This window comes from Streptococcus sp. 68 (assembly GCF_013277415.1).
Taxonomy (GTDB): domain Bacteria; phylum Bacillota; class Bacilli; order Lactobacillales; family Streptococcaceae; genus Streptococcus.
Genome location: NZ_VMMX01000003.1, coordinates 136,613 through 189,773 on the forward strand (window position 1 = coordinate 136,613; position 53,161 = coordinate 189,773).

At 39.8% G+C, this 53,161-nt stretch carries 45 protein-coding genes, 1 pseudogene and 1 other annotated feature; of the genes and pseudogenes, 33 read left to right on the forward strand and 13 right to left on the reverse strand.

The annotated features are described in order from the left end of the window. Positions 1–164: 164 nt before the first annotated feature. From HT720_RS01485 to radC, 6 genes are all read left to right on the forward strand, one after another. Positions 165–1,424, forward strand: a complete 1,260-nt coding sequence (locus HT720_RS01485) for a UDP-N-acetylglucosamine 1-carboxyvinyltransferase (RefSeq protein WP_001227093.1) — start codon at positions 165–167, stop codon at positions 1,422–1,424. A 15-nt stretch (positions 1,425–1,439) separates the two neighbouring features. Further along, positions 1,440–1,991: a GNAT family N-acetyltransferase gene (locus HT720_RS01490; RefSeq protein WP_173274575.1), complete on the forward strand. Its 552-nt coding sequence runs from the start codon at positions 1,440–1,442 to the stop codon at positions 1,989–1,991. Next, entirely contained in the window at positions 1,984–3,261 is a 1,278-nt protein-coding gene (gene spxR / locus HT720_RS01495; RefSeq protein ID WP_173274504.1) for a CBS-HotDog domain-containing transcription factor SpxR, read from the forward strand. Before HT720_RS01490 ends, spxR begins: the two co-directional genes overlap by 8 nt. Before the next feature lie 15 nt (positions 3,262–3,276). Further along, entirely contained in the window at positions 3,277–4,137 is an 861-nt protein-coding gene (locus HT720_RS01500) for a methionyl aminopeptidase (RefSeq protein WP_000631543.1), read from the forward strand. 518 nt (positions 4,138–4,655) lie between these two features. Next, positions 4,656–6,947 carry a DNA helicase PcrA gene (pcrA, locus tag HT720_RS01505; protein WP_173212817.1) on the forward strand — a complete coding sequence of 764 codons (2,292 nt, stop codon included), beginning with the start codon at positions 4,656–4,658 and terminating at the stop codon, positions 6,945–6,947. A gap of 42 nt (positions 6,948–6,989) precedes the next feature. Further along, complete coding sequence (gene radC / locus HT720_RS01510) at positions 6,990–7,670, forward strand: DNA repair protein RadC (protein WP_173212815.1); 681 nt, start codon at positions 6,990–6,992, stop codon at positions 7,668–7,670. Here the strand turns inward: radC and HT720_RS01515 are convergent. From HT720_RS01515 to HT720_RS01545, 7 genes are all read right to left on the reverse strand, one after another. Continuing rightward, complete coding sequence (locus HT720_RS01515) at positions 7,667–8,356, reverse strand: gamma-glutamyl-gamma-aminobutyrate hydrolase family protein (RefSeq protein WP_049524081.1); 690 nt, start codon at positions 8,354–8,356, stop codon at positions 7,667–7,669. The genes radC and HT720_RS01515 overlap by 4 nt on opposite strands. A gap of 17 nt (positions 8,357–8,373) precedes the next feature. Beyond that, on the reverse strand, positions 8,374–9,015 hold the full coding sequence (locus HT720_RS01520) for a redox-sensing transcriptional repressor Rex (RefSeq protein ID WP_000653417.1): 642 nt from the start codon (positions 9,013–9,015) through the stop codon (positions 8,374–8,376). A gap of 82 nt (positions 9,016–9,097) precedes the next feature. Beyond that, a complete protein-coding gene (locus HT720_RS01525) occupies positions 9,098–9,313 on the reverse strand; it encodes a DUF4649 family protein (protein WP_173212813.1) in 216 nt (71 codons plus the stop codon). Positions 9,314–9,320: 7 nt separating this feature from the next. Next, on the reverse strand, positions 9,321–9,668 hold the full coding sequence (locus tag HT720_RS01530; protein WP_173274505.1) for a DUF1831 domain-containing protein: 348 nt from the start codon (positions 9,666–9,668) through the stop codon (positions 9,321–9,323). A 4-nt stretch (positions 9,669–9,672) separates the two neighbouring features. Next, positions 9,673–10,788 (reverse strand): cysteine desulfurase family protein, encoded by a 1,116-nt coding sequence (locus tag HT720_RS01535; protein WP_173274506.1) that lies wholly within the window; start codon positions 10,786–10,788, stop codon positions 9,673–9,675. A gap of 9 nt (positions 10,789–10,797) precedes the next feature. After that, on the reverse strand, positions 10,798–11,757 hold the full coding sequence (locus tag HT720_RS01540; protein ID WP_001283809.1) for a ribose-phosphate diphosphokinase: 960 nt from the start codon (positions 11,755–11,757) through the stop codon (positions 10,798–10,800). A 112-nt stretch (positions 11,758–11,869) separates the two neighbouring features. Beyond that, positions 11,870–12,439: a CYTH domain-containing protein gene (locus HT720_RS01545; protein ID WP_173212809.1), complete on the reverse strand. Its 570-nt coding sequence runs from the start codon at positions 12,437–12,439 to the stop codon at positions 11,870–11,872. Between the two features lie 127 nt (positions 12,440–12,566). On the opposite strand from HT720_RS01545, the gene HT720_RS01550 reads away from it, so the two are divergent. From HT720_RS01550 to pta, 4 genes are read left to right on the forward strand one after another with little or no spacing between them, the layout of a single operon-like run. Next, entirely contained in the window at positions 12,567–13,238 is a 672-nt protein-coding gene (locus HT720_RS01550; protein WP_173274507.1) for a GTP pyrophosphokinase family protein, read from the forward strand. Further along, complete coding sequence (locus HT720_RS01555; protein ID WP_000799049.1) at positions 13,222–14,040, forward strand: NAD kinase; 819 nt, start codon at positions 13,222–13,224, stop codon at positions 14,038–14,040. Before HT720_RS01550 ends, HT720_RS01555 begins: the two co-directional genes overlap by 17 nt. Further along, positions 14,037–14,933 carry an RluA family pseudouridine synthase gene (locus tag HT720_RS01560; RefSeq protein ID WP_173212666.1) on the forward strand — a complete coding sequence of 299 codons (897 nt, stop codon included), beginning with the start codon at positions 14,037–14,039 and terminating at the stop codon, positions 14,931–14,933. The genes HT720_RS01555 and HT720_RS01560 overlap by 4 nt, the downstream gene beginning before the upstream one ends. Positions 14,934–14,975: 42 nt before the next feature. Next, positions 14,976–15,950, forward strand: a complete 975-nt coding sequence (gene pta / locus HT720_RS01565; RefSeq protein ID WP_173212665.1) for a phosphate acetyltransferase — start codon at positions 14,976–14,978, stop codon at positions 15,948–15,950. 450 nt (positions 15,951–16,400) lie between these two features. Here the strand turns inward: pta and HT720_RS01570 are convergent, their stop codons facing one another. Continuing rightward, the gene (locus tag HT720_RS01570; RefSeq protein ID WP_000981526.1) at positions 16,401–16,700 is read right to left on the reverse strand and encodes a YbaB/EbfC family nucleoid-associated protein; all 300 of its coding nucleotides are present in this window, start codon (positions 16,698–16,700) and stop codon (positions 16,401–16,403) included. A gap of 413 nt (positions 16,701–17,113) precedes the next feature. On the opposite strand from HT720_RS01570, the gene HT720_RS01575 reads away from it, so the two are divergent. From HT720_RS01575 to rpmA, 4 genes are all read left to right on the forward strand, one after another. Next, positions 17,114–17,800 (forward strand): YoaK family protein, encoded by a 687-nt coding sequence (locus tag HT720_RS01575; RefSeq protein WP_175880196.1) that lies wholly within the window; start codon positions 17,114–17,116, stop codon positions 17,798–17,800. 64 nt (positions 17,801–17,864) lie between these two features. Further along, positions 17,865–17,952 (forward strand) — a sequence feature (ribosomal protein L21 leader region). Between the two features lie 36 nt (positions 17,953–17,988). Beyond that, a complete protein-coding gene (gene rplU / locus HT720_RS01580; RefSeq protein ID WP_000109141.1) occupies positions 17,989–18,303 on the forward strand; it encodes a 50S ribosomal protein L21 in 315 nt (104 codons plus the stop codon). A gap of 15 nt (positions 18,304–18,318) precedes the next feature. Further along, positions 18,319–18,663: a ribosomal-processing cysteine protease Prp gene (locus HT720_RS01585; protein ID WP_000613699.1), complete on the forward strand. Its 345-nt coding sequence runs from the start codon at positions 18,319–18,321 to the stop codon at positions 18,661–18,663. 16 nt (positions 18,664–18,679) lie between these two features. After that, entirely contained in the window at positions 18,680–18,973 is a 294-nt protein-coding gene (gene rpmA / locus HT720_RS01590) for a 50S ribosomal protein L27 (protein WP_000916509.1), read from the forward strand. A 209-nt stretch (positions 18,974–19,182) separates the two neighbouring features. Here rpmA and HT720_RS10150 read toward each other — a convergent pair. Continuing rightward, positions 19,183–19,319, reverse strand: a pseudogene (locus HT720_RS10150) (TIGR03943 family protein); the annotation flags it as partial. 55 nt (positions 19,320–19,374) lie between these two features. Beyond that, positions 19,375–19,506 carry an SPJ_0845 family protein gene (locus tag HT720_RS10330; protein ID WP_000268685.1) on the reverse strand — a complete coding sequence of 44 codons (132 nt, stop codon included), beginning with the start codon at positions 19,504–19,506 and terminating at the stop codon, positions 19,375–19,377. A 307-nt stretch (positions 19,507–19,813) separates the two neighbouring features. Between HT720_RS10330 and HT720_RS01600 the strand changes: the two genes are divergently transcribed. Continuing rightward, entirely contained in the window at positions 19,814–20,731 is a 918-nt protein-coding gene (locus tag HT720_RS01600) for a bifunctional riboflavin kinase/FAD synthetase (RefSeq protein WP_173274508.1), read from the forward strand. Between the two features lie 87 nt (positions 20,732–20,818). Here HT720_RS01600 and HT720_RS01605 read toward each other — a convergent pair whose 3' ends face one another. Next, a complete protein-coding gene (locus HT720_RS01605) occupies positions 20,819–21,667 on the reverse strand; it encodes a YitT family protein (protein WP_173274509.1) in 849 nt (282 codons plus the stop codon). 141 nt (positions 21,668–21,808) lie between these two features. On the opposite strand from HT720_RS01605, the gene HT720_RS01610 reads away from it, so the two are divergent. The 13 genes from HT720_RS01610 (at position 21,809) to HT720_RS01670 (ending at position 40,283) form a co-directional block, all read left to right on the forward strand. Beyond that, positions 21,809–22,648, forward strand: coding sequence for a DegV family protein (locus tag HT720_RS01610; RefSeq protein ID WP_173274510.1), 840 nt, complete (start codon positions 21,809–21,811; stop codon positions 22,646–22,648). 106 nt (positions 22,649–22,754) lie between these two features. Then, positions 22,755–23,030, forward strand: a complete 276-nt coding sequence (locus HT720_RS01615; protein WP_001284639.1) for an HU family DNA-binding protein — start codon at positions 22,755–22,757, stop codon at positions 23,028–23,030. A gap of 957 nt (positions 23,031–23,987) precedes the next feature. Then, positions 23,988–25,889, forward strand: a complete 1,902-nt coding sequence (locus HT720_RS01620) for an ABC-F family ATP-binding cassette domain-containing protein (protein WP_173274511.1) — start codon at positions 23,988–23,990, stop codon at positions 25,887–25,889. 2 nt (positions 25,890–25,891) lie between these two features. Next, complete coding sequence (locus tag HT720_RS01625) at positions 25,892–26,755, forward strand: MutR family transcriptional regulator (protein ID WP_173274576.1); 864 nt, start codon at positions 25,892–25,894, stop codon at positions 26,753–26,755. Positions 26,756–26,834: 79 nt separating this feature from the next. Further along, positions 26,835–28,013 (forward strand): MFS transporter, encoded by a 1,179-nt coding sequence (locus HT720_RS01630; RefSeq protein ID WP_112443680.1) that lies wholly within the window; start codon positions 26,835–26,837, stop codon positions 28,011–28,013. Between the two features lie 92 nt (positions 28,014–28,105). Next, on the forward strand, positions 28,106–30,064 hold the full coding sequence (ligA, locus tag HT720_RS01635; protein WP_173217846.1) for an NAD-dependent DNA ligase LigA: 1,959 nt from the start codon (positions 28,106–28,108) through the stop codon (positions 30,062–30,064). A gap of 110 nt (positions 30,065–30,174) precedes the next feature. Continuing rightward, complete coding sequence (gene pulA, locus HT720_RS01640; protein ID WP_050971579.1) at positions 30,175–32,454, forward strand: type I pullulanase; 2,280 nt, start codon at positions 30,175–30,177, stop codon at positions 32,452–32,454. Between the two features lie 382 nt (positions 32,455–32,836). Continuing rightward, the gene (glgB, locus tag HT720_RS01645; RefSeq protein ID WP_173274512.1) at positions 32,837–34,765 is read left to right on the forward strand and encodes a 1,4-alpha-glucan branching protein GlgB; all 1,929 of its coding nucleotides are present in this window, start codon (positions 32,837–32,839) and stop codon (positions 34,763–34,765) included. Next, positions 34,755–35,897 carry a glucose-1-phosphate adenylyltransferase gene (locus HT720_RS01650; protein ID WP_050253058.1) on the forward strand — a complete coding sequence of 381 codons (1,143 nt, stop codon included), beginning with the start codon at positions 34,755–34,757 and terminating at the stop codon, positions 35,895–35,897. Before glgB ends, HT720_RS01650 begins: the two co-directional genes overlap by 11 nt. Beyond that, a complete protein-coding gene (gene glgD / locus HT720_RS01655; RefSeq protein WP_173274513.1) occupies positions 35,887–37,026 on the forward strand; it encodes a glucose-1-phosphate adenylyltransferase subunit GlgD in 1,140 nt (379 codons plus the stop codon). Before HT720_RS01650 ends, glgD begins: the two co-directional genes overlap by 11 nt. Continuing rightward, positions 37,023–38,456, forward strand: coding sequence for a glycogen synthase GlgA (glgA, locus tag HT720_RS01660; protein ID WP_173274514.1), 1,434 nt, complete (start codon positions 37,023–37,025; stop codon positions 38,454–38,456). Before glgD ends, glgA begins: the two co-directional genes overlap by 4 nt. 58 nt (positions 38,457–38,514) lie before the next feature. After that, the gene (serB, locus tag HT720_RS01665; protein WP_173274515.1) at positions 38,515–39,159 is read left to right on the forward strand and encodes a phosphoserine phosphatase SerB; all 645 of its coding nucleotides are present in this window, start codon (positions 38,515–38,517) and stop codon (positions 39,157–39,159) included. Positions 39,160–39,167: 8 nt separating this feature from the next. Next, positions 39,168–40,283, forward strand: a complete 1,116-nt coding sequence (locus HT720_RS01670) for a glycerate kinase (protein WP_173274516.1) — start codon at positions 39,168–39,170, stop codon at positions 40,281–40,283. Here the strand turns inward: HT720_RS01670 and HT720_RS01675 are convergent. Then, positions 40,280–40,726: a DUF1694 domain-containing protein gene (locus HT720_RS01675; protein ID WP_173274517.1), complete on the reverse strand. Its 447-nt coding sequence runs from the start codon at positions 40,724–40,726 to the stop codon at positions 40,280–40,282. The genes HT720_RS01670 and HT720_RS01675 overlap by 4 nt on opposite strands. A 163-nt stretch (positions 40,727–40,889) precedes the next feature. Between HT720_RS01675 and eno the strand changes: the two genes are divergently transcribed. After that, positions 40,890–42,194, forward strand: coding sequence for a surface-displayed alpha-enolase (eno, locus tag HT720_RS01680; RefSeq protein ID WP_000022821.1), 1,305 nt, complete (start codon positions 40,890–40,892; stop codon positions 42,192–42,194). Between the two features lie 137 nt (positions 42,195–42,331). Here the strand turns inward: eno and HT720_RS01685 are convergent, their stop codons facing one another. Beyond that, complete coding sequence (locus HT720_RS01685) at positions 42,332–42,829, reverse strand: tyrosine-type recombinase/integrase (protein WP_345890268.1); 498 nt, start codon at positions 42,827–42,829, stop codon at positions 42,332–42,334. Positions 42,830–43,030: 201 nt separating this feature from the next. Here HT720_RS01685 and HT720_RS01690 point away from each other — a divergent pair, with 201 nt between their 5' ends. The 4 genes from HT720_RS01690 to addA all read left to right on the forward strand — a co-directional run bounded on the left by HT720_RS01690 (position 43,031) and on the right by addA (position 53,100). Beyond that, entirely contained in the window at positions 43,031–44,296 is a 1,266-nt protein-coding gene (locus tag HT720_RS01690) for a hypothetical protein (RefSeq protein ID WP_050242696.1), read from the forward strand. Positions 44,297–45,090: 794 nt separating this feature from the next. Further along, positions 45,091–45,978, forward strand: a complete 888-nt coding sequence (locus HT720_RS01695) for a YegS/Rv2252/BmrU family lipid kinase (RefSeq protein WP_173212636.1) — start codon at positions 45,091–45,093, stop codon at positions 45,976–45,978. A gap of 199 nt (positions 45,979–46,177) precedes the next feature. Next, positions 46,178–49,453, forward strand: a complete 3,276-nt coding sequence (gene rexB, locus HT720_RS01700) for an ATP-dependent nuclease subunit B (RefSeq protein WP_173274518.1) — start codon at positions 46,178–46,180, stop codon at positions 49,451–49,453. Beyond that, entirely contained in the window at positions 49,450–53,100 is a 3,651-nt protein-coding gene (gene addA, locus HT720_RS01705) for a helicase-exonuclease AddAB subunit AddA (RefSeq protein ID WP_173274519.1), read from the forward strand. Before rexB ends, addA begins: the two co-directional genes overlap by 4 nt. Positions 53,101–53,161 lie beyond the last annotated feature (61 nt).

A 53,161-nucleotide genomic window follows, 5' to 3' on the forward strand; every position in this document is an offset into this window, starting at 1 on the left:
TAGCTTCCTAGTTTGCTCTTTGATTTTTATTGAGTATCAGTGACTAACTCATCAACTCTGATTTATCCAATAAAATTGAAAAGGATGGAAAAAAGGTTGCATTTATGATATAATTTATTTTAAAGACCTTATTAGAAATCTTGAAAGAGTATTGAAAACTTAGAATGAGAAAAATTGTTATCAATGGTGGATTACCACTGCAAGGTGAAATCACTATTAGTGGTGCTAAAAATAGTGTTGTAGCCTTAATTCCGGCTATTATCTTGGCTGATGATGTGGTGACTTTAGATTGCGTTCCAGATATTTCGGATGTAGCTAGTCTTGTCGAAATCATGGAATTGATGGGAGCTACTGTTAAGCGTTATGACGATGTATTGGAGATTGATCCAAGAGGTGTTCAAAATATTCCAATGCCTTATGGAAAAATCAACAGTCTTCGTGCATCATACTATTTTTATGGGAGCCTCTTAGGCCGTTTTGGTGAAGCGACAGTTGGTCTACCGGGAGGATGTGATCTTGGTCCTCGTCCGATTGACTTACACCTTAAGGCGTTTGAAGCTATGGGTGCCACTGTTAGCTACGAGGGAGATAACATGAAGTTATCTGCTAAAGATACAGGACTCCATGGCGCAAGTATTTACATGGATACGGTTAGTGTAGGGGCAACGATCAATACGATGATTGCTGCGGTTAAAGCGAATGGTCGTACTATTATTGAAAATGCAGCCCGTGAACCTGAGATTATTGATGTAGCTACTCTCTTGAATAATATGGGTGCCCATATCCGTGGGGCAGGAACCAATATCATCATTATTGATGGTGTCGAAAGATTACATGGGACACGTCATCAGGTTATTCCAGACCGCATTGAAGCTGGAACATATATATCTTTAGCTGCTGCAGTTGGCAAGGGGATTCGTATAAATAATGTTCTTTACGAACACCTAGAAGGATTTATTGCTAAGCTGGAAGAAATGGGAGTGAGAATGACTGTATCTGAAGACAGCATTTTTGTCGAAGAGCAGTCTAATTTGAAAGCAATCAATATTAAGACAGCTCCTTACCCAGGCTTTGCAACTGATTTGCAACAACCGATTACCCCTCTTTTACTAACAGCTAATGGTCGTGGTACAATTGTTGATACGATTTACGAAAAACGTGTAAATCATGTTTTTGAACTAGCAAAGATGGATGCGGACATTTCGACAACAAATGGTCATATTTTGTACACGGGTGGACGTAATTTGCGTGGAGCCAGTGTTAAAGCGACCGACTTAAGAGCTGGCGCAGCTTTGGTTATTGCTGGTTTGATGGCCGAGGGACAAACTGAAATTACCAATATTGAGTTTATCTTACGTGGTTATTCTGATATTATTGAAAAATTACGTAATCTAGGAGCGGATATTACACTTGTTGAGGATTAAACCGTAGAGGTGTTTATGAATATTTGGACCAAATTAGCAATGTTTTCTTTTTTTGAAACGGATCGCTTGTATTTGCGTCCTTTCTTTTTTAGTGATAGTCAAGACTTCCATGAGATAGCCTCAAATCCTGAAAATTTACAATTTATTTTCCCAACTCAGGCAAGTCTGGAAGAAAGTCAGTATGCACTGGCCAATTACTTTATGAAGGCTCCTTTAGGAGTATGGGCTATTTGTGACAAGAAAACTGAAAAAATGATTGGTTCAATTAAGTTTGAAAAGCTAGATGAAATCAAAAAAGAAGCTGAGCTTGGTTATTTTTTGAGAAAAGATGCTTGGTCGCAAGGATTTATGACAGAGGTTGTTAGAAAAATTTGTCAGCTTTCTTTTGAGGAATTTGGCTTAAAACAATTATCTATCATTACCCACCTTGAAAATGAAGCTAGCCAAAGAGTTGCTCTTAAGTCTGGATTTAGTTTGTTTCGTCAGTTTAAGGGAAGTGATCGGTACACAAGAAAAATGCGGGATTATCTTGAATTTCGGTATGTAAAAGGAGAATTCAATGAGTAAGCATCAGGAAATTCTAAGCTATTTGGAGGAATTACCAGTAGGTAAAAGGGTCAGTGTTCGCAGCATTTCAAACCATCTGGGAGTCAGTGATGGAACTGCCTATCGGGCCATTAAAGAAGCTGAAAATCGTGGAATTGTAGAGACTCGCCCAAGAAGTGGTACTATCCGTGTTAAATCTCAGAAAGTTGCTATAGAGAGATTAACCTTTGCTGAAATTGCAGAAGTGACTACTTCTGAAGTGTTAGCTGGACAGGAAGGACTTGATAGAGAATTTAGTAAGTTCTCTATTGGTGCCATGACCGAACAAAACATCTTATCTTACCTTCATGATGGGGGGCTCTTGATTGTCGGAGACCGGACCCGTATACAATTACTAGCGCTTGAAAATGAAAATGCAGTTCTGGTTACGGGTGGTTTTCATGTTCATGATGACGTGCTTAAACTGGCCAATCAAAAGGGGATTCCTGTTCTGAGAAGCAAGCATGACACTTTCACTGTTGCGACCATGATCAATAAAGCCCTGTCAAATGTACAAATCAAGACTGATATTTTGACAGTTGAGAAGCTTTATCGTCCAAGTCATGAGTATGGTTTTCTGAGAGAGACTGACACTGTTAAAGATTATTTGGACTTAGTTCGTAAGAATCGTAGCAGTCGTTTCCCTGTTATCAATCAACATCAGGTTGTTGTTGGAGTTGTAACCATGAGAGACGCTGGTGATAAGTCACCAAGTACGACAATTGATAAGGTTATGTCACGTAGTCTATTTTTAGTTGGATTATCGACAAATATTGCCAATGTGAGTCAACGGATGATTGCTGAAGACTTTGAAATGGTACCAGTTGTTCGAAGCAATCAAACCTTGCTTGGCGTTGTAACCAGACGAGATGTCATGGCGAAGATGAGTCGTTCCCAAGTTTCTGCTCTACCTACTTTTTCTGAGCAGATTGGTCAAAAACTTTCTTATCACCATGATGAAGTCGTCATTACAGTGGAACCCTTTATGCTAGAGAAGAACGGTGTTTTGGCTAATGGTGTATTGGCGGAGATACTGACTCACATGACCCAAGATTTAGTTGTGAATAGTGGTCGCAATCTCATCATCGAGCAAATGCTGATCTACTTTTTGCAGGCTGTTCAGATAGATGATATACTGCGCATTCAAGCACGTATTATCCACCATACTAGACGATCAGCTATTATTGATTACGATATTTATCATGGTCATCAGATTGTTTCAAAAGCAAATGTGACTGTTAAAATTAATTAGAAACTAGGAGAAAAAATGATAACATTAAAATCAGCTCGTGAAATCGAAGCTATGGACAAGGCTGGTGATTTTCTAGCAAGTATTCATATCGGCTTACGTGATTTGATTAAGCCTGGCGTAGATATGTGGGAAGTTGAAGAGTATGTCCGACGTCGTTGTAAGGAAGAAAATTTCCTTCCGCTTCAGATTGGGGTTGACGGTGCAATGATGGACTATCCTTATGCTACCTGCTGCTCTCTTAATGATGAAGTGGCTCACGCTTTCCCTCGTCACTACATCTTGAAAGATGGTGATTTGCTTAAGGTTGATATGGTTTTGGGAGGTCCAATTGCCAAATCTGATTTGAATGTCTCAAAATTAAACTTCAACAATGTTGAGCAAATGAAAAAATACACCCAGAGTTACTCTGGTGGTCTTGCAGACTCTTGTTGGGCTTATGCTGTTGGTACACCGTCCGAAGAAGTCAAAAACTTGATGGATGTAACCAAAGAAGCCATGTACAAGGGTATTGAGCAAGCTGTTGTTGGAAATCGTATCGGTGATATTGGTGCAGCCATTCAAGAATACGCTGAAAGTCGTGGTTACGGTGTAGTGCGTGATTTGGTTGGTCATGGTGTTGGCCCAACTATGCACGAAGAACCAATGGTTCCTAACTATGGTATTGCTGGTCGTGGGCTTCGTCTCCGTGAAGGAATGGTCTTAACCATTGAACCAATGATCAATACCGGTGACTGGGAAATTGATACAGATATGAAGACTGGTTGGGCTCATAAGACTATTGACGGTGGGCTATCTTGTCAATATGAACACCAATTTGTCATTACTAAGGATGGTCCGGTAATCTTGACTAGCCAAGGTGAAGAAGGAACTTATTAATAAAAAGTGAAAAGATCTACTGGAAGTTTATTTTGATAAAAAATCCAGTAGATCTTTTTATAATAAAACGCATTGTATCAAGCTTTTAATGCCTGGTATAATGCGTTTTTCTAATTTTAAGATTTTTTCCAACTCTGTTTGTAACCACATCATAACAAAGGGTCTAGAATTCATAGCTCTCCTCCTATATACTATTAGTAAAGCAAAACTAGGGGAGAATATTTTAGTGTCGCAATCTATTGTTCGTGTAGAGGTTTTACGATATCGTTGTTTTGATTCTAAAAAGAGAAATGGAATTCTGTTTAACGTTCGTATTGCCAATCTTAAATTTACCTTTTTTATATTGAAGTATTGAGCTAGTTTATGAAAAAATTGAGTGAAAGAGTCGAGTGTTTTAGAAACCTACAGTGTAGTATTCTAGTTTCAATCCACTATATTTTGCTACTCCCCATAAAGTTTCTATTTTCCCTGAATTCTGATATAATAGAAATATTGACTTCAAGAGTAAGGAAGAGAAGATGAACGCATTATTAAATGGAATGAATGACCGTCAGGCTGAGGCGGTGCAAACGACAGAAGGTCCCTTGTTGATCATGGCAGGGGCTGGTTCTGGAAAGACCCGTGTTTTGACCCACCGTATCGCTTATTTGATTGATGAAAAGCTGGTCAATCCTTGGAATATCTTGGCCATTACCTTTACTAATAAGGCTGCGCGTGAGATGAAAGAGCGTGCTTATAGCCTCAATCCAGCTACTCAGGACTGTTTGATTGCGACTTTTCACTCCATGTGTGTTCGTATCCTGCGTCGCGATGCGGATCATATTGGCTACAACCGTAATTTTACTATTGTGGATCCTGGTGAACAGCGAACTCTTATGAAACGCATTCTCAAGCAGTTGAACTTGGATCCTAAAAAATGGAATGAACGGAGCATCTTAGGAACTATTTCCAACGCTAAGAATGATTTGATTGATGATGGGGCTTATGCCTCCCAAGCTGGAGATATGTACACGCAAATTGTGGCCCAGTGTTATACAGCCTATCAGAAAGAACTGCGTCAGTCGGAGTCGGTTGACTTTGATGATTTGATTATGCTGACCTTGCGTCTCTTTGATCAAAATCCTGATGTTTTGACTTATTACCAGCAGAAGTTTCAATACATCCACGTTGATGAGTACCAAGATACTAACCATGCCCAGTACCAACTGGTCAAACTCTTGGCTTCACGCTTTAAAAATATTTGTGTGGTTGGGGATGCGGACCAGTCTATCTACGGTTGGCGTGGTGCGGATATGCAGAATATTTTGGATTTTGAGAAAGATTATCCCCAAGCCAAGGTTGTTTTGTTGGAAGAGAATTACCGTTCCACTAAAACAATTCTCCAAGCGGCCAACGAGGTCATTAAAAACAACAAAAACCGCCGTCCTAAGAATCTCTGGACCCAGAATGCTGATGGGGAGCAAATCGTTTACTATCGTGCCAATGATGAGCTAGATGAGGCTGTATTTGTAGCCAGAACTATCGATGAACTTGGTCGGAGTCAAAACTTCCTTCACAAGGATTTTGCAGTTCTCTATCGTACTAACGCCCAGTCTCGTACTATTGAGGAAGCCCTGCTCAAGTCAAACATTCCTTATACCATGGTTGGTGGAACCAAGTTCTACAGCCGTAAGGAAATCCGCGATATTATCGCTTATCTTAATCTTATTGCTAATTTGAGTGACAATATCAGTTTTGAGCGTATTATCAACGAACCAAAACGTGGAATTGGGCCAGGTACTGTTGAGAAAATTCGTGACTTTGCAAATATGCAAAACATGTCTATGCTAGATGCTTCAGCCAATATCATGTTGTCTGGTATCAAGGGTAAAGTAGCCCAGTCTATCTGGGATTTTGCAAATATGATGTTAGATTTGCGAGAGCAACTGGACCACTTAAGCATTACTGAGTTGGTTGAGGCCGTCCTAGAAAAAACAGGTTACGTCGATATTCTTAACGCCCAAGCGACCTTAGAAAGCAAGGCTCGTGTAGAAAACATCGAGGAGTTCCTCTCTGTGACGAAAAACTTTGATGACACCTCTGATGGGCCAGAAGAAGAAACTGGTCTGGATAAACTGAGTCGTTTTTTAAATGACTTGGCCTTGATTGCGGACACAGATTCAGGTAGTCAGGAGACATCAGAAGTGACCTTGATGACCCTGCATGCTGCCAAAGGTCTCGAGTTTCCAGTTGTCTTTTTGATTGGGATGGAAGAAAATGTCTTTCCACTTAGTCGTGCAGCTGAGGATTCAGATGAATTGGAAGAAGAGCGCCGTCTGGCCTATGTAGGTATCACGCGTGCAGAGAAAATTCTCTATCTGACCAATGCTAACTCACGCTTGCTTTTCGGTCGTACCAACTACAACCGTCCCACTCGTTTTATTAACGAAATCAGCTCGGACTTACTTGAGTATCAAGGTCTGGCTCGTCCAGCAAATACAAGCTTTAAGGCATCTTATAGCAGTGGTGACCTTGCCTTCGGTCAAGGTATGAGTCTTGCCCAGGCTCTTCAAGACCGTAAACGCAGTGCTGCCCCAAAATCTATCCAGTCAAGTGGCCTTCCGTTTAGTCAATTTACAGCTGGAGCAAAATCAGCTTCTAGCGAGGCAAATTGGTCCATTGGTGACATTGCCCTCCACAAGAAGTGGGGAGAGGGAACTGTTTTGGAAGTTTCAGGTAGCGGTGCTACGCAGGAATTGAAAATCAATTTCCCAGAAGTAGGTTTGAAAAAACTTTTGGCTAGTGTGGCCCCAATTGAGAAAAAAATCTAATTTTTCATCCTTCTCACGAATAATAAAGTGAGGAGGATTTTTATGTACAGTATTTCATTCCAAGAAGATTCACTATTACCAAGAGAAAGACTGGCCAAGGAAGGAGTTGAAGCGCTCAGTAATCAAGAGTTACTAGCTATTTTACTCAGAACAGGAACACGTCAAGCTAGTGTTTTTGAAATTGCCCAGAAAGTCTTGAACAATCTTTCAAACCTAACGGATTTGAAAAAAATGACCCTGCAGGAATTGCAGAGTCTGTCTGGTATTGGACGTGTTAAGGCCATAGAATTGCAAGCTATGATTGAACTGGGGCATCGTATTCATAAACACGAGACTCTTGAGATGGAAAGTATTCTCAGCAGTCAAAAGTTGGCCAAGAAGATGCAACAGGAATTGGGGGACAAAAAACAAGAGCACCTGGTGGCGCTCTATCTCAATACTCAAAATCAAATCATCCATCAACAGACCATTTTTATCGGCTCAGCTACTCGTAGTATTGCTGAACCACGTGAGATTCTTCACTATGCTATCAAGCATATGGCGACTTCTCTCATCTTGGTCCACAATCATCCTTCGGGAGCGGTAGCCCCTAGCCGAAATGATGATCATGTCACTAAACTTGTTAAAGAAGCCTGCGACCTGATGGGAATTGTCCTCTTGGACCATTTGATTGTCTCATATTCTAGTTACTTTAGTTACCGTGAAAAAACAGATTTAATCTAAAGTTCATTAACGACATAGTCAAAGAGGTTTTTATCTTTGGGACGATTTTCAAAAAGAAACTCTGGATGCCATTGGACACCGAGAAAGGCGACATCATCCGTACTCATAACAGCTTCTATAATACCATCTTTAGGATCATGAGCCGCAATCTTTAAATTTGGTGCTAAATCCTTGATGCTCTGGTGGTGGAAGGAGTTGATATGGGAGATTTCTCCATAGATTTCTCGAAGAACTGTATCAGGTTCTGTCACCAAGCGTTGGGTTGTGTACTCGGCGGAACAATCCTGCCAGTGATCTTCGATATCTTGGTACAAAGTTCCACCCATGGCAACGTTAAAGAGTTGAGTCCCACGACAGACAGAGAAAATCGGCTTTTGCTGTTTGATAGCTTCCTTGATGAGGGCTAGTTCGAATATATCTCTTTGAAGGTGGTAGTCATCGCTATCAATGGTTTTTGGTTCACCATAGAATTTTGGATCAACATTTTGCCCACCTGTCAAGATGAGCTTGTCAATCATACTGATATAGTGGCAGGCCATTTCTTGATCACCAATCGGTAGGATGATGGGAATCCCTCCAGCGTCTTTAACGCCTTCAACAAAGCCTTTTGCTGCGTAGCTCATCATGATGTCATCATCAGGATGAGTTTTTTCGTTTCCTGTAATCCCTATAACTGGTTTTTTCATAAAATGATTTTCGCTTTCTAATCCTCTTTTCGCATGAAATAGAGGAGTGTTTGGAGTTCACTTGTCAAATCGACATACTGAACGACCACATCTTTTGGTAAATGCAGATGGACTGGTGAAAAACTAAGAATTCCTTTCACGCCAGCATCAACCAAGAGATTGGCAACCTCTTGTGACTTAACGCTGGGAACGGTCAGGATAGCAGTCTTCACATCAGCATCCTTGATTTTATCCTTGATTTGAGAAATCCCGTAAATAGGAATTCCATCAGGAGTTTGGGTTCCGACTTCGGGATGGTCATCTAGGTCAAAGGCCATGATAATCTTCATCTTGTTACGCTCGTGGAAGCGGTAGTGGAGAAGGGCATGGCCCATATTTCCAATACCAACCAGCATGACATTGGTAATAGAGTTATCATTGAGCAAATCGGCAAAAAATGTCATCAGTTTTTTGACATCATATCCAAATCCACGCCGACCTAGTTCACCAAAATAGGAAAAATCACGACGTACGGTCGCTGAATCAATCCCAATGGCCTCTGCAATTTGCTTAGAGTTGGCACGTTCAATCTTTTCTGCATGAAATCTCTTAAAAATTCGATAGTAGAGAGAGAGTCTTTTTGCTGTAGCTTTTGGAATAGCAGACTGTTTATCTTTCACAAAATCACAACCTTTCTATTCTTCTATTTTATAGAAACATTGTGAAAAAATCAACAAAAACAAGAAAAAACTAAGAAAAATCTTAGTTTTGTTGTAAAAAATCTGCATGTGATAGAAAACGGTAGAGGTCTCCGACCAGTCCTTGGTAAACTTCCTGTCCTTTAAAGGTCAAAGAAGTTACATAAAGTGTATCTGGCAGAGTCACACATCCTGACAGAGCTAGCATGAGAGCCTCGTAATCCTCATACTTGAGAGTGCGCTCTACATGATAGCTGTCCTTATAGGTCAGTTCAAACATTTTGGCTCTATCTTTCCGATTTTGTAAAGACACCACGTTCTACCAAGCTATCCATGAGGAAATAGAATTTTTCCTGATGAATGTGGTGGTCTTCTGATTTGAAAATATCAACTAGACGTAGCCCAAACTTGTCAGTGATATTGATTTTAGCACCTGTAAGTTCCTTGTTAATGATGATTTTGAGTTGGAAGCCTTCACCGCTGTTTGGCACTTTTTCAAGTAGAAGAGTCAATTCATAGTTACCAACCTTAGTCTCAAAAAAGGTGTTGTCCTTAAGGGTGAATTTTTTAACAGAAGGGCTAAGAGTGTAGTCGTAACGACAATTTTTTAACTGAATGGTTTTTTCAAATGCCATATGGCTAACCTCCGATAATTTCTTTTAAGGTCTTTGCGAGGGTATGTAGGTCTTCAACAGTATTTTCTGGCGAGAGACTGATACGAACGGATTCCTTCAAGCGTTCTGAATTTGCCCCGTACATGGCTTCAAGAACATGGCTGGATTGGACAATGCCTGCCGTACAGGCTGAGCCAGTAGAGATTGAAATTCCAGCCAAATCTAGCCGAAGGAGTAAGAGGTCGTTTTTCTGACCAGGAAATCCAATATTGAGAACATAAGGGAGATGATGTTGTCCTCTATTCACGTAATACTGAATTCCTTCTAGCTCTGCAAGAAAGGCAGTTTCTAGATTTTGTACATGTTGGAAATGTTCTTCCTGTTTTTCTAGGTCTTCTTTTAGGGCTGCAACCATACCCACGATGGCAGCTAGATTTTCAGTTCCGGCTCGTTTTTTCTGTTCTTGGTCTCCGCCATGAAGATAGGAATCAAAATCCATGCTAGATGCGTAGAGAAAACCGATTCCCTTAGGACCATGGAACTTGTGGGCAGAAGCAGTGAGAAAATCAATGCCCAATTCTTCTGGGTGTATAGGGATTTTACCAATAGCCTGAACTGCATCGACATGATAGGCGGCTGGGTGTTGCTTGAGTATTTGGCCAATTTCAGCAATGGGCAGTAGGTTTCCAGTCTCATTATTGGCAAACATGGTAGAAACCAAAATCGTATCGTCACGTAAGGCCTCTTGAATTTGCTGGGCGGTGATTTCTTGATTTTCTGGCTGGATAATGGTTACTTCAAAACCAAAGTGTTGAACCAAGTAATCAATGGTTTCAAGGACAGCATGGTGCTCGATGGCAGTTGTGATAATATGTTTTCCTCGTTCTTGGTGACGAAGGCAGTAGCCAATGATAGCAGTATTGTTGCCCTCAGTCCCACCAGAAGTGAAAAAGATATGTTGAGGTTTTGTCCCCAGTAACTGAGCTAGTTCCTGACGGGCTTCTCGCAAGAGTTTGCCAGCTTGACGACCATGACTATGAATACTAGAAGGGTTTCCGTAGGTTTCTTGCATCACCTTGGTCATAGCTGAAATAGCAACTGCTGACATAGGAGTCGTCGCAGCATTGTCCAAATAAATCAAAGGATCACCTTATTTCTTTTTGTTGTAGGCAAAGAGTGGGCTGACTGGTTTTCTTTCGTGGATACGGACGATGGCGTCACCAATTAACTCACTAGCAGTGATGTAGCATACGTTTTTAGGAGTTTTTTCTTTTGTTGCTACTGAATCAGTCACAAGAATTTCTTTAATCTTAGTATTGTCAAGAAGTTCAGCAGCTCCCTCGACGAAGAGACCGTGGCTAGAAACAGCATAAATTTCTGTAGCCCCTTCACGTTCAACGATTTTAGCAGCTTCAGAGAAGGTACGTCCTGTATTCAGAATATCGTCAATTAAGATGGCTTTCTTACCTTCAACATCACCAATAATATAACCTTCGTTACGAGTTGCATCGTCTTGAGGGTAGTCGATAATGGCGATAGGAGCATCAAGATATTCAGCCAAGCTACGAGCACGTTTGACACCTGAATTTTTAGGGCTGACGACAACAACATCTGACCCAAGTAGACCCTTATCGCAGTAATGTTTTGCAAATAGGGGCACTGTGAAGAGGTTATCAACAGGAATATCAAAGAATCCTTGAACCTGAACGGCATGCAAATCAAGAGTCAGGATACGATCAACCCCAGCCTTAACCAGCATATTGGCAACTAGTTTTGCTGTAAGTGGCTCACGAGGACAAGCAATGCGGTCTTGACGTGCATAGCCAAAATATGGAAGGACAACGTTGATACTGTGGGCACTTGCACGCACACAAGCGTCGACCATGATTAACAATTCCATTAGGTGGTTGTTAACAGGGAAACTTGTAGACTGGATGATGTAAACATCATAACCACGGACACTTTCTTCAATATTCACTTGGATTTCTCCGTCTGAAAATTGACGTGATGATAGTTTTCCAAGTGGGACACCAACAGCTTCAGCAATTTTCTGTGCAATCTCTTGGTTAGAGTTGAGTGCGAAAAGTTTCATGTTTTTTCTATCTGACATTATAGACCGTCCTCTGTAAACTTTTTAAATCCTAGTGATATTTGCCTTACCTATATGAACTGGGATTTGTGTATTTTTATCTTTTCTATTTTACCAAAAAATGGAGATTATTTCAGCTATTTTTCATACTTTTGACAAATCGAACCAATTTTGAAGGAGCTTTTTGATAAGAAATCTGATTTTCCTCTAAAAATTTTTGGAAATCTTGTTTGCCTTGCTCGTGATTTTCCACTTCAAGCTCCAATTCGTAATCCGTCATATCAAAGTATTGACTTTCATCCAGAGCCATGAGACCGATAGCTGTTTGCATTTCATAGCGAAGTGTTGTTAGACAACCAAGTACCTGCCAGTTCTTGCTTTGGATGCCATGTTTCGCCAATTCATCCAGTACTAGCCCTTGAGGAAGTTCTTCCTTAGACAGATAGTTTTCAGCATCTTTTAGTTGCAATTTTTGGTTGTATTCCATGTTTCCAACACTCTGCGGGACTTTGAGTGTCAATTCTGCCCAGTCTTCAAAGGTTCGAATGCGCATAGCAATTTTCTTTTCTCGCAGTTCAAAATCAGGTGTGTCCATGTAGTGGTTTTTTTGAAGAACAGGAGTGACGTCTGTGAACTGGTCTTTTAGACGATTGTATTCATCTTTTTTCAATAGTGTTTTCAATTCAATTTCTAAATGTTTCATTTTTCTTACCTTTTCTTTATCGTTGAAAGCGGATTATGGTATAATAAGCATTGTATTTATTGTATATGAATCTGGAGAAAAAATCAAAGATATTTTTGAAGGATAATATGAGAACAAGGGAGAAGATATGACCTTAGAATGGGAAGAATTTCTAGATCCTTACATTCAAGCTGTTGGTGAGTTAAAGATTAAACTACGTGGTATTCGCAAGCAATATCGTAAGCAAAATAAGCATTCTCCGATTGAATTTGTGACTGGTCGAGTCAAGCCGATTGAGAGCATAAAAGAAAAAATGGCTCGTCGCGGCATTACTTATGCGACATTAGAACACGATTTACAGGATATTGCTGGTTTACGTGTGATGGTCCAGTTTGTAGATGACGTCAAGGAAGTAGTGGAGATTTTGCACAAGCGTCAGGATATGCGTATCATACAGGAGCGAGATTACATTACTCATCGAAAAGCATCAGGCTATCGTTCCTACCATGTGGTAGTAGAATATACGGTTGATACCATCAATGGGGCCAAGACCATTTTGGCAGAAATTCAAATACGTACCTTGGCCATGAATTTCTGGGCAACGATAGAACATTCTCTCAACTACAAGTACCAAGGGGATTTCCCAAATGAGATTAAGAAGAGACTGGAAATTACAGCTAGAATCGCCCATCAGTTGGATGAAGAAATGGGTGAAATTCGTGATGATATCCAGGAAGCCCAGGCTCTTTTTGATCCTTTGAGTAGAAAATTAAATGACGGTGTAGGAAACAGTGACGATACAGATGAAGAATACAGGTAAACGAATTGACTTGATAGCCAATAGAAAACCGCAGAGTCAAAGGGTTTTGTATGAATTGCGAGATCGTTTGAAGAGAAATCAGTTTATACTCAATGATAGCAGTCCGGACATTGTCATTTCCATTGGTGGAGATGGCATGCTCTTGTCGGCCTTTCATAAGTACGAAGACCAACTTGATAAGGTACGCTTTATCGGTCTTCATACAGGACATCTGGGCTTTTATACCGATTATCGTGATTTTGAGTTGGATAAGTTAATGACCAATTTGCAGCTAGATACCGGAGCAAGGGTTTCTTACCCTGTTCTAAATGTGAAGGTTTTTCTTGGAAATGGAGAGGTCAAGATTTTTCGTGCCCTCAACGAAGCCAGCATTCGCAGGTCTGATCGAACCATGGTGGCAGATATTGTCATCAATGGTGTTCCCTTTGAACGTTTTCGTGGAGACGGGCTAACAGTTTCGACACCGACTGGTAGTACTGCCTATAACAAGTCTCTTGGTGGTGCTGTTTTACATCCTACCATTGAAGCTTTGCAATTAACGGAAATTGCCAGCCTTAATAATCGTGTCTATCGAACGCTGGGCTCTTCCATTATTGTGCCTAAGAAGGATAAGATTGAACTCATTCCAACAAGAAATGATTACCACACCATTTCGGTTGACAATAGTGTTTATTCCTTCCGTAGTATCGAGCGAATCGAGTATCAAATTGATCATCATAAGATTCACTTTGTCGCGACTCCTAGCCATACCAGCTTCTGGAACCGCGTTAAGGATGCTTTTATCGGCGAGGTGGACGAATGAGGTTTGAATTTATCGCAGATGAACATGTCAAGGTTAAGACCTTCTTAAAAAAGCACGAGGTTTCTAAGGGATTGCTGGCCAAGATTAAATTTCGTGGTGGAGCTATTCTGGTCAATGACCAACCACAAAATGCAACCTATCTATTGGATCTTGGAGACCGCGTTACCATTGACATTCCCGCTGAGGAAGGCTTTGAAACTCTAGAAGCAATCGAGCGCCCACTGGATATTCTCTATGAGGATGACCATTTTCTAGTCTTAAATAAACCCTATGGAGTGGCTTCTATTCCTAGTGTCAATCACTCTAATACCATTGCCAATTTTATTAAGGGTTACTATGTCAAGCAAAATTATGAAAATCAGCAGGTTCACATTGTGACCAGACTTGATAGGGACACTTCTGGCTTGATGCTCTTCGCCAAGCACGGCTATGCCCACGCACGATTAGACAAGCAGTTGCAGAAGAAGTCCATTGAAAAACGCTACTTTGCCCTCGTTAAAGGAGATGGATATTTGGAGTCAGAGGGGGAAATTATTGCTCCGATTGCGCGTGATGAAGACTCTATTATCACTAGAAGAGTAGCTAAAGGTGGAAAGTATGCCCATACATCATATAAGATTGTCGCTTCCTATGGAAATATTCACTTGGTCGATATTCGCTTGCATACTGGTCGAACCCACCAAATCCGAGTCCATTTTTCTCATATTGGTTTTCCTTTGTTGGGAGATGACTTGTATGGTGGTAGTCTGGACGACGGCATCCAACGTCAGGCTCTGCATTGCCATTACCTATCCTTTTATCATCCATTTTTAGAGCAAGATTTGCAGTTAGAAAGTCCCTTGCCGGATGATTTCAGTAACCTTATTAAACAGTTATCAACTAATACTCAATAAAAAATATTAGAGTATAATTTATTATTTTAAAGGAGAAAACTCATGGAAGTTTTTGAAAGTCTAAGAGCCAACCTAGTTGGTAAAAATGTCCGCATCGTTCTACCTGAAGGAAAAGAACCTCGTATTCTTCAAGCTACGAAACGCTTGGTAAAAGAAACAGATGTTATTCCAGTCTTGCTTGGTAAACCAGAAAAAATTAAAATTTACCTTGAAATTGAAGGGATTCACGAGGGTTATGAAGTCATCGATCCTGACCACTACGCTAAGTTTGAAGAAATGGTTGCTGCGCTCGTTGAACGTCGAAATGGTAAGATAACAGAAGAAGAAGCTGCTAGACTCTTACGTGAAGACGTTAACTACTTTGGTGTAATGTTAGTATATATGGGCTTGGTTGACGGTATGGTTTCAGGTGCACTTCACTCAACTGCTGCAACAGTTCGTCCAGCCCTTCAAATCATAAAAACTCGTCCTAATGTTACTCGTACTTCAGGTGCCTTCCTAATGACTCGTGGTTCAGAACGTTACCTATTTGGTGACTGTGCTATCAATATCAATCCTGATGCAGATGCCTTGGCTGAAATTGCAATTAATTCAGCAATCACTGCGAAAATGTTTGGTATAGAACCAAAAATTGCTATGTTAAGTTACTCAAGTAAAGGTTCTGGTTTTGGTGAGAACGTTGATAAGGTAGTAGCAGCTACACAACGTGCGCATGAACTACGCCCAGATCTTGAAATAGATGGGGAATTGCAATTTGACGCTGCCTTCCACCCTGAAACGGCAGCTTTAAAAGCTCCAGGAAGTAAAGTGGCTGGACAAGCAACTGTATTTATTTTCCCAAGTATCGAAGCTGGAAATATCGGTTACAAGATTGCAGAACGTCTCGGTGGTTTCTCAGCTGTGGGACCTGTTTTACAAGGTTTGAATAAGCCGGTTAATGACCTTTCACGTGGATGTAGTGCAGAAGATGTTTACAATTTAACCCTTATCACAGCAGCTCAAGCAGTTCATCAATAGTGAAAACTATAAAGCGATATACTATGCTATACTGTAGTTATGAAACTATGTACGAAAAGCACTGCCATTAACTCCTGAGAACTAAATTACTGATTGGTGTCAAAAAGGACAACTTCCAAGCGATGATATCCTGTCTATATACGACCTATAGAAATCTGTAATATACATGTCCGTAAAACGATAAATTCCCTTTTGGATTTTATACTCAATAAAAATCAAAGAGCAAACTAGAAAGCTAGGCGCAGGAAGTACTTGAGTACGACAAGCCGACGCTGATATAGTTTGAATTTGATTTTTGAAGAGTATTAAATGAGTATGAAAAGAGAATTTTTTCATGAGAAAACGCATAATATTGAGTGTTTTTTGTACACCTGCTATTATGCGTTTTTTATAATTTTTGCACCTTTCTTAGCCTTTGTTATCGACAAGTATTGTTCTAGCTCCTTGTTTTTAGAATGGCAATTTCCCAGCGAAAGCACCCAGTTTTTTCTTGGTAGTTTCATCGATTTGTTCAAGAGCAGAGTTGATGGCTTGAACGGTCATATCAGAAAGAGTTTCAAGGTCCTCTGGATCAACGACAGCTGGATTGAAATCAATGCTGACAACTTTCTTATCTCCAGTTAAGGTCGCTTGGACAAGATCTTGAGCAGATTTGCCAACAAATTGCATGGCAGCAAGTTCGGCCTGGCTTTGTTCCATTTGTTTTTGAAGTTTTTGTGCTTGACGCATCATGTTTTGCATGTTCATCATAAGATTTTTAAGATTCCTTTCGTTTCAAGGGGATAATCCTTGTTGTTAACAAGTGCCTGATTTTCTCTCCTAATTGTTATTAGTAGCATAGCCATCAAGCCCAAGTACTGATTTTATTATACCATTTTTTTAAGACATAGTCTTTTATTGGTGAGAGTTATTTATATCAAGGAGTGATTAGAAATAAATTAAAATAATGATTTTTGCTAAGAGGGGCTCTATTCTAGTTTCATGGAAATGATTTTACTAAAGGTTCGTATGCTTTGTTTACAAACATGTTACCTCTATCTATTTTTGGATAAATAGTTGTCTATTATTATTTTTATGCTAATAGTAAAATCTAAATGGTAGCCTACGATTTTTTAGAAAGAAAATGGTACAATATTCTAAGAGAAAATACAATGGGAGGGAAAATGAGGTTATTACCTATAAGAAAAATATCACGTCAGTCTAAAAGGTTAGCACTTTTTTTGACGTTTTGTGCTGGATATGTAGATGCTTACACTTTTATTGTTCGCGGGAATACCCTTGTAGCTGGACAAACAGGAAATGTTGTCTTTCTTTCGGTAGAGCTAATACAGAATAATGTTTCGGATGTTAGGGATAAGCTTTTAACTTTAATAGCATTTATGCTGGGAGTTTTTTTACTAACCATTTATAAGGAAAAATTGAGAATTGTAAAAAAACCGATTCTGTCACTGATTCCTTTGGCAATACTATCAATCATTATTGGTTTTGTGCCGCAAACTGTAGATAATATCTATCTAGTACCGCCCTTAGCCTTTTGTATGGGCTTGGTGACAACTGCCTTTGGTGAGGTTTCGGGTATTGCTTACAATAATGCCTTTATGACAGGGAATATCAAACGAACAATGCTGGCTTTTGGGGATTATTTCCGAACCAAGCACACTCCTTTTTTGCGTGAAGGGTTCATATTTGTTAGCCTGCTTAGTAGTTTTGTCCTTGGTGTTGTCTTTTCAGCCTATTTGACGATTTTCTATCATGAAAAGACTATTCTTGGTGTTCCTATTATGATGAGTATTTTTTACCTTAGCATGCTTTTTGCCTCTTGGCAGAAAAAAGTAAAAGAAAAAGCTTGATTTTAGGTGTTATTACTTGTAAGAAAATAGGAGATATGCTATACTTGAAGAGTTGACTATGCACGATCCTGTGCAACCGCACGAACATCGTTGCTTGATTATTCAAGTTTAAGTGGTTCGTCCCACGATGCTAGGCGAGTCTTCACAAAAAAATCGGGGAAACCCATAAAAATCATAGGAGGTGCATAATGAGCACATACGCAATTATCAAAACTGGCGGAAAACAAGTTAAAGTTGAAGTTGGTCAAGCAGTTTACGTTGAAAAATTGAACGTTGAAGCTGGTCAAGAAGTTACTTTTAACGAAGTTGTTCTTGTTGGTGGTGAAAACACTGTTGTCGGAACTCCACTTGTTGCTGGAGCTACTGTAGTTGGAACTGTTGAAAAACAAGGAAAACAAAAGAAAGTTGTTACTTACAAGTACAAACCTAAAAAAGGTAGCCACCGTAAACAAGGTCACCGTCAACCATATACTAAAGTTGTCATCAACGCAATTAACGCTTAATTTTAAGGAGAACACATGATACAGGCAGTCTTTGAGAGAGCCGAAGATGGCGAGCTGAGGAGTGCGGAAATTACTGGACACGCCGAGAGTGGCGAATACGGCTTAGATGTCGTGTGTGCATCGGTTTCTACGCTTGCCATTAACTTTATCAATTCTATTGAGAAATTTGCAGGCTATGAACCAATCCTAGAATTAAACGAAGATGAAGGTGGCTATCTGATGGTTGAAATACCAAAAGATCTTCCTTCACACCAGAGAGAAATGACCCAGTTATTCTTTGAATCATTTTTCTTAGGTATGGCAAACTTATCGGAGAACTCTTCTGAGTTCGTCCAAACTAGAGTTATCACAGAAAACTAACACGGAGGAAAACATTATGTTAAAAATGACTCTTAACAACTTGCAACTTTTCGCCCACAAAAAAGGTGGAGGTTCTACATCAAACGGACGTGATTCACAAGCGAAACGTCTTGGAGCTAAAGCAGCTGACGGACAAACTGTAACAGGTGGATCAATCCTTTACCGTCAACGTGGTACACACATCTATCCAGGTGTAAACGTTGGTCGTGGTGGAGACGATACTTTGTTCGCTAAAGTTGAAGGCGTAGTACGCTTTGAACGTAAAGGACGCGATAAAAAACAAGTTTCTGTTTACCCAATCGCTAAATAAAAAGGTTCAGTGAACCTTTTTATCCTGAGCCTTGAAATGTAAAGGCGAGGAAGCTAGAAATAGCATTAAATAAGGCTTTCCGAGTTTTCGGAGAGCCTATTTTTTTGTTTTGGTACCCATACTTTTTAATATGTATAGTGGATTGAATCTGGAATAGAACACTGCTAAAAATTGATTTGAGTTTCCTAATCGATTTCTTCAGATTCTCTATAAGAACTGTTATCTGGTTTCAAATATTGGCTTGTCGTCCCTTCACTTGTCTGAATGGCTTGAGCCGTTCCTTCTGATAAGGGAAAAGATATTCTTTAGCTGAAACTGTCTGAGAATCCAAGCTAACAGATGGAGAGAAAAATAGCGCCAGTCTGAAGCATACTAGATGAGAGTTGTTGGAAGGCAGTCATCTAGTTTTTCTTTTCTGCTTTGGCTTTTTTCTCTTTGTCATCAGGGAAAGTAACTTGTTTCAAATCAGGGAGTTTCGCAAACTCTTCAAACATTTTGTCCAAGTCGTCTCGTTTTGTAAATTTTACAGCCATAGGTGTACCTCGATTCTAAATTCTACCTTTTCAGCACCAACTAGTAATTTAAAGTTCTCAGGAGTTAGTTGCATTGCTTTTTCATACATAAGCATAGTATGACACTTTATGGTTATTGAACAAGTCTAATCACTCCTTTCAAACTTTTGAAGATGTCCTACAAGTTTTTGAGAAGAATATTGCAAAGTTCATAGTTGAGCAACGATAGAATGAAGTGCTTTTTGAAAACAGCTACACTTCAGGTTAAAAAAATGACATTTCAGATTTTCTGTTCCAGAAATAGCTATCGCTATGATATAATTAGTTTATGATTATTACTATTCCTATAAAAAACCAAAAAGATATTGGCACACCATCTGATTCAGTCGTAGTCCTTGGCTATTTTGATGGTATACACAAGGGGCATCAAGAATTATTTCGTGTTGCCAATAAGGCTGCGAGAAAGGATTTATTGCCTATCGTGGTTATGACCTTTAATGAATCACCAAAGATTGCTTTAGAGTCTTATCATCCGGATTTATTTTTGCATATTTTGAACCCTGCTGAACGTGAAAGAAAATTAAAGCGGGAAGGTGTAGAAGAATTATATCTCCTTGATTTTAGTAGTCAATTCGCTAGTCTCACGGCAGAAGAATTTTTTGCAACTTATATCAAGGCTATGAATGCCAAAATTATTGTTGCAGGTTTTGATTATACATTTGGTTCTGACAAAAAAACAGCAGAAGATTTAAAGGATTACTTTGATGGAGAAGTTATCATTGTTCCACCTGTAGAAGATGAGAAAGGAAAGATTAGTTCAACTCGTATCCGTCAAGCTATTTTAGATGGAAATGTGAAAGAAGCAGGAGAACTTTTGGGGGCACCGCTTCCATCAAGAGGGATGGTGGTTCATGGCAATGCTCGTGGTCGTACGATTGGTTATCCAACAGCTAATTTGGTGCTTTTAGACCGTACTTATATGCCAGCAGATGGCGTTTATGTCGTTGATGTTGAGATTCAAAGACAGAAGTATCGTGCTATGGCTAGTGTCGGGAAAAATGTGACCTTTGATGGAGAAGAAGCACGTTTTGAAGTCAATATTTTTGATTTTAATCAAGATATTTATGGGGAAACCGTCATGGTTTATTGGCTTGATCGCATTCGAGATATGACAAAATTTGATTCTGTTGACCAATTAGTGGATCAGTTAAAGGCTGATGAAGAAGTCGCTCGGAATTGGTCTTAAGAGTTTGAGTAAAGAAAAAAGAGGTTGTTTGTAACCCAAAAGATAGATGATTTAGTCTAACTTTTGAGGTCACGACATTACCTCTTTTTATTCTTTTTCAAAGGTAAATCCTTCTCCAAGGATTTCATGGGCTTCTGTAATGGTTATAAAGGCTTGAGGATCGATTCGATGAATCATTTCCTTCATTTTCACAATCTCATTCCTACCGACAATACAGTAGATAATCTTCAAATCTTTTTGACTATAGTAGCCTTGACCTGAGATGAAAGTAACACCTCTTCCTAGGTCATCATTGATCGCCTTAGCAAGTTGGTCAGGACGTTTTGTGATAATCATAAAGCCTTTACCTGCGTAGCCACCTTCGCCAATCAAATCAATAACACGCGAAACGATAAAATCAAATAAGAGTGTGTAGGAAACCAATCTCAAATCCTTGAAGATAAGGAGAATGAGCATGAGAATACAAAAATCTAAGATAAAAAGTAGTTTCCCCATTGATATATGAGTGTATTTGTTGAGAATACGAGCTAGAATATCAGTTCCGCCAGTTGTACCTCCAGCATTAAAGATAATTCCAAGACCAATTCCCAAGAGAATCCCAGCTATAAGGGCAGTGATTAGTAAATCACCTTGAAGGTTAATATGAAGGGGAATACGCTCAAAAAAAGCCAACCAAGCTGACAAAGCTATGGTTCCCAGTAAACTAGAATAGAGAGATTTTGCTCCAAATATTTTCCAAGCTAGGATGAAAAGGGGAATGTTAATCAGCAAGTTCATGAGCGAAACAGGGATTTTAAAAAGATAAAAGGTGATAAGGGTAATACCTGTTGCCCCTCCTTCAAAGAGATGATGAGGAACTACAAAATAAGTCAGACCAAAAGCATAAATAGCAGCACCTAGTAAAATGGTTAAAATAGGATAAATTTTTTTAATCATAGGACACCTCTTTTCTTATAAGTTGATTATATCAAATTTTTACGGAAAATTTGAGTGACTCCATTAGGATTTTTAATCTTTTTTTGATATAATTAGAAGTAAGAAAACCAATCTGAATCCTAAAATAGAAAGATTGATACTATGACAAAAATTAAGATTGTAACCGATTCATCTGTTACTATTGAATCTGAACTTGTAAAACAATTAGATATTACAATTGTTCCATTATCTGTAATGATTGATAATGTTGTTTATTCTGATGCTGATTTGAAAGAAGAAGGTAAATTTCTTCAGTTGATGCAAGAAGCTAAGAATCTTCCGAAAACAAGTCAGCCACCTGTAGGTGTCTTCGCTGAAGTTTTTGAAGACCTATGCAAGGATGGTAGCCAGATTCTTGCTATTCATATGTCCCATGCCCTTTCTGGTACTGTAGAAGCAGCACGCCAGGGTGCTAGTTTATCTACTGCAGATGTGACTGTTGTTGATAGTTCCTTCACTGACCAAGCCTTGAAATTCCAAGTTGTTGAGGCTGCTAGATTAGCTCAAGAAGGCAAAGACATGGAGACAATTTTATCTCATGTAGAAGAGGTTAAAAACCACACAGAACTTTATATTGGCGTTTCAACTTTGGAAAATCTTGTCAAAGGTGGACGAATTGGCCGTGTAACTGGATTGTTGAGCTCACTTCTCAATATCCGTGTTGTCATGCAGATGAAAGACCATGAATTGCAGCCAATGGTTAAAGGTCGTGGAGCTAAAACTTTTAAAAAATGGTTAGATGAGTTGATAACATCGCTTTCTGAACGTTCTGTAGCAGAGATTGGAATTTCATATTCTGGTAGTGATGATTGGGCAAAAGAGATGAAAGAAAGCTTACAAGCTTATGTTGAAAAGCCAATTTCTGTTTTGGAAACGGGTTCCATTATTCAAACTCACACGGGTGAGAACGCTTGGGCTATTTTGGTACGTTACCACTCCTAAAAAAATAAATAAAATGGGAAGAAATAGCGTTTTTAACTTGACCTAAAAGGGATTTTAGGATATGATTATATTTGTTAATTAGAAATTATTTGGAGGAATCGTTAACATGGCAAACAAACAAGATTTGATCGCTAAAGTAGCAGAAGCTACAGAATTGACTAAGAAAGACTCAGCAGCAGCAGTTGAAGCTGTATTTGCAGCAGTAGCTGACTATCTTGCAGCTGGTGAAAAAGTTCAATTGATCGGTTTTGGTAACTTTGAAGTTCGTGAGCGTGCAGAACGTAAAGGTCGCAACCCACAAACTGGTAAAGAAATGACAATTGCAGCTTCTAAAGTTCCAGCATTCAAAGCTGGTAAAGCTCTTAAAGACGCTGTTAAATAATCAGCCTTTGAAAAGCCTATTGTATCAAGCTTTCTAGCTTGGGCAGTAGGCTTTTTACGTACGATAGGCATGTCGTATATCTGAGGTGTAAGTCCTCGGTGGGCACCTGCTACCGGTGAACCCAATAGCGATTCCCAAGCCTGACTATCGTGAGGTAGCGGATTAAAATGGTCTGGGGATAGACCGTTTTAAGTCTGACGTTGGAAATAAGAATCGTCAGAGGAAGGGATGGCGAAATCGTGGCTCTACGAACAGGAACGTGATAGTAAGGCGTATATAGCGGATAAGGGGGCTCAAAACTCTAAAGTCCAAAAAGGTAGTCGTAACCTATATGCGTAAATCATGAGAGTAATTGAATTCGGACTAAGGTTTGTGTGAAAAAGATAAATCTTCCTAGTGCCTAAAGACTCTGCGTCAGATTTCCTATTTTCACTGTAACCTTCTAACGTCCTCATATCTTGTATAAACTAGGAAAGATGTACGACTTATCCGCGAGGTATCATGAGCGCTGAAAGCGTAGTAACAACGAATCATGAGAAGTCAGCCGAGCCCATAGTAGTGAGGAAACTTCTGTAATGGAAGTGGAGCGAAGGGGGGAATAATCTAGTAATAAATAGAGTTAAAAAGTTGAATACTCCGAAAATATTGTATATATAGTAGTTGAATCTAAAATAGTACGAAACAATTTCTAAAACATTTATAGAAATTAATTTTACTTTCCCAATCGATTTGTTCTCATCTTATTTCAATTTGCTATACGTACGTATATAATGAAAAGAATTAAATAATAGACTTGTGCGATAACTATTTGAAGCAAGATTAGCTGGTTAGAAAATCCAACAAGATAGCGAAGGAATATAACACAAATTTTACATAATTTATTTTATGTTGCATATCCTTCGCTAAAATACTTACCATTATCTTGAATGCCTTAGGGAAACATGCTATACTACTTGTATGATTATTTTACAAGCTAATAAAATTGAACGTTCTTTTGCAGGAGAGGTTCTTTTTGATAATATTAACATACAAGTTGATGAACGTGATCGGATAGCCCTTGTTGGGAAAAATGGTGCAGGAAAGTCTACTCTTTTGAAGATTTTGGTTGGAGAAGAGGAGCCAACTAGTGGAGAAATCAATAAGAAAAAAGATATTTCTCTATCTTACCTAGCCCAAGATAGCCGTTTTGAGTCTGAAAATACCATCTACGATGAGATGCTTCATGTCTTTGATGACTTGCGTCGGACTGAGAAACAACTGCGTCAGATGGAGCTGGAGATGGGTGAAAAGTCTGGTGAGGATTTGAATAAACTGATGTCAGATTACGACCGCTTATCTGAAAATTTTCGTCAGGCAGGTGGCTTTACCTATGAAGCTGATATTCGAGCGATTTTGAATGGATTCAAGTTTGACGAGTCTATGTGGCAGATGAAAATTGCTGAGCTTTCTGGTGGGCAAAATACTCGCTTAGCTCTAGCCAAAATGCTCCTTGAAAAGCCCAATCTCTTGGTCTTGGACGAGCCAACCAACCACTTGGATATTGAAACTATTGCCTGGCTAGAGAATTACTTGGTAAATTATAGCGGCGCGCTCATTATTGTCAGCCACGACCGTTATTTCTTGGACAAGGTTGCGACAATTACGCTAGATTTGACCAAGCATTCCTTGGATCGCTATGTGGGTAATTACTCTCGTTTTGTCGAATTAAAGGAGCAGAAGCTAGCTACTGAAGCAAAAAACTATGAAAAGCAACAAAAGGAAATCGCTGCTCTGGAAGACTTTGTCAATCGCAATCTAGTCCGAGCTTCAACGACCAAACGTGCTCAATCGCGTCGCAAACAACTGGAAAAAATGGAGCGTTTGGACAAGCCAGAAGCTGGCAAGAAATCAGCCAATATGACTTTCCAGTCGGAAAAAACGTCTGGTAATGTTGTTCTGACTGTCGAAAATGCAGCTATTGGCTATGACGGGGAAATATTGTCAGAGCCTATCAATCTAGACCTTCGTAAGATGAACGCTGTTGCTATTGTTGGACCAAACGGCATTGGAAAGTCAACCTTTATCAAGTCAATTGTGGACCAGATTCCTTTTATCAAGGGAGAGAAGCGATTTGGCGCTAATGTGGAGGTGGGTTACTATGACCAAACTCAAAGTAAGCTGACAGCAAGTAATACGGTGCTGGATGAACTCTGGAATGATTTTAAACTGACACCAGAAGTTGAAATCCGTAACCGCCTAGGTGCCTTCCTTTTCTCAGGAGATGATGTCAAAAAATCCGTCGGCATGCTGTCTGGTGGCGAAAAAGCTCGCTTACTTTTGGCTAAATTGTCCATGGAAAACAACAACTTCTTGATTCTGGATGAGCCAACCAACCATTTGGATATTGATAGCAAGGAAGTGTTGGAAAATGCTTTGATTGACTTTGATGGAACTCTTCTATTCGTCAGCCACGACCGTTACTTTATCAATCGTGTGGCCACTCATGTACTGGAATTGTCAGAGAATGGCTCGACTCTTTACTTGGGAGATTACGACTACTATGTTGAGAAGAAAGCAGAAGTAGAAATGACTCAGGCTGAGGAAGCTTCAACTAGCAATCAAGCAAAAGAAGCAAGTCTAGTCAATAACTATCAGGCCCAGAAAGAAAGTCAAAAAGAAGTTCGCAAGCTCATGCGACAAATTGAAAGTCTTGAAACTGAAATTGAAGAGTTAGAAAGTCAAAGCCAAGCCATTTCTGAACAAATGTTGGAAACAAACGATGCCGATAAACTGATGGAATTGCAGGCTGAGTTGGACAAAATCAGCCATCGTCAGGAAGAAGCCATGCTTGAATGGGAAGAATTATCAGAGCAGGTGTAAAGATGGAACATCTTGGAAAAGTATTTCGTGAATTTCGAACAAGTGGAAATTATTCTTTAAAGGAGGCGGCAGGGGAGTCCTGTTCAACTTCTCAGTTATCTCGCTTTGAGCTTGGGGAGTCTGACTTAGCAGTCTCACGTTTCTTTGAGATTTTGGATAACATTCATGTCACAATCGAAAATTTCATGGATAAGGCAAGGAATTTTCATAATCATGAACATGTGTCTATGATGGCACAGATTATCCCACTTTACTATTCAAACGATATTGCAGGTTTTCAAAAGCTTCAAAGAGAACAACTTGAAAAGTCTAAGAGTTCGACGACTCCCCTTTATTTTGAGCTGAACTGGATTTTGCTACAGGGTCTGATTTGTCAAAGAGATTCGAGTTATCATATGAAGCAGGATGATTTGGATAAGGTAGCAGATTATCTCTTCAAAACAGAAGAATGGACCATGTATGAATTGATTCTTTTCGGGAACCTCTATAGTTTCTACGATGTGGACTATGTCACTCGGATTGGTAGAGAAGTTATGGAGAGGGAGGAATTTTACCAAGAGATTGGTCGCCATAAGAGATTAGTGTTGATTTTGGCCCTCAATTGTTACCAGCATTGTTTAGAGCATCTTTCTTTTGACAATGCAAGCTATTTTGAGACTTATACAGAGAAGATTATTGGTAAAGGTATTAAGCTTTATGAGCGTAATGTTTTCCATTATTTAAAAGGTTTTGCCTTATATCAAAAAGGAAAGTGTAAAGAAGGTTGTAGCCAAATGCAAGAGGCCATGCATATTTTTGACGTGCTAGGTCTTCCAGAGCAAGTAGCCTACTATCAGGAACACTACGAAAAATTTATCAAAAATTAATTTTCCCAAATAAGGGAAAAAGAAAAAAGCTCCTTTCAGTTTTGATACAATAGTTTCAAAATTTGAGAGGAGTTTTTATATGAATCGCTATGCCGTACAGTTGATTAGTCGCGGAGCTGTTAACAAGATAGGGAATATGCTCTATGATTATGGAAATAGTGTCTGGTTGGCTTCCATGGGGACTATCGGACAGACAGTTTTAGGAATGTATCAGATTTCTGAACTCGTCACATCTATTCTGATCAATCCCTTTGGCGGAGTGATTTCAGACCGTTTTTCTCGTCGTAAGATTTTAATGGTGACAGACCTTGTTTGTGGGATTCTTTGTCTGGCTATTTCTTTCATAAGGAATGACAGCTGGATGATTGGCGCTTTGATTTTTGCTAATATTGTGCAGTCGATTGCCTTTGCCTTTTCTCGTACAGCCAATAAAGCTATCATAACTGAAGTGGTGGAGAAAGATGAGATTGTGATCTATAATTCTCGCCTAGAGCTGATTTTGCAGGTTGTAGGTGTTAGCTCTCCTGTTCTTTCCTTCCTTGTTTTACAGTTTGCAAGTCTCCATATGACGCTACTGCTAGACTCGCTGACTTTTTTCATTGCTTTTATTCTAGTGGCTCTCCTTCCAAAAGAGGAAGCAGGAGTTCAAGAGAAAAAGGCTTTTACTGGGAGAGATATGTTTGTAGATATCAAGAATGGGTTACACTATATCTGGCATCAGCAAGAAATTTTCTTCCTTTTGCTGGTAGCTTCCAGCGTTAATTTCTTTTTTGCAGCTTTTGAATTTCTCCTCCCCTTTTCGAATCAGCTTTACGGGTCAGAAGGAGTCTATGCAAGTATTTTAACTATGGGGGCTATTGGTTCCATCATTGGGGCTCTTCTAGCTAGTAAAATTAAAGCTAATGTTTATAATCTTTTGATTTTACTGGCTTTGACAGGTGTCGGAGTTTTTATGATGGGATTACCACTGCCAACTTTTCTTTCCTTTTCTGGAAATTTAGTTTGTGAATTGTTTATGACGATTTTTAATATTCACTTTTTTACTCAAGTACAAACCAAGGTTGAGAGCGAATTTCTTGGGAGAGTACTGAGTACAATTTTTACCTTAGCTATTCTATTTATGCCTATTGCAAAAGGATTTATGACATTCTTGCCAAGTGTACATCTCTCTTCTTTCCTGATAATTGGAAGTGGTGTTATCATCTTGTCTTGTATATCGTTTATTTATGTTCGAACTCATTTTGAAAAATTGATATAAGGCTGCTTGAGTTTCAAAAATAATTTCAAACTAAGTATTTTTTCCGCCCTTCTCGTTTGTGAGGAGGGCTTAGTTTATGGTAAAATGGTCTTATGAATAAAAGAATGAATGAGTTAGTCGCCTTGCTCAATCGCTATGCGACTGAGTACTATACCAGCGATAATCCATCGGTTTCAGACAGTGAGTATGACCGTCTTTACCGAGAGTTGGTTGAGTTAGAAACTGCCTATCCAGATCAAGTATTAGCAGACAGTCCGACCCATCGTGTTGGTGGTAAGGTTTTAGATGGTTTTGAAAAATACAGTCATCAGTATCCTCTTTATAGTTTGCAGGATGCTTTTTCACGTGAGGAGCTTGAAGCTTTTGATGCGCGTGTTCGTAAGGAAGTGGCTCATCCAACCTATATTTGTGAGCTGAAAATCGATGGCTTATCTATCTCGCTGACGTATGAAAAGGGGATTTTAGTTGCAGGTGCAACACGTGGAGACGGTTCTGTTGGGGAGAACATCACAGAAAATCTTAAGCGTGTTAAAGACATTCCTTTAACTTTGCCAGAAGAACTAGATATCACAGTTCGTGGGGAATGTTATATGCCACGCGCTTCTTTTGACCAGGTTAATCAAGCTCGCCAAGAAAATGGAGAGCCTGAATTTGCCAATCCCCGTAATGCGGCGGCAGGCACACTACGTCAGCTGGATACAGCAGTAGTTGCCAAGCGCAATCTTGCAACGTTTCTCTATCAAGAAGCCAGCCCGTCAACTCGTGACAGCCAAGAAAAGGTTTTGAAGCACCTAGAACAACTTGGTTTTGTAGTCAATTCTAAACGAATTCTGGCTGAAAGCATGGATGAGATTTGGAATTTTATCCAAGAAGTAGGAGAGGAACGGGAAAATCTTCCTTATGATATTGATGGAGTTGTAATCAAGGTCAATGACTTAGCAAGCCAAGAAGAACTTGGTTTTACCGTCAAGGCTCCAAAGTGGGCAGTAGCCTACAAGTTTCCTGCTGAAGAAAAAGAAGCTCAACTCTTATCAGTTGATTGGACAGTTGGTCGTACCGGTGTTGTAACCCCAACTGCAAATCTGACACCTGTTCAGCTTGCTGGTACAACTGTTAGCCGTGCGACCCTGCACAATGTGGATTATATTGCTGAAAAAGATATTCGCAAAGACGACACGGTCATCGTCTATAAGGCCGGGGACATCATCCCTGCCGTTTTACGTGTGGTAGAGTCCAAACGGGTTTCTGAAGAGAAACTAGATATTCCTACAAACTGTCCAAGTTGTAACTCTGACTTGTTGCACTTTGAAGATGAAGTGGCTCTCCGTTGTATCAATCCGCGTTGCCCTGCTCAAATCATGGAAGGTTTGATCCACTTTGCCTCTCGAGATGCCATGAATATTACAGGCCTTGGACCATCAGTAGTTGAGAAATTATTTGCTGCAGATCTAGTCAAGGATGTGGCAGATATTTACCGTTTGAAAGAAGAAGATTTTCTCCTTTTAGAGGGGGTCAAGGAAAAGTCCGCTTCTAAACTATATCAGGCTATCCAAGCATCTAAGGAAAATTCAGCCGAGAAACTCTTGTTTGGTTTGGGAATTCGTCATGTCGGCAGTAAGGCCAGTCAGCTTTTACTTCAACATTTTCTCTCAATCGAAAATCTGGCTCAGGCAGATCCAGAGGAAGTGGCTAGTATTGAAAGCCTGGGTGGTGTGATTGCCAAGAGTCTTCAGACTTACTTTGCTACAGAAGGCTCTGAAATTCTTCTCAGAGAATTAAAAGAAGCTGGGGTCAATCTGGACTATAAAGGTCAGACAGTAGTAGCGGATGCAGCCTTGTCAGGTTTGACCGTGGTATTGACTGGAAAATTGGAACGTCTCAAGCGCTCAGAAGCCAAAAGTAAACTCGAAAGTCTGGGTGCCAAGGTAACAGGCAGTGTGTCTAAAAAGACCGACCTCGTCGTGGCAGGAGCAGATGCTGGAAGTAAACTTCAAAAGGCACAAGAACTTGGTATTGAGGTTAGAGACGAGGCATGGCTAGAAAGTTTGTAATGATCTTTTAAAAATAGAGTTTAGATAGAATGACAATATTTGTTAATCGGGACAAAATCGGTCAAGAATTTATTAGTGAAACAGAAATAAAATAAAAAGGAAAAATAAAAATGTATACCTACCCTATGCGCATTCATTACCATCGCAAGAATGGTGAATATGACACTTGCTCTTTTGTAAAAAGCCAGGATCAACGAATTGATTTACTAACTTACCAAGAAGATTATTTTGGTGCCTTATTTAGCTTTGAACACCCAAGTGTTCATCCCTTAGAAAGCTTGAATTTTGTGGTTCATACCGGCCAAATCAGTAAAGAATATGCTATCCGTTTTAATCACTATCCCCTCTTAACAGAGGTCTGGATTTTGGAAGGCGATGATCGGATTTATTACTCTGAAAATCCTGCTATTGCCAGTCCTTTCTATAAAAATCAAAATCCTTTTGCCTTTGATAAGGCCATTAACAGCGCTAGTTTTGACCATCATTGGGGTTACCAAGGGGAATTGGGTTGCCATGTAGAGGACAATCAGGCTCATTTTTCCCTCTGGTCACCAACAGCGACAGCAGTACAGGTTGTGGTTTATGAATCAGCTACTAATGATGCACCTGTTTGGAAGACTTTTGATATGGAGAGAGGCAATCGCTACTCTTATAACCATAAGGACAATACTATTGGTGTCTGGAGTTTGGATGTTGAGGAAGATTTGACTGGTAAGGCTTATCAGTATCAAGTCCAATTCCCTCATCACGAAACACTGACACGTGATCCTTATACAATAGCGACCAGCCCTGATGGCAAACGTTCTGCTATTCTGAGCCATGCAGAAAAACAAGTCGAAAATTTCGAGGTCAAGCATGGTTCTGATGCTGCTTGGCGTTTGGAAAATCCATGTAAGGCAGTTATTTGTGAAATGCATATTCGTGATTTGACCCAATCACCGACCTCAGGTGTGGATGAACATCTTCGAGGAACGTTCTTGGGTGCTGCTCAGACTGGAACGGTTAACCAGTACGGTCAGTCAACTGCTTTTGATCATATCAAGAAGTTGGGCTACAATTATGTTCAGTTGCAACCAATTGCAGACCGTCACAAAGAATACGATGAGGACGGGAATGTAACCTACAACTGGGGTTATGATCCACAAAACTATAACGCACCAGAAACTAGTTTTTCAACTAATCCAGATGATCCAGCTCAGGTCATTCGTGATTTGAAGACCATGGTTCAAGCTTACCACGATGCGGGTATTGGTGTCATTATGGATGTGGTCTATAACCATACCTTTTCAGTTGTTGATGCACCTTTCCAAACAACTGTCCCTGATTACTATTATCGTATGAATCCAGACGGTACCTTCCAGAATGGAACGGGTGTTGGAAATGAAACAGCCAGTGAACACGAAATGTTTCGCAAGTATATGATTGATTCTCTTCTATACTGGGTGCAGGAATACAATATTGACGGATTCCGTTTTGACTTGATGGGGATTCATGATGTCAAGACCATGCAGATGATTCGTCAGAGTTTGGATGAAATTGACCCTAACATTATCCTCTATGGAGAAGGTTGGGATATGGGAACAGGTCTTGCCCCTTATGATAAGGCTAAGAAAGACAACGCCTACGAAATGCCAAACATTGGTTTCTTTAATGACAATCAGCGTGATGCTGTCAAAGGTGGAGAAGTTTACGGTGCAATTAAATCAGGTTTTGTCAGTGGTGCTGCGACAGAGCCAATTCTAGCTAAAGCAATCCTAGGAAGTCGTGAATTAGGAACCTATACACATCCAAATCAGGTGCTTAACTATGTAGAAGCCCATGACAATTACAATCTTCACGATTTATTGGCAACTCTTCATCCAGACCAAAGTTCAGAACAAATCATGCGCAAGGTCGAGACAGCCACAGCTATGAACCTACTCATGCAAGGGATGGCCTTTATGGAAATCGGTCAAGAATTTGGTCGGACCAAACTGGTTGCGACTGGTGAGAATGGTGAGTTGACCCATGATGATAGAGAGCGTGCGATGAATAGCTATAATGCTCCTGACAGTGTGAACCAAGTCAACTGGGATTTGATCAATGAGCGTCAAGACAGTATTGAGTTTATCCGTCAAGTCATCCGATTGAAGACAAAAACTGGTGCCTTTTCTTACTCTAGCTATGATGAAATTTACCATCATGTCTTTGTGCATTCTGCGATTGAACATAGCGGCTGCCTTATCTATGAAGTTCATGGGAAAGAACACCTCTTGGTGGTTGTGAATGCTAAATCAGAACCCTATCAATTTGAAAATGCAGGAAATTTAGCTATGTTGGTAACTAATAGTCGTTCAAAAGAAGATAATGTGTTAGATGATATTAGTCTAGCCGTCTTGAGTGTTTTATAAAGACCATCTATCTCGCTATTCTAACACATTATTGGAAGTGAACGAATAGAAAGAGCTTAGCTAACAACTCACTTGTATAGAAAAGTTGATAAATATTTTCATCAAATGTGTAAAATCAGGAAATTGTTTTCCTGGTTTTATTTTTTTGCTATAAAACAATAATAATCATAGAAAAAATCCGAACTTTTTGGTATTATAGTAGAGAAAAGAAAGGCGTTTTCACATTTTTTTGAAAAAATATTGCTTTACAATTGAACGAGAAAGTGAACTTTTTGTAGATTTTCAAAATAATTTTAAATAAGTATAGTAATTTACTTGAATCTTCTCTAAAAAGGTAGTATAATAAAAACATAGAAAACGCTTACAGAAAAGAGGGGGTATTATGGATAAAAGAGAAGCTTTGCGCACCTTTATGACAGGAGAGAATTTTCACCTTCAGCATTATCTAGGAGCACATAAAGAGCAAGTGAATGGAGAGTATGGCTATACTTTCCGTGTTTGGGCACCTAATGCTCAGGCTGTCCACTTGGTGGGGGATTTTACCAACTGGATTGAGGGTCAGATTCCAATGGTAAGAAATGACTTTGGGGTCTGGGAAGTCTTTACCAATATGGCTCAAGAAGGGCATATTTACAAATATCATGTCACACGTCAAAATGGTCATCAACTGATGAAGATTGACCCTTTTGCTGTCAGATATGAGGCGCGTCCAGGAACAGGGGCAATCGTAACAGAGCTTCCTGAGAAGAAATGGAGGGATGGACTTTGGCTGGCACGAAGAAAACGTTGGGGCTTTGCTGAACGTCCTGTCAATATCTATGAAGTTCACGCTGGCTCATGGAAAAGAAATCCTGATGGTAGTCCTTATAGTTTTGCCCAGCTCAAGGATGAACTCATTCCTTATCTCGTTGAAATGAACTATACTCATATTGAGTTTATGCCCTTGATGTCCCACCCTTTGGGGTTGAGTTGGGGTTATCAGCTTATGGGTTACTTCGCTTTAGAGCATGCTTATGGTAGACCAGAGGAGTTTCAAGATTTTGTCGAGGAGTGTCATATCCATAATATTGGGGTTATCGTAGACTGGGTACCAGGTCACTTTACCATCAATGATGATGCCTTAGCCTATTATGATGGGACACCGACTTTTGAGTACCAAGACCATAATAAGGCTCATAACTATGGTTGGGGCGCTCTCAATTTTGACCTTGGAAAAAATGAAGTCCAGTCCTTCTTGATTTCTTGTATTAAGCATTGGATCGATGTCTATCATTTGGATGGTATTCGTGTGGATGCTGTTAGCAACATGCTCTATTTGGACTATGATGATGCTCCATGGACACCTAACAAAGATGGGGGAAATCTCAACTATGAAGGTTATTATTTCCTTCAACGCTTGAATGACATTATTAAGTTAGAATATCCAGATGTGATGATGATTGCAGAAGAAAGTTCGTCTGCAACCAAGATTACGGGAATGAAAGAGCTTGGTGGTCTAGGATTTGACTACAAATGGAATATGGGCTGGATGAATGATATCCTCCGTTTCTACGAAGAAGACCCAATTTACCGTAAGTATGACTTTAATTTGGTGACTTTCAGCTTTATGTATGTTTTCAATGAAAACTATCTCTTACCATTCTCGCACGATGAAGTGGTTCATGGCAAGAAGAGTATGATGCATAAGATGTGGGGAGATCGTTACAATCAATTTGCAGGTTTGCGCAATCTCTACACTTACCAAATTTGTCACCCTGGTAAGAAATTGCTCTTCATGGGTAGCGAATATGGTCAATTCCTAGAATGGAAATCTGAAGAACAGTTGGAATGGTCTAACCTAGAAGACCCAATGAATGCTAAGATGAAGTATTTCACTTCTCAGCTAAACCAGTTTTACAAAGACAACCGCTGTTTGTGGGAAATTGATACCAGCTATGATGGTATTGAAATCATTGATGCGGATAATCGAGACCAGAGTGTTCTTTCTTTTATTCGTAAGGGTAAGAAGGGCGACATGCTAGTCTGCGTCTTTAATATGGCACCTGTTGAACGGAAAGATTTTACAATCGGACTTCCTGTTGCAGGAATTTACGAAGAAGTCTGGAATACTGAGTTGGAAGAGTGGGGAGGCGTTTGGAAAGAGCATAATCAAACTGTTCAAACGCAAGAAGGACTATGGAAAGATTATGAGCAGACCTTAACCTTTACCCTACCGGCTATGGGAGCTAGTGTATGGAAAATCAAACGCCGCTTGAAACCTACTAAAACCGTCACAAGTAAAAACCAAAAAGGAGTAGAAAATGAAGAATGAAATGTTAGCTTTGATTCTTGCTGGTGGGCAAGGAACTCGTCTCGGTAAACTCACTCAAAGCATCGCAAAACCAGCTGTGCAATTTGGTGGGCGCTACCGTATCATTGACTTTGCCCTATCAAACTGTGCCAACTCAGGGATTCATAATGTTGGGGTCATTACACAGTATCAACCTCTTGCTCTCAACAACCATATTGGGAATGGTTCAAGCTGGGGACTAGATGGTATCAATTCTGGTGTCTCTATTCTTCAACCTTATTCTGCCAGTGAAGGAAATCGTTGGTTCGAAGGGACTAGTCACGCTATTTACCAAAATATCGACTATATCGACAGTGTCAATCCTGAGTATGTCTTGATTTTATCTGGGGACCACATCTACAAAATGGACTATGATGATATGCTCCAGTCTCATAAGGATAATAATGCCAGCTTGACAGTAGCAGTTCTTGATGTTCCTCTGAAAGAAGCGAGCCGTTTTGGTATCATGAATACTGATGCCAACAATCGTATTGTTGAATTTGAAGAAAAACCAGCTCAACCTAAATCTACCAAAGCTTCTATGGGAATCTACATTTTTGATTGGCAACGCCTTCGTAATATGTTAGTCGCTGCTGAAAAGAGCAATGTAGATATGTCAGACTTTGGTAAAAATGTCATTCCAAATTACCTTGAGTCAGGTGAAAGTGTTTATGCTTACGAATTTAGCGGTTACTGGAAAGATGTTGGTACGATTGAGTCGCTTTGGGAAGCGAACATGGAGTACATTTCTCCAGAAAATGCCTTGGATAGTCGTAACCGTCAATGGAAGATTTACTCAAGAAACTTGATTTCACCACCAAACTTCCTCGGAGCAAATGCTGATGTGGAAGACTCATTAGTTGTAGACGGATGTTTCGTTGATGGAACTGTTAAACATTCTATCCTTTCAACAGGCGCGCAAGTTCGCGAAGGAGCGGAAGTTGTTGATTCAGTTATCATGAGTGGAGCTATCATTGGTCAAGGAGCTAAGATTAAACGTGCCATTATTGGTGAAGGTGCGATTATTTCTGACGGTGTCGAAATTGATGGAACAGATGAAGTACAAGTTGTAGGATATGATGAAGTAGTGGGGGTAGCAACAGATGAAGATTGATAAATATTCTGCCATTTTAGGAAATACAGTTGGTTTTCATGATATGTCGACATTGACGGACCACCGTCCAGTAGCAAGTTTGCCATTTGGTGGGAAATATCGTTTGATTGACTTCCCGCTTTCTAGTCTTGCTAATGCAGGTGTTCGTAGTGTCTTTGGTATTTTCCAGCAGGATAATATCAGCTCAGTCTTTGACCATATTCGTTCAGGACGCGAGTGGGGCTTATCAACTCTTCTCAGTCACTATTATCTAGGTATTTACAATACCCGTGTGGAAAGTAGTACAGTTGGAAAAGAATACTACCAACAGCTTCTTACTTATTTGAAACGTTCTGGCTCAAACCAAACAGTTTCCCTCAACTGTGATGTTCTGATTAACATCGATTTGAACCAAGTTTTCCATCTACATAGTACAACAAAAGGGCCTATCACTGTAGTATATAAAAAACTAGCTAAGAAAGACATTTCAGAAGTAAACGCAATCTTGGAAGTGGATGAAACAGACCATGTTCGTTCTCATAAACTCTTTGATAGCAAGTTACCAGATCAAATCTATAACATGTCTACAGATATCTTTGTCGTTGATACACCTTGGTTGATAGAACGCTTAGAAGAAGAAGCTAAGAAAGAACATCCAGAGAAGTTGCGCTATGTTTTACGGGATTTGGCTGCAAAAGAAGGGGCTTTTGCCTACGAGTACACAGGTTATCTGGCAAATATTCACTCTGTAGAGTCTTATTATCAAGCTAACAAAGATATGCTTGAATCACAAAAATTCTACTCTCTCTTCTCACCAAATCAAAAGATTTATACAAAGGTCAAAAACGAAGAGCCAACTTACTATGCCAATACATCTAAGGTAAGTACTTCTCAGTTTGCGTCTGGTAGTATCATTGAAGGTCAAGTGGCTAATTCTGTTCTATCACGTAATATTCATGTCCATAAGGATAGCTTGGTTAAAGATAGCCTGCTCTTCCCTCGTGTTGTTATTGGAGAAGGAGCTCAGGTAGAATATGCTATCTTGGACAAGGGTGTTGAAGTTGAGCCTGGTGTTGTGATTCGAGGAACTGCAGAACATCCAGTTGTCGTTAAGAAAGGTAGCAAAGTAACAGAGGATATTCATTCATGAAAATTTTATTTGTAGCAGCAGAGGGTGCACCCTTTTCAAAAACAGGTGGTTTGGGAGACGTTATTGGCGCTCTTCCAAAATCACTGGTAAAAGCGGGACATGAAGTTGCAGTGATTTTACCCTACTATGACATGGTAGAGGCTAAATTTGGAAATCAGATTGAAGATGTTCTTCATTTTGAGGTGAGCGTCGGTTGGCGCAGACAGTATTGTGGAATTAAGAAAACCGTCTTAAATGGTGTAACCTTCTACTTTATTGACAATCAATATTATTTCTTCCGTGGTCATGTTTACGGTGATTTTGACGATGGGGAACGTTTCGCTTTCTTCCAACTTGCTGCCATTGAGGCTATGGAAAGGATTGATTTTATCCCTGACCTTCTCCATGTTCATGACTACCATACAGCTATGATTCCTTTCTTGTTAAAGGAAAAATACCGTTGGATTCAAGCCTATCAAGGAATAAAAACTGTTTTAACCATTCATAATTTGGAATTCCAAGGACAATTTTCAGAAGGAATGTTATGGGATTTGTTTGGAGTTGGCTTTGAGCGTTATGCTGATGGTACCCTTCGCTGGAACAACTGTCTGAACTGGATGAAGGCTGGTATTCTTTATGCTGACCGTGTTTCAACCGTTTCACCTAGTTATGCTCATGAAATTATGACCAGTCAGTTCGGATGTAACTTGGATCAGATTCTTCGAATGGAGTCTGGTAAAGTATCTGGTATCGTGAATGGGATTGATACGGATATTTATAATCCGGAGACTGATGCTCATTTAGACTATCATTTCAATCAGGAAGATTTGTCTGGAAAAGCCAAAAATAAGGCAAAATTGCAAGAAAGAGTTGGCTTGCCAGTTAGAGCTGACGTTCCACTGGTGGGAATTGTTTCTCGTTTGACACGTCAAAAAGGTTTTGATGTGGTGGTCGAAAGTCTGCACCATATCTTGCAAAATGATGTTCAGATTGTTCTTTTGGGAACTGGCGATCCAGCCTTTGAGCACTCTTTCTCATGGTTTGCTCAAGTTTATCCTGACAAGCTATCAGCAAATATCACTTTTGATGTCAAACTAGCTCAAGAAATCTACGCCGCTTGTGATCTCTTCCTCATGCCAAGTCGTTTTGAACCGTGTGGCTTGTCTCAAATGATGGCGATGCGCTACGGAACCTTGCCATTGGTTCATGAAGTTGGTGGCTTGCGAGATACCGTTCGTGCTTTCAATCCAATCGAAGGAAGCGGTACTGGCTTTAGCTTCGACAATCTATCTCCTTACTGGTTAAATTGGACTTTCCAAACAGCATTGGACTTGTATAGAAACCATCCTGATGTTTGGAGAAACCTACAAAAACAAGCTATGGCGTGTGATTTCTCATGGGATACAGCCTGCAGGTCATATCTTGACTTGTACCATAGTTTAGTTAATTAATAGATAAAATCGTATGATGACTTCATACGATTTTTAGGCTGTTTAGAGAGGAGAACTGATGTCTCAAGTAAAAGGCTTGTGTGTCATGGATGTTGACGGCACCTTAATCCTAGAAGAAGTGATTGATTTGTTGGGTAGAGAGGCAGGTTGTGAGGAGGAAATTTCGCAGATTACAAGTCAGGCAATGCGAGGAGAGTTGGACTTTGAAAGCAGTTTACGAGACAGAGTGTCCTTCTTGGAAGGTCTTCCTGTTTCGGTTTTTGATAAAGTCTTCAACACTATTCATCTATCGCCAAATGCCCAGGAATTCATCTCCATTCTCCAAAAGAATGGTATCCTAGTTGGTCTGGTGTCCGGTGGCTTTACACCAATAGTTGAAAGATTGGCAAAATCTCTTGGAATTGCCTATTTCTCTGCCAACCAACTTGAAGTCAAAGGTGGCTTTCTAACAGGGAAATTAGTTGGACAAATTATTAGTCCCGAGGTTAAAAAAGAGACTATGGAACAATGGAGAGAGGAACTAAAACTTTCTAAAGAAAGAACGATTGCAATCGGTGATGGGGCCAATGATTTATTGATGTTGAAGTCAGCGGGACTAGGAATCGCCTTTTGTGCAAAAGAAGTACTCAAAAAAGAAATACCAAATCATGTTGACAAGAGGGATTTTTTAGAAGTTCTACCTTTGATTGACTGTTTAGAATGAGGGAAAATATGAAGATTGTAATTGCACCAGATTCGTTTAAGGAAAGCTTGTCTGCTCAACAGGTGGCTGAAGCTATTAAAAGAGGCTTCCAACAATCGATAGCAGATATAGAATGTCTTCTCTGCCCTGTTGGTGATGGTGGAGAAGGTACTGTAGATGCTATCCGACATTCTCTTGACCTAGAAGAAAAATGGTTCCAAGTGACAGGCCCTTTTGGCCAAAAAGAAGCTATGAGCTATTTTCAAAAAGGGGAATTAGCCCTATTTGAAGTAGCTGACTTGGTTGGCCTTGAAAAGATTCCGCTAGAGCAACGAAATCCACTGCGAATCCAAACTTGTGGTATTGGAGAGTTGATTCGTCATCTCATTGCTCAAGGGATTAAAGATATCTATATCGGAGTGGGTGGCACGGCCAGTAATGATGGAGGTATTGGGATTGCTGCTGGTTTAGGTTATCAATTTTATGATAGGGATGGAAATGTCTTGCCCGCTTGTGGTCAATCCTTACTAAACTTAGCTTCTGTCTCAACAGAAAATCGCTATGAAATTCCTGAAGATGTGCAAATTCGTATTTTAGCAGATGTCGTGAGTCCCTTATGTGGTCATCAAGGTGCGACCTACATTTTTGGCAAACAAAAAGGCCTAGATCCTACTATGTTTGCAGTCGTAGATCATGCAATCCAAGATTTTTATAAAAAATTCTCACCTGCAACATTGCAAATTAAAGGAGCAGGAGCTGGTGGAGGCATTGCTGCTGGTTTGTGTGCCTTTGCTCAGGCAAATATCGTGTCTGGAATTGATACCTGCTTGAACTTAATCAACTTTGATAAGAAAGTTTCAGATGCTGACTTGGTTGTTGTAGGAGAAGGAAGGCTAGATCGTCAAAGCTTAGCAGGTAAAGCGCCTATTGGTGTAGCAAAAAGAACCCCTGTTGGAGTTCCTGCTATTGCTATTTGCGGTAGTCTTGCTGAGGATTTACCTCCCTTACCATTTGAAAATATTCAAGTGGCCTTTTCAATTTTGGAGAAATGTGAACCTTTAGAAGATAGTTTGAAAAATGCCAGTCTCTATCTGGAGCGCACTGCAGCCAATATCGGGCACTTATTAAATATGCACAAGATTTAGCCAAACCATTTCTTCCAGAAGGATGTTTTGGTTGGTTCTTCCTTTTTAACTTCCCAAAGCTTTGCAAAAGCAAGTCGAAGATCCTTTTCTTCTACTTGAACTGGTGCATTGCTATGGATAACCAGGCCAAAAGGAGAAGAAGTGTGCTCTTCAGATACTATGGTGGCTTGATTATCAGTTTCTTTTGCTTCTTTTAAGTAGAAAACTTGTTTGTCAAATTCGATAGTTGGTGAAATCTTTACAAATAGTGGCTCTGCTTTTTCCTGAAGGTTTTCTAAAATAGATAAAAATCCTTTTTCTAACTGAGGGCTATTTGCTGTGTCAATATCTGCATATCCAAGAACTCTTTCCTCAAAGGTACCAAGATAGCGTCTTTGCTCATCCGGATTTAATTTTGGCCCACCATGAGCTTTTTCAAGTAATTGTTTTGATAAATCTGTCATGAAAACAGTATATCATAAAAGTTAGAATAAAACAGACAAAAGAAAGCGATTACTTTATAAAGTTAAGGAAAATTTGCACAAAGATAACGTTTTTTCTTGAAAAAGGAGGTGTTTTAAGGTATTATAGAGGTGTAAAAAATTTAACTCATAAGGAGAGTAAAAAATGTCAATTATTACTGATGTTTACGCTCGCGAAGTCCTAGACTCACGCGGTAACCCAACACTTGAAGTAGAAGTTTACACTGAATCAGGTGCTTTCGGACGTGGTATGGTTCCATCAGGAGCTTCTACTGGTGAACACGAAGCAGTTGAACTTCGCGACGGTGACAAATCTCGTTACGGTGGTCTTGGTACACAAAAAGCTGTTGACAACGTAAACAACATCATTGCTGAAGCTATCATCGGCTACGATGTACGTGATCAACAAGCTATCGACCGTGCTATGATCGCACTTGACGGTACTCCTAACAAAGGTAAATTGGGTGCAAACGCAATCCTTGGTGTGTCTATCGCTGTAGCTCGTGCTGCTGCTGACTACCTTGAAATCCCACTTTACAGCTACCTTGGTGGATTCAACACTAAAGTTCTTCCAACTCCAATGATGAACATCATCAACGGTGGTTCTCACTCTGACGCTCCAATCGCTTTCCAAGAATTCATGATCGTACCTGCTGGTGCGCCATCATTCAAAGAAGCTCTTCGTTGGGGTGCTGAAATCTTCCATGCTCTTAAGAAAATCCTTAAATCTCGTGGTTTGGAAACAGCCGTAGGTGACGAAGGTGGATTCGCTCCTCGTTTCGAAGGAACTGAAGATGGTGTTGAAACTATCCTTGCTGCGATCGAAGCTGCTGGATATGTTCCTGGTAAAGACGTATTTATCGGATTTGACTGTGCTTCATCAGAATTTTACGATAAAGAACGTAAAGTTTACGACTACACTAAATTCGAAGGTGAAGGAGCAGCTGTACGTACTGCTGCAGAACAAATCGACTACCTTGAAGAATTGGTAAACAAATACCCAATCATCACTATCGAAGATGGTATGGATGAAAATGACTGGGACGGTTGGAAAGCTCTTACTGAACGTCTTGGTGGTAAAGTTCAATTGGTTGGTGACGACTTCTTCGTAACAAACACTTCTTACCTTGAAAAAGGTATTGCAGAAGGTGCTGCTAACTCAATCCTTATCAAAGTTAACCAAATTGGTACTCTTACTGAAACATTCGACGCTATCGAAATGGCGAAAGAAGCTGGTTACACTGCCGTTGTATCACACCGTTCAGGTGAAACTGAAGATTCAACAATCGCTGACATCGCAGTTGCAACTAACGCAGGACAAATCAAGACTGGTTCACTTTCACGTACAGACCGTATCGCTAAATACAACCAATTGCTTCGTATCGAAGACCAACTTGGTGAAGTAGCTGAATACCGTGGATTGAAATCATTCTACAACCTTAAAAAATAAAATAGTTCAGTGAACTATTTTATCCCGAACCTTGAAATTCAAAAGTTCGGCCGTTGATTTAACAACGTTTCTAGCCCCTCGGATTTTATCCGAAGGGCTATTTTTGTATTTAGGGGGCAAAAAATGGGCAAAACTTTTTAAAAAATCTTTTTCATAACTTTATCCAGTACATTGATTGCTTCATCTTTCATGTTCTTCGTGACGTGAGTATAGATGGAATTAGTAACATCAGAATCAGAATGTCCAACCCTATCCATGATTGTTTTTAGCGGAATTTTATTTTCTGCTAAAATGCTGATAGTAGTATGTCTGAAGATGTGAGGTGATAGATGTTTAGGAATTGGTTTCTTTAGGCGTTCATTTGCTCGCTGGAGAGACTTGCTTAGGATGGAGCTATGAACGGGCTTTCCCGTATTTGTAACAAAGATGCGGTCACTTTTATGCCAATTCTTATCGGTTGTTTCGCTTAGACGATTTAATTCAATCATTTTATCAAGTATTTCAATCTCTCTTTTTGTGAGGTGTGTTATCCTGAAGCTTGCAAAAGTCTTAGTACCGTCATCATCTGGAATGTATCGGTTGAATGTTGTATGGATGTCTAATGTATTGCTATCTTTGTGATATTTATCTAACATAAGACTAGCCAATATCTCCAAACAATTGAGAACTATAAAAGTTTGATTAGTAGCTGACTAGTCCTTGTGTTATCTTGCTATATCGTGCAGAAATATTTCTATGTACAGGGTTCTAATACCTATATTTTTGACAATAATATAAGAAAATAGTATACTAAATAGACAGTCATTGATTGTAGTGATAACGGTTAGGAGAAAATAGTGTTAAAACGTATTTTAAATATAGCATTAGCTTATGTCGGTGTTGTTATTGGTGCTGGATTATCTTCAGGCCAAGATTTAATGCAATACTTTGTTAGTTTTGGTAAATGGGGTATCATTGGAACGATTGTTCTTGGAATCATAAGTATTATTTTTGGTAAAATTATCATTACCTTAGGAAGCTATTTCCGTTCAAATGATCATTTTGAAGTTCTTTCCCAAATTGCCGGGCCTATTACTAATAAGATTCTTGATTTTGCTTTAATTGTTTCCTGCTTTGTAATTGGTTTTGTTATGATTGCTGGGGCTGGTTCAAACCTTAACCAACAATTTGGTTTGCCATTTTGGTTGGGAGGATTGATTTGTGCTATCTTGGTCATTATTGTCAGTTTTCTTAATTTTGAAAAGATTACCAGCGTTCTTGGGATATTTACTCCTTTGGTCTTTGTCATGATTATCATTATGGCAGTACATACTTTCGTAGGGAAAAGTTTTGATTTTGAAGAATTAGAAGCAATCACAGCTACACTTTCTTCTCCGATGCCCAATGTCTGGGTTTCTTTACTAAATTATTTCGCACTAACTGTTATGACTGGTGTATCCATGGCATTTGTCTTAGGAGGTTCTGTCATGAGAATTGGTGTTGCGGAAAAAAGTGGTCTCTTAGGTGGACTTGTAGTTAGTTTGATTATTACCGTAGCAACTGGTATTTTATACGCCAATATAAAACTTGTTTCAACTGTTGATATTCCTATGTTAACAATTGCGGAGCAAATTCATCCTCTATTTTCTTTACTGTATGCTCTAATTATTTTTGGACTTATTTTTAATACAGCTTTCAGTTTATTTTATGCCTTGGCAAAACGTTTCTCTTCAAACAAACCGAAGCGCTTTTACCCTATTCTAATTGCTACGGTCGCTATAGGATATGGTTTATCTTTTATGGGATTTAAAGAATTAGTCTCCATTATGTATCCTCTTTTAGGTTATGTCGGTTGTCTAATGCTGGTCATTTTAGCAGTGGCATGGATAAAAGAAAGAGGAAACATCAAAGGGGAAAAATCTTTAAGACGAAAGATGATTCGATTGATAACCAAAAAATATGACGATGAACAAGAATATACTATTAGAGATAAAGCGACATTTCACCAACTAGGTGAAGATTCTATTATAGATACTAAGAGTATCAAAAGTGATATAAAGGATTTGGTAAAAGAACAGTTTGTTGATGATGATGCAAAACATGATGGAAGCGTCTTATCTTAAATGATAATAAAGTTGGAGAAAAATCTTTAAAATCAGAAAAGTGCATGTTATCAGGTGTCAAAAACACTTGATAATATGCCTTTTATTATAGAGATATTCATCCTCTTCGAAAATTTCTTCAAAGCATGTCAGTCTAATCTACAAATTCAAAACAGTGTCTTGAGCTGACCCGTTAGTTTGATATGTAACCTCAAAGTCCTGCTTTAAGCAAGCTGTAGCTAGCTTTCTAGTTTGCTATTTGATTTTGATTGAGTATTATTTCATATTCTCTTAAAAATTAAGTTTTTTCATCCTTATCTGTGCCTGCCTCTGAAGTATTTTCATCTTCACAAATAGACAATAAACATTAACTCATCTATTTGCTAGTAGCTAGTCAGACAAAGACTGACTTATATATGGGGAAAATCTTCTTTCAAGTGAGTTTTATCTTTATCCAGAACTAGAAAATAGCAATAATATCTACGAACTATATTCCATCGTGTGGAGGAGAGAGACTAGTTTGGATGATTAAGAACAACATACTAGTAAAAAATAGATCATTTTTTAATATGAGATAAAAACTGATATTAAAAGCAATTTATTTCTATTTTTTAACATTTCATTGTATAATAGCAATATACGCAAATATCATGTGTCATCAGGTTAATACTCTTAGAAAATCTTTTTAAACCACGTCAGGCTAATATACAGACTCAAAACAGTGTCGTGAGTAGCCTACGGCTAGTTCCCTAGTTTACGCTTTGATTTTCATCGAGAATAACCTTTCTATTTCAATTTTAAGGAGAAAATACAGAGTGAAAAAAATAATGCTAATTATCAATCCAACTTCTGGAGGAGAAAAAGCTTTAGATTACAAAGAGAAGCTGGAGAATAAAGCAAGAGAGTATTTTGATGATGTGGAAACTAAAATTACTCAAAAAGCCAAAGATGCTACAAATTTCGCAGAAGAAGCTGCTAGAGAAAGATATGAATCAATTCTAGTTTTTGGTGGAGATGGTACAGTCAATGAAGTTATTTCAGGGATTGCTGAAAGGGACTATATTCCTAAACTGGGAATTATACCAGGTGGTACGGGTAACCTTATTACAAAACTTTTAGAAATCAATCAAGATATTGACGGAGCTATTGAAGAACTAGATTTCAATTTAACTGATAAGATTGATATCGGAAAAGCAAATGGTCACTATTTTGGATATATCTTTAGTATCGGGTCTCTCCCTGAAGCCATTCATAATGTTGAAATTGAAGATAAAACGAAATTTGGTATCTTGGCTTATGCAGTTAATACCATGAAGTCTGTCATGACAGATCAAGTCTTTAACATTAAAGTTGAAACCGAAAATGGAAATTACCTTGGGGAAGCAAGTCATGTTTTAGTACTTCTAACAAATTATTTTGCAGATAAAAAAATCTTTGAAGAAAACAAGGATGGATATGCAAATATTCTAATTTTGAAAGATGCTTCTATATTCTCTAAATTATCTTTGATTCCGGATTTGTTAAAAGGAGATCTTGTAGAGAATGAAAATATTGAATATATAAAGGCACGTACTATTAAAATTTCTTCTGATATCGAATTAGAGTCCGATGTTGATGGCGATAAATCAGATAATCTACCAGTCGATATCAAGGTACTAGGACAACACATTGAAGTCTACTCTGGACCTAGGGAACAATCATAAAACTCAAAGCCTTGTTACCGAGGCTTTTTTATTATGTGATTTTCAGTAGCCAGATTTATTCTATCTAATACAAGTAAAGCTAAGTATTTAAGATTTAGTAGATGATGAAGAAAAGAAAGGATGGTCTAAATATTTTAACAGATTTACGAGGCTAATAATGGTATAATAAAAGGTAATGAAAAATTCCAACGAGGCTGAGATGAAATTACTTTATACTGATATTCGGACTTCTTTGACAGAAATTCTAACCAGAGAGGCGGAGGAGTTAGTTGCTGCTGGCAAGCGAGTCTTCTATATCGCTCCTAACTCTCTTTCTTTTGAAAAGGAACGTGCCGTGCTGGAATGCTTGCCCCAGCAGGCTTCTTTTGCGATTACCGTCACGCGCTTTGCTCAAATGGCTCGTTATCTGGTCTTGAATGATTTACCAGCTAAAACTACTCTTGATGATATCGGTCTTGGGATGGTATTTTACAGATGCCTTGCAGAACTTGACCCCAAGGATTTACGAGTATACGGCGCCATCAAGCAGGATCCTCAGTTTATCCAGCAGTTGATTGAGCTTTACCACGAGATGACCAAAGCTCAGATGAGTTTTTTGGACTTGGAGAGTTTGACGGATGAGGACAAGCGAGCAGACTTACTCTTGATTTTTGAGAAAGTAACGGCCTACCTCAATCAAGAGCAGTTAGCTCAGGGAAGTCAGTTGTCCCATTTGATTGAAGCTATTGAGAATGACAAAGTTAGTAGTGATTTTACTCAAATTGCCTTGGTTATTGATGGATTTACCCGTTTTTCTGCCGAAGAAGAGCGAATTGTGGACTTACTTCATGGGAAGGGTGTTGAGATTGTTATTGGGGCTTATGCGAGTAAGAAAGCTTATACTAGTCCTTTTAGTGAGGGCAATCTTTACCAAGCCAGTGTGGAGTTTCTCCATCATCTAGCCTCTAAATACCAAACGCCTGCTCAAGACTATTCTCAAACTCATGAGAAGATGGATAGCTTTGACAAGGCCTCTCGTTTGCTAGAGTCTTCTTATGATTTTTCAGAACTCACATTGGATGTCGATGAGAAGGACCGTGAAAACTTACAAATCTGGTCTTGCTTGACGCAAAAAGAAGAGTTGGAGTTGCTAGCCCGTAGCATTCGTCAGAAATTGCATGAGAACTCAGACCTGAGTTACAAGCATTTTCGTATTCTCTTGGGTGATGTGGCTTCTTACCAGTTATCTCTCAAAACTATTTTTGACCAGTACCAGATTCCTTTCTATCTTGGTAGAAGCGAATCCATGGCTCATCATCCCTTGACACAGTTTGTCGAGTCTATTTTGGCTTTAAAACGCTATCGTTTCCGGCAGGAAGATTTGATAAACCTTCTTAGAACAGGTTTGTATACCGACCTTAGTCAAGCTGATATTGATGTTTTTGAGCAATATATCCGCTATCTTGGTATCAATAGCTTGCCAGCCTTTCAGCAAACCTTTACCAAATCCCACCATGGAAAATTTGATTTAGAGCGTTTGAATGCCCTTCGTCTGCGTATTTTAACACCTCTTGAGACTCTTTTTACTAGCCGAAAACAGAAGTCTGAAAATCTCTTGCAAAAGTGGAATGTCTTTCTAAAAGAGGGAGCTGTGACCAAGCAGTTACAAGATTTGACAGCCACTATGGAAGCTGTAGAACAAGAAAGACAGGCCGAAGTTTGGAAGGCTTTCTGTCATGTTTTAGAACAATTTGCGACCGTTTTTGCTGGTTCGCAAGTTAGTCTGGAGGACTTCCTTGCCTTGCTTCATTCTGGAATGAGCCTATCTCAGTATCGCACCATTCCAGCGACAGTGGACACTGTTCTGGTGCAGAGTTATGATTTGATTGCGCCCTTAACGGCTGACTTGGTCTATGCCATTGGGCTGACTCAGGACAATTTACCAAAAATTGCGCAAAACACCAGTCTTTTGACAGACGAAGAAAGACAGAGCCTAAACCAAGCGACAGAAGATGAGGCGCAATTACTGATTGCCAGCAGTGAAAATCTCAAGAAAAATCGCTACACTATGCTTTCCTTGGTCAATTCTGCTCGTAAGCAGTTGGTTTTGTCGGCTCCAAGCCTTTTTAACGAAAGTGAAAGCAAGGAATCAATCTATCTTCAAGAGTTGGTCCATTTTGGATTTAGTCGAAAAGAGAAGAGGATGAATCACAAAGGGCTGTCTAAGGAGGATATGGGCTCATATCACAGTCTTTTGTCCAGTCTGGTTGCCTATCACCAGCAGGGCGAGACGAGTGATAGGGAGCAAGATTTGACCTTTGTCAAGGTTCTGGCGCGTGTGATGGGTAAAAAACTAGAACTGCAAGGTCTGGAAAATCCAGCCCTCTCAACCAGTCCAAGCAGTAAGCAGTTGGCTAAGGACACCTTACAAGCTCTCTATCCTACTGATCAGGAGTTTTACCTGTCTACCTCTGGTTTGACGGAGTTTTATCGGAACCAATACAGTTATTTCCTCCGCTACGTTTTAGGCTTGCAAGAAGAATTACGCCTGCGCCCTGATGCCCGCAGTCACGGAAATTTCTTGCACCGTATTTTTGAACGCGCCTTGCAGTTGCCTGACGAAGATTCTTTTGACCAACGTTTAGAACAAGCTATTCAAGAAACCAGTCAAGAACGCGAATTTGAAGCTATTTATCAAGAAAGTTTGGAAGCCCAGTTTACCAAGGAAGTTCTGCTTGATGTTGCACGGACGACTGGCCATATTCTCCGACACAATCCAGCCATCGAAACCATCAAAGAGGAAGCAAATTTTGGCGGAAAAGAGCAAGCCTTTATTCAATTGGACAATGGTCGCAGTGTCTTTGTACGAGGTAAGGTGGACCGGATTGACCGTTTGAAAGCTGATGGGGCGATAGGGGTAGTAGACTACAAGTCGAGTCTGACTCAGTTCCAGTTTCCTCATTTCTTTAATGGACTCAATTCCCAGTTGCCAACCTATCTAGCTGCCTTAAAAAGAGAAGGGGAGCAGAACTTTTTTGGTGCTATGTACTTGGAAATGGCTGAGCCTGTCCAATCTTTGATGGCCGTTAAAAGTCTGGCAGGTGCAGTAGTAGAAGCTAGCAAGTCAATGAAATACCAAGGCCTCTTTTTAGAAAAAGAAAGTAGTCATTTGGGTGAATTTTACAACAAAAACAAGGCCAATCAGCTAACAGATGAAGAATTCCAGCTCCTACTGGACTACAATGCCCATCTTTACAAGAAAGCAGCTGAGAAAATTTTAGAAGGTCAGTTCGCCATTAACCCTTATACTGAAAATGGCAGAAGCATTGCCCCCTACGTTCAGCAGCATCAGGCTATTACTGGATTTGAAGCTAATTACCACTTGGGCCAAGCCCGTTTTCTAGAAAAGTTAGACTTGCCTGACGGCAAGCGTCTGGTCGGAGAAAAACTCAAGCAAGCTTGGTTTGAAAAAATAAGAGAGGAGTTGAATCGATGAAGCCTATTCCCTTTTTAACTGAGAAGGAAATTCAAAAATTGCAAGAAGTAGAAGCAAATTCGAGCAAGGAACAAAAGAAAACTGCCGAACAAATCGAAGCCATCTACACTTCTGGTCAAAATATCCTTGTCTCAGCGTCGGCTGGTTCTGGTAAAACCTTTGTCATGGCCGAGCGTATTCTGGACCAATTGACGCGTGGTGTCGAAATTTCTCAACTCTTTATCTCAACCTTTACTGTTAAGGCTGCCACAGAGCTTAAGGAACGTTTGGAGAAAAAAATCAGCCAACAAATCCAAGAAAGCAGCGATGTCGACCTCAAACAACACTTGGGTCGCCAGTTGGCAGACCTACCCAACGCTGCTATTGGTACCATGGACTCTTTCACACAAAAATTCCTTGGCAAACATGGCTATCTGCTTGATATTGCGCCTAATTTCCGGATTTTACAAAACCAGAGCGAGCAACTCCTTCTAAAAAATGAAGTCTTCCATGAGGTCTTTGAAGCCCATTACCAAGGTAAGCAGAAAAAGAAGTTTAGCCATTTGCTGAAAAATTTTGCAGGGCGCGGCAAGGATGAACGTGGTCTGCGCCAGCAGGTCTATAAAATCTATGACTTCCTCCAATCCACCAGCAACCCTCAAAAATGGCTGAGTGAATCTTTCCTCAAAGGCTTTGAAAACGCTGATTTTAGCAGTGAAAAAGAAAGACTGACTGAGCAAATCCAGCAAGCCCTTTGGGATTTGGAAAGCTTTTTCCGTTATCATCTGGATAATGATGCCAAGGAGTTTCCTAAGGCTCCCTATTTAGAAAATGTCCAGTTGATTCTGGATGAAATTGGCTCCCTAAATCAGGAATCCGATAGTCCGGCTTACCAAGCAGTGCTTGCGCGTGTTGTCGCGATTTCGAAAGAGAAAAACGGTCGAGCTCTGACCAATGCCAGTCGTAAGGCTGATTTGAAGCCCCTGGCTGATGCCTACAACGAAGAGAGAAAGTCCCAGTTTGCTAAACTAGGACAACTGTCAGACCAGATAACCATTCTCGACTATCAAGAACGTTATCATGGAGAGACCTGGGAACTAGCTAAGACTTTCCAAACTTTCATGAGTGATTTTGTGGAAGCTTATCGTCAGCGTAAGCGCCAGGAAAACGCCTTTGAATTCGCTGATATTAGCCATTATACCATTGAGATTTTGGAGAATTTTCCGCAAGTCCGTGAGGCTTATCAGGAGCGCTTCCATGAAGTCATGGTAGACGAGTATCAAGATACCAACCATATTCAAGAACGGATGCTGGAATTACTTTCTAATGGCCACAACCGTTTTATGGTGGGAGATATCAAGCAATCTATCTATCGTTTCCGTCAGGCAGACCCGCAGATTTTCAATGAAAAGTTCCAACGCTATGCGCAAAATCCAAAAGAGGGCAAGCTCATTCTCCTCAAGGAAAATTTCCGTAGTAGTTCCGAAGTGCTATCAGCAACCAATGATGTTTTTGAATGCCTTATGGATCAAGAGGTCGGTGAAATCAACTATGATAACATGCACCAGCTTGTTTTTGCCAATACCAAACTAACTCCTAACCCTGAGAACAAGGCAGAATTTCTCCTCTACGACAAGGACGACACAAATGAGGAAGAAGAAAGCCCGGCAGGAACGAAACTAACAGGTGAAATGCGCTTAGTTATCAAGGAGATTCTGAAACTTCATCAGGAGAAAGGTGTTTCCTTTAAAGAAATTGCCCTTTTGACCTCCAGCCGCAGTCGTAATGACCAGATTCTTCTCGCCCTGTCTGAGTACGGGATTCCTGTTAAAACTGACGGAGAGCAAAACAATTATCTCCAATCCCTAGAAGTACAAGTCATGCTAGACACCCTTCGTGTCATTCACAATCCCCTGCAAGACTACGCTTTGGTTGCCCTTATGAAGTCTCCAATGTTTGGTTTTGATGAGGATGAGTTAGCACGTTTGTCCCTTCAGAAAGCAGAGGATAAAATCCAAGAAAATCTCTATGAGAAACTGGTCAATGCTCAAAAAATGGTAACAAGCCAGAAAAAATTGATCCACACAGCTCTAGCTGAGAAACTAAACCAATTCATGGAAATCTTGGCTTCTTGGCGCCTGTATGCCAAAACGCACTCTCTCTATGACTTGATTTGGAAAATTTATAACGACCGTTTTTATTATGATTACGTTGGGGCTTTGCCAAATGGGCCTGCTAGACAAGCTAATCTCTATGCCCTAGCACTGCGAGCTGACCAGTTTGAAAAGAGCAATTTCAAGGGCTTGTCTCGTTTTATCCGTATGATTGACCAAGTCTTGGAAGCCCAGCACGATTTGGCAAGTGTTGCAGTTGCACCACCTAAGGACGCAGTAGAGCTTATGACCATCCACAAGAGTAAAGGGCTGGAGTTTCCTTACGTTTTTATCCTCAATATGGATCAAGATTTCAACAAACAAGACAGCATGTCAGAAGTCATTCTCAGTCGTAAAAACGGTCTAGGACTTAAGTATATTGCCAAGATGGAGACAGGAGCAGTGGAAGCTCACTATCCGAAAACCATCAAGCTCTCTATTCCTAGCCTGACTTATAGGCAAAATGAAGAGGAATTACAGCTGGCAAGCTATTCTGAGCAAATGCGTCTCCTCTACGTTGCCATGACGCGGGCTGAGAAAAAGCTCTATCTTGTCGGTAAGGGGTCTCGTGAAAAGCTGGAAGCCAAGGAATACCCAGCAGCTAAAAATGGAAAACTAAATAGCAATACTAGACTGCAAGCACGGAATTTTCAAGATTGGCTTTGGGCTATCAGCAAGGTATTTGCCAAGGACAAGCTCAACTTTAGCTATCGTTTTGTTGGTGAAGAACAGCTGACCAGAGAAGCTATCGGTCAGTTGGAAACCAAGAGTCCTCTCCAAGATAGCTCCCAAGCAGACAATCGCCAGTCTGAAACTATTAAAGAAGCTCTTGAAATGCTGAAAGAAGTAGAAGTTTATAATACTCTTCACCGTGCAGCCATTGAACTTCCTAGTGTTCAAACCCCAAGTCAAATCAAGAAATTCTACGAACCAGTTATGGATATGGAGGGTGTCGAGATTGCTGGTCAAGACCAGTCAGTAGACAAGAAAATTAGCTTTGATTTACCAGATTTTTCAACCAAAGAAAAGGTAACAGGAGCTGAGATTGGTAGTGCCACCCACGAACTCATGCAGAGAATGGACCTCAGCCAGCAACCAACCCTTGCCAGCCTAACAGAAACTCTCAAACAAGTTCAAACCAGCCCAGCTGTCAGAGACAAGATCAATCTTGCGAAAATTCTTGCATTCTTTGACACAGCACTCGGTCAGGAAATTCTCGCTCATACCAACCATCTATACCGCGAGCAACCTTTCTCCATGCTCAAACGAGACCAAAAGAGTCAGGAAGACTTTGTTGTCCGTGGTATCCTTGATGGCTATCTACTTTACGAAGACAAAATTATTCTGTTCGACTATAAGACAGACCGCTATGATGACCCAAGTCAACTCATAGACCGTTATCGTGGTCAGTTAGCGCTATACGGAGAGGCTTTATCTCGAGCCTATTCGATTAAAAATATTGAGAAATACTTGATTTTACTGGGTAAAGACGAAGTTCAAGTTGTAAAAGTATAATTTATACTCTTCGAAAATCTCTTCAAACCACGTTAACTTCATCTTGCCGTAGGTATGGTTA

What these genes read in the sequence shown, in the direction of transcription:
- HT720_RS01550 (WP_173274507.1), top strand. Translation starts at nt 12,567, where the DNA reads ATGACCTTAGAATGGGAAGAATTTCTAGATCCTTACATTCAAGCTGTT.
- rpmA (WP_000916509.1), top strand. Translation starts at nt 18,680, where the DNA reads ATGTTAAAAATGACTCTTAACAACTTGCAACTTTTCGCCCACAAAAAA.
- pulA (WP_050971579.1), top strand. Translation starts at nt 30,175, where the DNA reads ATGTATACCTACCCTATGCGCATTCATTACCATCGCAAGAATGGTGAA.
- HT720_RS01630 (WP_112443680.1), top strand. Translation starts at nt 26,835, where the DNA reads ATGAATCGCTATGCCGTACAGTTGATTAGTCGCGGAGCTGTTAACAAG.
- HT720_RS01530 (WP_173274505.1), bottom strand. Translation starts at nt 9,668, where the DNA reads ATGGCATTTGAAAAAACCATTCAGTTAAAAAATTGTCGTTACGACTAC.
- HT720_RS01620 (WP_173274511.1), top strand. Translation starts at nt 23,988, where the DNA reads ATGATTATTTTACAAGCTAATAAAATTGAACGTTCTTTTGCAGGAGAG.
- eno (WP_000022821.1), top strand. Translation starts at nt 40,890, where the DNA reads ATGTCAATTATTACTGATGTTTACGCTCGCGAAGTCCTAGACTCACGC.
- HT720_RS01600 (WP_173274508.1), top strand. Translation starts at nt 19,814, where the DNA reads ATGATTATTACTATTCCTATAAAAAACCAAAAAGATATTGGCACACCA.
- ligA (WP_173217846.1), top strand. Translation starts at nt 28,106, where the DNA reads ATGAATAAAAGAATGAATGAGTTAGTCGCCTTGCTCAATCGCTATGCG.
- HT720_RS01575 (WP_175880196.1), top strand. Translation starts at nt 17,114, where the DNA reads ATGAGGTTATTACCTATAAGAAAAATATCACGTCAGTCTAAAAGGTTA.
- HT720_RS01525 (WP_173212813.1), bottom strand. Translation starts at nt 9,313, where the DNA reads ATGTTTGAACTGACCTATAAGGACAGCTATCATGTAGAGCGCACTCTC.
- addA (WP_173274519.1), top strand. Translation starts at nt 49,450, where the DNA reads ATGAAGCCTATTCCCTTTTTAACTGAGAAGGAAATTCAAAAATTGCAA.
- rplU (WP_000109141.1), top strand. Translation starts at nt 17,989, where the DNA reads ATGAGCACATACGCAATTATCAAAACTGGCGGAAAACAAGTTAAAGTT.
- HT720_RS01545 (WP_173212809.1), bottom strand. Translation starts at nt 12,439, where the DNA reads ATGAAACATTTAGAAATTGAATTGAAAACACTATTGAAAAAAGATGAA.
- HT720_RS01610 (WP_173274510.1), top strand. Translation starts at nt 21,809, where the DNA reads ATGACAAAAATTAAGATTGTAACCGATTCATCTGTTACTATTGAATCT.
- spxR (WP_173274504.1), top strand. Translation starts at nt 1,984, where the DNA reads ATGAGTAAGCATCAGGAAATTCTAAGCTATTTGGAGGAATTACCAGTA.
- HT720_RS01650 (WP_050253058.1), top strand. Translation starts at nt 34,755, where the DNA reads ATGAAGAATGAAATGTTAGCTTTGATTCTTGCTGGTGGGCAAGGAACT.
- HT720_RS01500 (WP_000631543.1), top strand. Translation starts at nt 3,277, where the DNA reads ATGATAACATTAAAATCAGCTCGTGAAATCGAAGCTATGGACAAGGCT.
- HT720_RS01625 (WP_173274576.1), top strand. Translation starts at nt 25,892, where the DNA reads ATGGAACATCTTGGAAAAGTATTTCGTGAATTTCGAACAAGTGGAAAT.
- HT720_RS01540 (WP_001283809.1), bottom strand. Translation starts at nt 11,757, where the DNA reads ATGTCAGATAGAAAAAACATGAAACTTTTCGCACTCAACTCTAACCAA.
- serB (WP_173274515.1), top strand. Translation starts at nt 38,515, where the DNA reads ATGTCTCAAGTAAAAGGCTTGTGTGTCATGGATGTTGACGGCACCTTA.
- rexB (WP_173274518.1), top strand. Translation starts at nt 46,178, where the DNA reads ATGAAATTACTTTATACTGATATTCGGACTTCTTTGACAGAAATTCTA.
- HT720_RS01515 (WP_049524081.1), bottom strand. Translation starts at nt 8,356, where the DNA reads ATGAAAAAACCAGTTATAGGGATTACAGGAAACGAAAAAACTCATCCT.
- HT720_RS01585 (WP_000613699.1), top strand. Translation starts at nt 18,319, where the DNA reads ATGATACAGGCAGTCTTTGAGAGAGCCGAAGATGGCGAGCTGAGGAGT.
- HT720_RS01490 (WP_173274575.1), top strand. Translation starts at nt 1,440, where the DNA reads ATGAATATTTGGACCAAATTAGCAATGTTTTCTTTTTTTGAAACGGAT.
- HT720_RS01605 (WP_173274509.1), bottom strand. Translation starts at nt 21,667, where the DNA reads ATGATTAAAAAAATTTATCCTATTTTAACCATTTTACTAGGTGCTGCT.
- glgB (WP_173274512.1), top strand. Translation starts at nt 32,837, where the DNA reads ATGGATAAAAGAGAAGCTTTGCGCACCTTTATGACAGGAGAGAATTTT.
- HT720_RS01560 (WP_173212666.1), top strand. Translation starts at nt 14,037, where the DNA reads ATGAGGTTTGAATTTATCGCAGATGAACATGTCAAGGTTAAGACCTTC.
- HT720_RS01570 (WP_000981526.1), bottom strand. Translation starts at nt 16,700, where the DNA reads ATGATGAACATGCAAAACATGATGCGTCAAGCACAAAAACTTCAAAAA.
- HT720_RS10330 (WP_000268685.1), bottom strand. Translation starts at nt 19,506, where the DNA reads ATGGCTGTAAAATTTACAAAACGAGACGACTTGGACAAAATGTTTGAA.
- glgA (WP_173274514.1), top strand. Translation starts at nt 37,023, where the DNA reads ATGAAAATTTTATTTGTAGCAGCAGAGGGTGCACCCTTTTCAAAAACA.
- HT720_RS01555 (WP_000799049.1), top strand. Translation starts at nt 13,222, where the DNA reads ATGAAGAATACAGGTAAACGAATTGACTTGATAGCCAATAGAAAACCG.
- HT720_RS01685 (WP_345890268.1), bottom strand. Translation starts at nt 42,829, where the DNA reads ATGTTAGATAAATATCACAAAGATAGCAATACATTAGACATCCATACA.
- pta (WP_173212665.1), top strand. Translation starts at nt 14,976, where the DNA reads ATGGAAGTTTTTGAAAGTCTAAGAGCCAACCTAGTTGGTAAAAATGTC.
- glgD (WP_173274513.1), top strand. Translation starts at nt 35,887, where the DNA reads ATGAAGATTGATAAATATTCTGCCATTTTAGGAAATACAGTTGGTTTT.
- radC (WP_173212815.1), top strand. Translation starts at nt 6,990, where the DNA reads ATGTACAGTATTTCATTCCAAGAAGATTCACTATTACCAAGAGAAAGA.
- HT720_RS01615 (WP_001284639.1), top strand. Translation starts at nt 22,755, where the DNA reads ATGGCAAACAAACAAGATTTGATCGCTAAAGTAGCAGAAGCTACAGAA.
- HT720_RS01670 (WP_173274516.1), top strand. Translation starts at nt 39,168, where the DNA reads ATGAAGATTGTAATTGCACCAGATTCGTTTAAGGAAAGCTTGTCTGCT.
- HT720_RS01485 (WP_001227093.1), top strand. Translation starts at nt 165, where the DNA reads ATGAGAAAAATTGTTATCAATGGTGGATTACCACTGCAAGGTGAAATC.
- HT720_RS01675 (WP_173274517.1), bottom strand. Translation starts at nt 40,726, where the DNA reads ATGACAGATTTATCAAAACAATTACTTGAAAAAGCTCATGGTGGGCCA.
- pcrA (WP_173212817.1), top strand. Translation starts at nt 4,656, where the DNA reads ATGAACGCATTATTAAATGGAATGAATGACCGTCAGGCTGAGGCGGTG.